Source organism: Campylobacter concisus, from assembly GCF_002913225.1.
Lineage (GTDB): Bacteria > Campylobacterota > Campylobacteria > Campylobacterales > Campylobacteraceae > Campylobacter_A > Campylobacter_A concisus_J.
This window is the reverse complement of the sequence record NZ_PPAW01000017.1, coordinates 1-52230: the sequence shown is the minus strand read 5'-3', so window position 1 is coordinate 52230 and position 52230 is coordinate 1. Positions and strand designations below refer to the sequence as shown.

Genomic DNA, 52230 nt, shown 5'->3' with positions numbered 1-52230 from the left:
TTGGCTTTATCATAAGACTCACAAGCAAGAAGTCTCTCTGTGCCTCTAAGATTGTAAGTAAATGTTTTATCGCCATTTTTCTTATACTCGTTTGAGTAGTCATCAAGGATCTTCATAGCTTCACTAGAGTCTGAAAGAACAAGTTCCTTAATTCTAAAATGAACGATCTTTCTATGCTCTAGATCAAATAGTGCTATCGCACTACTTGGAGTTGGCTTGATCTTGTCAAGCTCAGTATCAAGCTTATCTAAAGCGATATCCCCACCAAAGACACCAATGACTTTGCCATTAACGACAACCTTTTTAGCTATGGTGATATTCATCACGCCAGCTGAGCCAACATACGGCTCTGTAAAAACAATACCACCTTTTGCGATAGCATCTTTATACCAAACTCTAGTCCTTGCATCAAAATTTGTGCTTGCATCTAAAAGAGAAAATTTACGCCCTTCGCCATCAACATCAGCACTAAAAGTCGCTCCGTCGTTAGCATAACCAAAGTAAAACTCAAAAAATTCAGTTACTTGTGATGCTGTCATCAGCTCTTTTTTTAAGCTTTCTCTATTCTCTAAAATTTCCGGATGTAGTTCAAGATATCTAACAAATTTTTCGACAACATCAATCTTGTCATCAAAAAATGCATTCATATAAAACTGCAAAACTTTTGAAGCTGAAGTCTTAGACTCCTTTGCTAGATCATAAATATTCTCTTTGGTGTTTGTATAACTTACAGTAGAAAATACAGCCAAAGAGACAACCAAAAGCACTACGATGATAAGTGCTACTTTGTTTGCTACCTTCTTCATTTGGTAAAACTCCTTGTTTAGAATAACTATAACTATATCGGCAGAAATCAATTTAAATTAATACTAATCAAACAAAAAATAAAAATTAATAAATACTTTTATAATACTTTTTTCTTTTATTAATAAAAATTAAGTTTAAAAAGGTGCAATGTAATCTGATTAAATATGGTAATAGTGCAAGAAACCATAAAAAAGAGTTAGAGACTTTGCCTATTATAGATGTAAGTTCTTGATATTATTGCAAAAGCAAAATCTCTTATTAAATTTATCTCAAACAATATCTTCAAAGACTTCAAATTTATCTTGATTTACAAGCATCTCAAGCAAGACGCCGTAGTTATCTTTTATCTCATCTTGAAGTTTTATAGTAAGCTCTTTTGCGTCTTTTCCATCTTTTGGATAGGTAACTACTAGATCGATCGGCTCAGCGTTTAAAAACTCTTGTATGCCAGTTAGTAGCTCGCTAGCGCCTCTTTCGTTTGTGCCGTGAAGCACGACCACGTAGTGTTCGTTTTCTCTTATAACAACGTCTGTTTGTCTTAGGATTTTTTCAAAAATTTCGCCATATTCTTTACTATTTGGCAAAGAAAAATATATCAAAGATAAATTTTTCGCATAGTCCTTTACGTTTTTATATCGCTTTATAAAAGCTATCTCAAGATCGATTATTGATAAAATATCAACTGCTGAGAAGATTTTTGCCGCCATTTTTACACTCCTTTTTTTGCGGTTTTGATTTTACGCCGCTATTATATCTTGTAAATTTTCAAAAATAAAGACATTCATTCCATTTTTGTATTCATAGCCAAATTTTAGTCCATGAGCCTCAAGGATGTTGCTAACTATATATAAACCTAGACCAAAGCTCTTTTGCGCATCCTCTCCCTTGATAAATGGCTGGATGTAAAAGTCAAGCTCATTTTTTAGCTTCTCGCCTTGGGTTATAAATTTCATATGATCCTTGCTAACCATGATATTTACGTGCTTATCGGTTGAATACTTTATGCCATTATCTATCATATTTTTTATAGCTACTGAAAATAGCTTAAAATCAACCATCACCCTAACCTCATCAAGCTCGCTGATACCAACATGCTCTTTTTCGATCATCGCTATATCGATAGCTTCATCGATGAGATCTCTCATAAGACAAGGCGTTTTATTTGTAAGGCCTATCTTTGAAGTGATCTGCTCGATCGCCGCAAGCTCGTTTATCAAATTTTCAAGCTTGTGAAAGACAGAGATTAGCCTCTCTTGATTTTTGCTTTTTTCTATCATTTGAGCGGCGATCAGCCCCTTTGTGATAGGCGTTTTTAGCTCGTGCATGATATTTCTTAAGAAAAGATGCCTTGAGTCATTTAGTGCTTTGATCTGACAAACAGCCTCATAAAATGCCTCTGAAACTTCAGAAATTTCATCCTTGCCGTTGCCGACATTTTGCACGCCATCAAGCTCGCCATTTGCAAATTTCACGATCTGACGCTTTAGCTTTCTAAGCGGTTTTATCTTGTAAATTACAAAGATATAAGCAGCCAGCAAAATGACCGCAACTACGGCAAACACAGCCTTTATCACCTCGTATCTGTAAGGCTGAAATTCTTTATCCATCAAAAGCTTTAGCTCGTCTAAATGCTCGATCCTTAGGTAGTGATGCTTATCATAAAGCAAGATAGCACTAGATCCTAGATCACTTGAAATTTCTTCTAAAACGGCTGCATTTTTTAAAATTTCTTCTTTTTCATTTTTGGCGGTGATCTCTGGCATGTCGATGTTTGAGAGCTGACGATCGTACTGGGCTTTGTTTATGATGCCACCCATGTAGAGCAAATTTGTCCTAGCGACGTTTGAGTATTTGTTATTTAGCTCTCTTGTGTAGTTTTGCTTATCAAAGCCCATGAGCCACAAAAAGGCTAGAAATATCGAAACGAGCGCAAGTCCAAAGATAAACGTTATCGTGATAAATATAGAAGATCTTGGCATCAAAGAACCAACTTATAGCCGATGCCGCGGATCGCGTGGATGTATTTTGGCTCTTTTGGATTTTCATTTAGTTTTTGGCGAATTCTGCCGATGATGACGTCGATACTTTTGTTTGAGCTATCTTCATTTATGCTCTCACAGTTGTAGATAAGCTCCTCTCTAGTGACCGCTCCACCCTCTTTTTGAAGCAGATATTTTAAGATGTCATACTCCGCTGCAGTTAAATTTAAGACACTGCCTTTAAATAAAATTTCACGCTCAAATTCTTTTAATACCAAGTCTTTGTTTAAATTTCTTGCCTCATTTGCAGGGGCGATACTCTGCCTTCTTAGATGACTTTTGATGCGAGCAAGAAGCTCTTGTGGGTCATAAGGCTTTGGTAAATAATCATCCGCACCGTTATCTAGGGCATTTACCTTATCTGTTATATCGTGCCTTGCGCTTGAGATGATTATAGGGATGTTGTGTTTTTTTCTTATCTCTTTGCAAACCTCCAGCCCGTCCATGCCAGGGAGCGTAAGATCAAGGATAACTAGGTCAAATTCACTTGTATTTAAAGTAGATAGTCCGATATATGGCTCTTCAGCCGTCGTCACTTTTATGTCGTAGTTTTCTAGGTATTCAGTTAAAATTTCAGCAAGCTCCATATCATCTTCTATCATTAAAATTCTAGTCATGATCTTTCCTGTTGTAAATTTATTTTTAAGGATTATAGCAGATTAAGGTTTTAAAAATTTAAAAGAGTTAAGAGCTGAAATTTCAGCTCTTAAGTGGTTATTTTATAACAAGGCCTTGCATGATGCCACCGCGGTTTATCCACACTAGCGTCTTTTTGCCTTTTGCGTTTTTAACTGTGCTTGCAAATGTTTGAAGATCTTTTATGCTCTCTTCGCCAACTTGAACGATCACATCGCCTCTTTCAAAGCCAAAGTCTTCAGCTTTTGAGCCAGATTTTACATCAGTTACAAGCACGCCTTGAGTGTCTGGGCTGATCTTATACTTAAATCTTATCTCATCGCTTAGATTACTAACGCTAAGACCTTCGATGATTACGCTTTTTGTAGCATCTTTTGCGTTGTGATCCATATTTACAAGCTTGATTTTTGTATTCATCACCTTATTTGATCGCTCGTAAGTTATATCAACGCTGCTATTTGGAGTTAGTGAGCCGATGAAATTTTTAAGATCATTTGCGTTTTTGATGGCTTTGCCGTTTGCTGAAATAACCAAGTCGCCTCTTTTTAGCCCTGCCTCATCTGCTGGCATGCCCTGCTCTACGCCGCTTATTAAAGCACCTTCTTTATTTGTATAAAGCTCTTTTTGCTCATCAGTTAAATTTGCAATCGTAACGCCGATAAAACCACGCTCGATCTTACCGTCAGTTATCAGCTTTTTAGCGATATCTTTTACCATATTTGATGGGATCGCAAAGCCTATGCCGTTATTGCCACCACTTTTTGAAAGTATGGCTGAGTTTATACCAACTAAATAGCCCCTGCTATCAACCAAAGCGCCACCTGAGTTGCCAGGGTTTATAGAGGCATCTGTTTGGATGAAATTTTCATATTGATTAAGTCCGATATCATCTTTATTTAGCCCTGATACGATGCCTTGAGTGATGCTCTCGCCCACACCAAATGGATTGCCTATGGCAAAGACGACATCCGCGTCAAGCAGCTTTGATGAATCAGCAAATGTTATCGCATTTAGGCCACTTGCCTCTATCTTTATGACAGCCAGGTCGGTTTTTGGGTCGCTGCCTATTAGTTTGGCTTTAAATTCTTTGCCGCCCTTCGCCAAGGTCACAACGATCTGGTCGCTATCTTCGATAACGTGGTTATTTGTAACGATGTAGCCGTCATTTGAGATGATGACACCAGAGCCAAGAGAGGTTGTCTTTTCTTTCTCTTTTGGTTTTGCAAAGTTAAATCCAAAAAATTCATTAAAAAACGGATCATTAAACATCTGCTCGATACCCGCATTGCTTACTGTTTTTGTAGTCGAGATATTTACAACTGAAAGTTTTGCCTGCGCGACAGAGTCGTAGTATGAGAGCACGCTATTTTTATCACTTAACGGCGAAACTCTAGTTACATCTTGGTTTGCTTCGTTAAATTTAATATCAGCTCCCATTAGCAAAGAAGCCGCTGCTAATGAAATTAGCATAAATTTTTTCATTTTTTTCCTTTAAATTGAAAATGTCTTGAAATTATAAATAGAGCTTAAAAATAAAATCTTAACGCTTTTTTCTCCTTTGTAAATAAAAATAAACTTGACTTGCATAGACTAAAGTTTTGTGATATAATCCGTGTCAAAAAACATAAGGAGAATATATGAGCGAAAGCTTATATGAAACTTTAGGAGTTTCAAAAGGCGCATCAAGCGACGAGATAAAAAAAGCTTATAGAAAACTTGCTAGAAAGTACCACCCAGACATCAACAAAGACCCTGGAGCAGAGGATAAATTTAAAGAGATAAACGCTGCTTATGAAATTTTAAGTGACGAGAAAAAACGTGCCCAGTATGATCAATATGGCGATAATATGTTTGGCGGTCAAAATTTCCACGACTTTGCCAGAGGCTCAGCCGATATGGGCGATCTAAACGATATCTTGAAAAATATCTTTTCAGGTGGATTTGGCGGAGGCGGCGCTAAATTTAGTGGTGGATTTGGTGGAGGTTTTGAAGGATTTGAAGGCTTTGGCAAAGGCGGATTTGGCTTTGGAGGAGCTGATCTAGATGTAAATGCTAAAATTTCTATACCATTTGACGTGGCTGTAACTGGCGGCGAACACAAGATAAATTTTAATGGCGAAAGCATCAAGATAAAGATCCCAAGCGGTATAGAAGGCGGCGAAAAACTTCGCATAAAAGGCAAAGGCAAGAGTGCTGGCGGTCAAACTGGCGATCTTATACTTGCCATTAGCGTTGAGCCAAGCGACGAATACGAAAGAGTCGGCGATGATCTTTATAAAGATGTAGAAATTCCACTAAAAACTATGCTTTTTGGCGGTAAGATCGATGTGCATACATATAAAAAAGATGTCACGATAAAGATCGCTGAAAACTCAAAAACAGGCACGAAGATCCGCCTAAAAGGATACGGCGTACAAAATAGAAAGAGTGGAATTTATGGCGATCTTTACTTAAAGGCCAGGGTAAAACTTCCAAATATCAGTGAGCTTGACGAGGGCTTAGTAAAAGAGTTAAAAGAAAAATTACCGGAGTAAAAAATGCAAAATTATGAAGAACCACTTTTTTTAATAAGCGTTGTAGCAAAGGTTTTAAGCATACATCCACAAACTTTAAGACAATACGAAAGAGAGGGGCTAGTTGAACCCTCAAGAACAGATGGCAAGATGAGGCTCTACTCGCAAAAAGACGTTGATCGCGTCAAAACGATACTAAATTTAACCCGAGAACTTGGTGTAAATTTAGCAGGTGTTGATGTGATACTTCAGCTAAAAGAGAAAATTGACGATTTAGAATCAACTATTGATGAGTTAAATAAAAAATTACACGAAGCTACCAGTCAAACTAGCACCAAAAGATCGCTTGTGAAGAGAAAAAGTAGCTTTGATCTTGTATTTTACGAAGGCAAAAAATAATTTATGGAACAAATTTTAGAAGGCTTCTTGCTTGTCGCTGCGATCTCAGTCGCACTAAACGTCATATTTAAGAAATTTCAGATACCAACCATCATCGGCTACATCGTAACCGGCACGCTTATATCTGAGTTTTTCAACCTAAAAAGCAACGATGAAATTTCTCATATAGCTGAGTTTGGTATCGCATTTTTGATGTTTACGATCGGACTTGAGTTTAGCTTTAAACACCTGATGAGCATGAAAAAAGAGGTCTTTCTAAATGGTGGTCTGCAAGTTTGTTTAAGCGGCTTTGTGATGGGCGTGATGCTTTACTACGCGCTTCATCTAAAGGACGAGACAGCGCTTATCGCTGGTCTTGCCTTTGCTCTATCTTCAACTGCGATCGTGCTAAAAACGCTAAATGACAATGGCGATGTAAGTAAAATTTATGGTAGGAAGGCGCTTGGAATTTTGCTATTTCAAGATATCGCCGTCATACCAATACTACTTATGATAGATATGTTTAGCTCGCAAGATACCTCCATAAATGAGCTCTTACTAAAGACATTTACGAGTGCTGCGATCCTTATCGTTGTGCTATTTTTACTCGGCAAATACGTCATAAACTGGATATTTTACAAGGTCGTTCAGACAAATTCGCAAGAAGTTTTCATAGCGACCATTCTTTTTATGGTCGTTGGCTCTAGCACGCTGGCTCACTTCTTTGGCTTTTCATACTCACTTGGCGCATTTTTAGCTGGTATGATGATGGCGGAGACGCAGTATAAGCACCAGATCGAGGTAGACCTCATACCTTTTAGAGACTTGCTTCTTGGACTATTTTTCATAACCGTTGGTATGCAGATAAATTTCGGCGTCGTCATCTCAAATATCTGGCTAGTTCTAGGTCTAGTCTTTAGCGTCATGGTGATAAAAGCGATCGTTGTCTTTGCTATCTTAAACATCTATCTAAAGCGAAGAGTTGCTGCCAAAACCGCGCTTAGCGTTTGTCAGATAGGAGAATTTGCACTGGCTGTCTTTGGTCTGATGACTACTAGAAACCTGCTTGATGTTCAAACAGCTCAAATTTTCATCGCAGCCTCTGTTATATCTATGTTTGCGACACCTTTTATACTTAAAAAGCTTGACGTCATAGCTGATCTTGTTGAGCGTGAGATAGTGATCGAGTCAAATGATGCCCTAAAGCCACAAAAACTAAAAAATCACATCGTCGTCTTTGGCTACGACAGACTTGGCCAAGAGGTGGTTTTGAGACTAAAAGAGACAAAGCTTTTATATCTAGTGCTTGACAACGACATCAGCTTAGTTGAGCTTGGCAGAAGCCGCGGGGAAAATGTATTTTTAGGAAACGTGCTTCAAAGCAACACCCTTGAAAATGCCTGCTTAGACGATGCCGCCGCTGTCATCATAACAGTTAGCAACGAGCAAAGAGTTGAGCTGATCGCACAAAAGATCAAAGACTACGGCGCAAATATCCAAACGATCATCAAGGCAAACGGCGAGGGTAACAAAGAGATCTTTGGCGAGCTAGGCGCAAATTTCCACCTAATAAGCGAAGAACGCGTCATGGCAAAAACCCTTGTTCACGAAGCCCTTCAATGCAAGATCGACCACGACGTAAGAGCATAGTAAATTTAGCTTCTTAAAACACGATTTTTTTAAGTTCGTTTAAATAGATTGATAAAACTATTAGCAATATTTTTTATTATATAAGAAACAATAAGAAGCTAAAAATTTGTCTGGTCAAAACATCAATGCTAGTCTTAATGAGAAAGAAGTAAAAATTAAAGAGCTATCAAAAGATAAAAAATAGAATTTATTACAAATTAAAATAAAAGCATATTAGCCAATAATATGCTTTTTAAAACCAAATTTAAAGCCTAGTTTTTCTAGGCTTTACTCATTTCTTAAAGTTTGAAGGACATTTACCTCTGTGGCTTTTTTAGCTGGATAGTAAGACGAGATAGCTACGATAAATACAGCTCCAACTACGATAAGCACAAGATCGATGGTTGAGAGTTCAAGTGGTAGTTTGCTTGAGCCATAGACATCAGCTGGCAGATCTATGATGTTGAAATTTCCAAGTAAAAATAGCCCCAAAAAGCCAAGTACTAAGCCAAATATAATGCCACCTCCGCCTATAACTAGACCTTGATAAAAAAAGCTTCTTTTTATCTCGCCTTTGCTAGCACCAAGCGCTAAAAGCAAGGCGATCTCCTGCCTGCGGTTCATCACGGTCATTAGTAGCGAGCTTATGATATTTAGCGACGCCACAAGGATAATTAACATCAAAACGATAAAAAGTGCTCTTTTTTCAAGTGCGAGCGCTGAGAAAAAGTTGCCATTTTGCTCCCACCAGCCAATAGCAACCGTGCCAGCTGGAAGCCCCTCGCGCACCCTTTTTATATCATCAAATGGCTTACTTGAAAAGATGTGAATTCCATCATAAACGCCTTTTGGATAGTCTAAAATTTTCCTTAATGCATCAACCGAAGTATATGAAAATGCCTTGTCATAGGCGATTAACCCAGATGTAAATGAGCCGCCGATATCAAAGCGCTTCATCTTTGGCGTTAGCGAAAAGCCAGCTGGATCAGCCTTTGTAAAGATAAGCGTTAGTTTTTCATCGTTTCTTAGCCTAAACTCACTCGTTATGCCACTTCCCACAAGTATCTCAAAGCCCTCTAGCTCTTTTTCTTTCAAAGCTTCATTTACAACTGAATTTATCTGCTTTTCATCTTTAAAATTTACGCCATAAATTAGCCCACCTTCAAGCGCATTTGCCGAGCGGTAAATGACCTGCGTGCTGATATATGGACTAAATTTAAGATCACTAAATTTAGCCTTTAGCTCATCTACAAAGCCATCATCGATTGATCCTTTAAAAGCGCTTTGAACGGTTATAGGATAGTTCATCGTAAAAAGTTTGCGCTCAAATTCTTTATCAAATCCGTTCATGATCGCCATCGCAACTATTAAAACCATAAGTCCTATGCTAACACCAAGAAAGGCGAGCAAGGCGCTTAGAGCGATAAATGGCTGAGTTTTATCAAATCTTAAATATTTAAAAAGTAGGTACTTTGGTAAGCTTGTCATCAAATAGCCTTTAAAAGATTAAGGCGCTTTGGCGCCTTAAAAGTAGAAATTTTAAGCAAATATGCCTTTTTTAGGGCCACTTTTGCCGTGGCAATCTTTATATTTTTTACCGCTTCCGCAAGGGCATGGAGCGTTTCTTGGTATCTTTTTTTCAGGCGTGAAATTTTCTTCTTCGCCTTGGTTATTGTAGCTTAAATTTTCATTTTCAGCATTTTGACTAGCTTCTAGCATCATTCTAGCCTGCTCTTCTTGCTCCTCACGACTCTTAAATCTAACGATTTGAAGCGTTTTAACGCTCTCAGTTTTTAGTCTGCCAACTAGCTCCATAAAGAGGTTGTAGCTCTCTTTTTTATACTCCACTAATGGATCTTTTTGATTATATCCTCTTAGACCGATACCAGTTTTTAGGATATCCATCTGATAGAGGTGCTCTCTCCACGCATTATCAAGTACTTGAAGGTATAAAATTTTCTCTATATCTTTTCTTTGCTCTTCATTTAGTACGCTCATTTTTTCGTTATATCTAACCTCTAAAATTTGCGCTATTTTTTCTACTAGCTCATTATACTCTAGCCCTTTTAGCTCGCTCTCGTCGATCTCTTCACCGCAGTCTGCAAGGATGATAGCGCATAAATTTTTAATGTCATAGTCATCTTTCAAGCCGCCATGGAAAATTTCAGCCGTATCAAGTAAATTTGTAGCGTATTCAACCCTATTTTGAGCTATTTTCTCGCTCATATCGTAGTTTTTATCAAGTAGCTCGTCGCGGTACTTGTAGATGGTCTTTCTTTGCTCATTTGCCACGTCGTCATACTCAAGCAAGTGTTTTCTGGCCTCAAAGTGCAAGCTCTCGACTTTCTTTTGAGCGTTTTCAACAGCTCTTGTCACCATGCGGCTCTCGATGCTTTCGCCCTCGTCGATACCAAGCCTATCCATGATCGCCTTTATGCGGTCACTACCAAAAATTCTTAATAGATTATCCTCCAAGCTTAGGTAAAATCTACTCATACCAGGGTCGCCCTGACGTCCAGCACGGCCACGGAGCTGATTATCTATCCTTCTACTCTCATGCCTTTCGGTACCGATGATATATAGACCGCCTAAATTTCTAACCTCATCATCGATCCTGATATCAACACCACGTCCAGCCATGTTTGTAGCGATAGTCACAGCACCTTTTACGCCAGCTTGTGCGATGATCTCAGCCTCTTTTTCGTGGTTTTTAGCATTTAGCACAGAGTGTGGGATGCCAGCTTTTTTAAGCATCTCGTGAAGCACCTCACTGCGCTCGATACTTGCAGTTCCTACAAGCACTGGCTGACCCTTTTCGTGAGCCTTTTTGACTTCGTCGATGACAGCTTTAAATTTCTCATTTTGAGTTTTGTAGATAAGGTCGTTTTGATCGATCCTCTTAACTGGCACGTTTGTCGGGATCGAGATAACTTCAAGATTATAAATTTGAGAAAACTCGGTAGCCTCAGTCTGAGCCGTACCAGTCATACCTGCAAGCTTTTTATACATCCTAAAGTAGTTTTGATATGTTGTGTCAGCTAGTGTTTGGCTCTCTTCTTGGATTTTCACGCCCTCTTTTGCTTCAAGCGCTTGGTGAAGCCCCTCGCTAAAGCGTCTACCCTCGCTTAGACGTCCTGTAAATTCATCAACGATGACAACCTCGCCATCTTTTACAACGTAATGAACATCTTTTTCAAAGAGATTGTGCGCCTTTAGAGCTTGATCTAGGTGGTGGCTTAGCACGGCGTTTTCAAGGTTGTATAAATTTTCAACCCCAAAGAGCTTTTCAGCCTTGCTTATGCCAGCTTCTGTGATCATTATCGTTCTATTTTTTTCATCTACTATAAAATCCCCCGTTGGCTTTGAGCCTGGCACGTTTGGATCAGCTGGAGTGCCTCTGGTAAGCTGTTTTGCGACTTGATCGGCTCTTATGTAACCATCAAGTGTGCGGTTTGTTGGACCAGAGATTATAAGTGGTGTTCTAGCCTCATCTATCAAGATACTATCAACCTCATCCACGATAACGAAGTTATGGCCTCTTTGTACCTTTTGGCCAGCTTCAAATTTCATATTATCGCGAAGGTAGTCAAAGCCAAATTCTGAGTTTGTGCCGTATGTTATGTCGGCATTATAGGCAGCTTGCCTTACCTCATCGTCGTATCCGCCACTTAGTATCACATCGACGCTTAAGCCTAAAAAGTTATAAAGCTCGCCCATTTGCGTCGCGTCACGCTTTGCAAGGTAGTCATTTACGGTAACTACATGCACGCCCTTGCCACTCATAGCGTTTAATATAACTGGCAAAGTCGCCACCAAGGTCTTACCCTCGCCTGTCTTCATCTCAGCGATCCTGCCCTCGTTTAGCACCATGCCGCCAATTAGCTGCACGTCAAAATGGCGCATCTTAAGCACCCTTTTACTAGCCTCTCTAACTAACGCAAAGACATCATTTAAAATTTGATCTAAAGTGACTTTCTCTTCGACGACTTGGGCTTTTAGCTCGTTAAATTTAATCTTAAGCTCATCGTCGCTCATCTTCTCATAAGTAGGCTCTAGCGCGTTTATCTGCGCCACACGTTTTATATATTTTTTGACTTCTCTATCGTTTTTCGTGCCAAAAATCTTTCTAAATACCGATGAAATCATTACTTTACCTTCCTAAATTTTTAAACTTTGGATCTTAGCATAGTTTAACTATTTATTTAATTAAACTGGGCTAGAATACGCCAAAAAAGGATAAAAAATGAGAAAATTTTTAGTTGCATCTCTCATTGCGGTTTGCTCATTTGGCGCTGGCTTAAATTTTAAAAGCCTGCAAAGTGACTTTACGCAAACTGTCTTTAGCGAAGGCAAGAGTGTAAATTACAAGGGTAGATTTTACGCTAAAAGCGACAATACCGCGCTTTGGATATATGAAAGTCCAACACCAAAGAGGATTTACTTTGACAAAGACAAAGTGGTCGTGATCGAGGATGAGCTTGAGCAAGCCATCATTTCAAGATTAGATGATACGCCAAATTTGACGCAGGTTTTGGCTCACGCAGAGCAAATTCAGCCGACACTTTATAAGGCGATATATGACGGAGTTGAGTACTTTATAACGATCAAAAACACGCTTCCAACGACGATTGATTATAAAGACAAACTCTCAAATAAGATAAAAATCACTCTAAGCAACCCTGTAAAAGACGCGCTCATCCCAAAAGAGACGCTAACTCCAGTCATCCCACAAGGTTACGACATCGTAAATCAATAAATTTGGCTAGCTTTTAGCCAAATTTGCTCACTTCTCTCCGAAGTCTTTTCCAAATTCTTGCACATTATTTAGATCGATCGGCTTTTGCACCATGTCATTTGGATCAGGTGCGACGATGATCTCATTGCCTTTTTTCTTCTTTTCTGGCTTTGTCATCACATCTTCATTTACGCTTGGATCAGAGCATAAATTTTGGCTTTTTATCGCCTTTATGATCTCGCTTAGCTCTAGATTATTTATCACTTTGATGTTTAAAATAAGCACGTCATCGATATCAAGCGAGTGTTTTTTGGCTGCGTATTTCATAAAGAGCTCTTTAAATTTCTCTTTTCCCATTGAGGTTAGGATATCCTCCACGTAAAAGCTACCAACCACGACGTTTAGCGCATCAAGCACGTATGCTTCATTCTCCTCCACGTCACGTCCGACAACTTCAAGGTTCATGCTTATCTTTTTTGTTAAATTTTGTCCAGCTTTTGAGTAGATATCTGTTTGAAAGTCACTCACTTTTAGCACGTCTGCGAACGCAAAAACGCCAAAAACAAGGCTTAAAAATAGCTTTTTCATAAACTCTCCTTAATATGCAAAAATACGTTTTCTTGGTAAAATTTCTTAACTTCGTCGTCAATTTTAACCACTTTTCTTAAATGCTGCCTAAAATCACTTTTCTTATCATAAAAAAGTTTTAAATTTTTAGGATTTACTGCACGAGAAAGTGCGACGTAGAGCTGTCCTTTGGCAAAGATGTGGTTGATGTTGCAAATGAGCGAATTTATGCTCATGCCTTGAGACTTGTGGATAGTTAGCGCATAGGCAAGCTTAAATGGAAACTGATAAAGCGAAGCCTGCACGTTCTCCTCGATCTCGTCTTCGTTTAAATTTAGCGCGCAAAAGTTATAAGCGCACTTTTCTATCTCGCAGATCTCGCCGCTATCTTTTTGCACGATCACGCTTGAAATGGCGCCATTTTCTTTTAAAATTTGCATGATCTTGCCCTGCTCGCCGTTATAGTACTCGCCCCATTTATTTGAAGTAAAGATGATTTTTGCGCCTATCTTCATCTCCAAATTTCGCGAGATATTTAGCGTGTTTGCCCACTTTTCAAACTCTTTTTTGTCTAAATTTTCATCAACCACAAGCACGTCCGAGTTTGAAATTTCAAGAGGCGCATTAAGCGCGAGAAGTCTTTTTTGATTTAGCATCTCAGCCTCTGCGTTTCTACCAAAAAGCACACTAGTCTCGCTATCTGGCTCGATAGCGTCCACTCGCAAGCTCTCGATATAAGCCATCATCTCATCATCTAGCTCGCCAACTCTAAGACGAGAGAGAATTTCATAAAATTTAAGATCATTTGTGCGTTTTGAGACGAGCAGTTCAACATTTGTAAATTTCATATCCTCCCACGCACTGGAGTTAAAGGCGTATAAAAAGTTAAAAAGTTTGCTCTCATTTTGCTCTTTTTGCACGGGTGGCAACTGATAAAAGTCGCCCACTATGAGCACCCTGCCCTTAAATTTAGAGGTGAGCAAGCGGTATCTTATCATCTCCATCACGTTTGAGCTAACCATCGAAATTTCATCAATTACAAGCAGATCGCAAGCATCTAGCATATTTCGTAGCTTGCTTAGCTTATCTTTTTGGCGGTAGTCAAGCCGTCTTAGCTCCTCGTAGTCCTTGCAGTAGCCAAATTTAAAAAAGCTATGCAAGCTCACGCCCCCAAGGCTAACAGCGCTTATGCCAGTTGAGCCAAGGATGACGACATTTTTGAAATTTTCTTTGTAGTGTCTGATGATAGAAGCGGTTAGATAGCTCTTGCCAACACCGCCACCGCCAGTTAAAAAGACGTTTGAGCGAGATAAAATTTCTAAAATTTGATCTTTCATCTACTCAAACATCTCTGGGCGATACTCAAAATGCATCGTATCAAAGTGCTTCCAGCGTCCGCCCCAGATAAATTTATGCTTCTCAAATACTCGCACGATCTTTTCTGGGATCAAGTTCTCATAGCCCTTGCTCCACTGCCAGTAGTGGCTCTTTTTTACATTTATATCGATCGCGATGCCGTAGCTGTGCGCGCTTAGGCGGTTTGTGCCAGCGATGATGCGCCACTTAAATGTCCCGCCTGGATCTTTTAGGTATTCAAGTAAATTCGGATCGCCCTTTACCATCTCATTTAGCTCATTGCTCACCTCTTGCAAGGCAGCTGCAGCGCCATTTTTAGAGTTAAATTTTAAAGGCAAATTTAAAAAATCTTTTATCCAGATGACATCAACCAAATTTGCCTTTACCGCGCTCTCGCTTGAGCCATAAATTTTGCCTAAAAGCTCGTAGTTTCTGCATCTACCAGCATCACTTAGAGCAGTGCTTAGTGGCGAAAATGCAGCGTAATCAAGTGCGTTCATATCCTCTATGTCAGCCCCAGTGCTGCACTCTTCATCCTTTTGTTTAAAATCATCATAGACTAAACTCGTGCCATCACTAAATTTAACCAAATTTTCTTCGATCTTTACGCCATAAGCTCTCTGTAATGCCGACATCTTTCTAGCCTTATCTAGCATCCCTTGCTCAGGTCTCATTACATTTATAGAATCAACCTTAGAAATTAGCAAATTTGCACTTTGTATATCGCTCCTGTTTTGTCCGATATTTAACGTAGTTATCGCGGTCGCTCCTATCAGCGCGCGGCCGTTGTTTGCAGTCTTTAGCCCCCAAGCATCATGCACGACGTAGATATCATCGCCCTTATATCCAGCATAGAGCATGATGTGACCTGGCAGATGCACGAGAGTGAGATATGGCACGCCCTTTTCTTTTATCTCTTTGCTTTTTGCAGCGTTACTAAGACCTTTTAGATTGATCTTTTCTCCCATATTTGCCTGCGCCCTTGAGTTCCTAGGCAACCACACGCCAAAGCTTGCTAGCAAGTCTTTTGTAAAAAGCGAGCAGTCTCTTAGCTTATCCACCCCGCCCCAGCCATAAGGCTGAGTAAGAAGTGAGCTAAGAAGTGTTTTTAAATTTGAGTCGTTAAATTTAAGTGGGAAAAGGGCGCTAAAAGACTTTGGGAGGACAAACTCCCTAAGCATATTTCTTACATAAATTTTGCCGTAGTAGTTTTTGTCATCTTGCGCCAAAACTGGCAGTATCGCGCCGACACGTGAGTAAAACAAAAAGTTTCCGCCCTTGTCATAAACTGGCATTTTGTCGGTTTTTATCGTTACAAAGCTTGATTTTTGATAGGCAAGCGCCTCTTCATCGCTGATAAATTTGATATCTTCAACCTTCACCCAGCCCCAAACCGCATCATCGCTCACAAACGCCCACGCCCTGTCTTTTGAGAGGTGCGATACAAAGAGCGGATGAGCGATGCTTAGGGTGGATTCTTGTAGATAGTCAAACGGATAGCCCTCACCTGGAGTTTGCGGGTTTAAAAATATCGGCTCGTCGGTTGGGAAATTTCTTACAGCTGTGTTTGCTGAAGTTAGAGCGTAAGCTGAAATTTGCAAAAAGCCAGCAAAATTTGCATTCTCCTTTTGCGCGTCAAACCAGCTTTGAGGTATCTGCCTAAAATTTGAGCCAAAATACTTTCTTTTCTCGCTTGGTTTATATACATTAAACGCCCAAAAAGCGTCATTTGGGTTAAATTTCACGCCTCTTAGAGTAAAAACTTTAAACCTTCTTTTTAAAATTTCATCTTGAGCAAAGCTTGCACTTTGCATATTTTGAGGTAGCGACGAGGCATCTTGTTTTACTTCAAATTCAAGCAAGCTGATGCGCTCATTTGGCTTATAAACATTTTCGTCTGGCAGGGCATTTTGCTGCTTGTTTGGCTCTGGTTTTGTTGTCTGCGAACAACCCAAAAACAAAGCAACACTAAGTGCTAAAAATATACCTTTTTTCAAATTTCTTCCTTATCCTTAAATATAGCTTCTACGATCAAAACAAAGATATAAAACATCTTTTCATCGTTGTTTTTGCAAATTTGCTTCATCGTCTCGTTTTGATCCCTGACCTTTATATCGTTTGATCTTAAAATTTCTGCAACGTCTGAGCCAAATTTCTTTGAAATTTCCCCAACTTTGACATCATTTAGCGCGTTTAAAAACCTAGTTGTATTGCAGTCCATCTGCACTGGCTTATGCTTTAAGATATTTTTAAACTCAAGGCTTAGCTTTTTTAGTTTTTTCTTCTTGACATAGCTGTGGATTATGGTGAGGACAACCAAGCTAAAGCCAAAGAAAATGTGCAAATTTAGCGAATTTTCGCTCATCTCTCCCTTTAAAAAGAGCACGCCGCTTGCAAAAAGCCCCACCACGCAGGCAAAAAGTAGCAGCAAGATGATGTATTTAAAGACGACCTCTAGCCAGACGTTATCTTTTAGCCTCTCAAACATCAAGCCACCCTATCTCATCTTCGCTAAAGACTAAAATTTCATTTTCTTTTAGCAGTTTTGCCGCTACGCCATCGCCAAAGATTAGCTTTTTGCTAAAGCTTCCATCATAAATTTGCCCGCTCCCGCAGCTTGGACTTCTAGCTTTTAAAATAGCCTTTTTGCAGCCATTTAGCTTAGCTATCTTTAGGCAAATTTCAGCCCCAAATTTAAAATTTTCGCTCAAATCTTTAGCGGTTTTTGTAACGACTAAGCCATCTCTCATCTCAGCTGGCTCTCTTGGCGTGCTAAGTCCGCCAAACACCTCTGGACAGATAAAAAGCAGATGATATCTCTTTGAAATTTCATCTAAAATGCCACTATCCAAAAGGTTGTTTTCGCCGTTAAATTTGCAATTTATGCCAGCAAGACAAGCGCTTATTAAGACCTTTTCTCTCAAAGTCCAGCTTCTTTTAAAAGCTCGCTAGCATAAATTTCACGAAGTTTGCTTGAAATTTCGCCCACTTTTGCGCCATTTATCGCCTTGCCGTCAGCATAGATGACTGGCAAAAGTATGAGCGTAGCAGCCGAGATAAAGACTTCATCAGCGCTATAAACCTCGTCCATGCTAAATTTACGCTCCTCTATCTTTAGCCCGATATCTTTAGCTATCCTTAAAAGCCTCATACGGCGTATCCCTGGCAAAATTTCATTTGAAAGTGGCTTTGTGATGAGGGTTTTATCTTTGATGATAAAAGCGCTGGAGCTACAGCCCTCTGTGACAAAGCCGTTTTCGACCATAAAGCCCTCGTCTGCGCCCTTTTTGTGAGCCTCATTTTTAGCGTAGCACTGAGCTAGAAGCGAGATCGACTTTATGTCGCGCCTTTTCCACCTGATATCCTCGACGCTTACCACTTTTATGCCAGTTTTTGCGGCTGGGTTGTTTAAAATTTCGCTCTCATAGCAAAAGATAAAGACGCTTGGGATTAAATTTTCCATAAAATAGAAATTTCTAAACGCCACACCCCTTGTTACTTGCATGTAAATTCCGCCCTCTTTTAGGCCGTTTTTGGCGATTATCTCATTTAAGATCGCTTCAAATTTATCTTTTTCATAAGGCAAGCTTATATCTATCTCATTTAAACTTCTCTCAAATCTCGCCCAAAAGCCCTCTTTATCGACCATTTTTGAGTTTATCACAGGCACCACTTCATAAATTCCATCGCCAAATATAAATCCTCTATCAAACGCGCTAACTTTTGCCTCATCTTTTGGCAAAAACCCGCCATTTAAAAAGACCGTTTCTAAAGCTTTATCTGCCATTTTTAGCTCCTTAAATTTTAGGCAAATTGTATCTAATTTTGTTTGAATTTATAGATTTTTAGATACAATGAGCTGAAATTTTTAAGGTAAAAAGTCTATAAAAAATGAAAGAAAATCTAAGAAACACTATCATTAAAAATATTTTTTTCGTCTCAAAACAGCCAGTTTTATTTAGAGATTTGCTCGAAGCAAATGCCCTTTTTAACGAAGGTATGCTAGTTGATGGCGCAAAGTTAAATTTTAGATTTAACCACGTGAAGCTCTACCAAATTTACGCACTCATCTGCTTTGTTGTCTTATTTCCGCTTCTCATCATCACGCACCACTTTTTAGCAAATACTGACGCTCACATCTCAATAATTGCAACCACTATCGTCACTTCAGCTGTTTTTATCGGCTTTGACATGTTTAAGGTTTGGGCAAGAAGAGAGATAAGTTTGGAGCTCATAAAAAAGGCTTGGAGCGTGCATTTTCCATATTTTGGATATGAAAAGTATTCAAGCAAAGTTGAAGAAATTTACAACACCGCTCTTAAAAATGACATTTCAAAAAAAGATTTAGAACAATATATATATGAAAAGCTAATTTCTCAAAAAGAGAGCGCTGAGTAAATTTCATTTTGCCCTAAAGTAACTCGTAAAATTAGCTTTTTAGCGTTTTCGTCTTTGCAAAGCAGTTTCGTTTCTATCTCACTTATGAAATAATATGGAAGCTTTTTGATCTTTTTATCTAGCATTAAAAACCTATCTGAGATGATTTTTACATCATTTTGCAAGGCGTTTTTCTCCTTTAGCTCATCTAAATTCAGATAATTTCTAAGCTTAATCAGATCGCTATTTATATCATCAAGCTTGCTAGCTATAAATTTTGCATTTTTCATATTATCATCGTCTAAATTTTTACTAACTTTTATAGCGTAGTTTAGCTCATTTAGCGAGCCTAAAATCTCTTTTTCATCAGTGCTAAAAGCATCTTTGTTTGACTCATTTAGAGAAATTTGCACTAAATTTCTAAAACCTATCAAAGCACTGCTTAAGCTATTTTTTACCTTAGTATAGTCATTTTTTCTAGTTAGCAAATATGCGGCAAAAACTATCACAAAGCCAGCCGCCACGTCGAGCAATCTATCGACCATAAGGGCTAAAAAGTCTCTTTTTATAAGCGAAAAAATGGACGTAAATTCAAACATAAAAGCCGTTGCAAAGACGATTTGTTTGTAGGCTTTAAGATAATAAACCAAAAACATACCGACAAAGACAACCACGTAAAATACGTATGATTCACCCATAAATTTCACAAAAGCAAGCGCGATAAAAAAGCCGATAACCCCGCCAAGAAGGCTATCTCTGCCAGCATTTTTTAAAGCATCTTCGTCGCTTTTGTTTAGGCTCATCACCGCTATGGCGATCCAAATTCCATGATTTATATGCAAAGCTTGCGCTATAAAAATGGCTAGCGACATACAAATGGCAAGCCTTAAAGACTCTTTTAATACTTCATTTTTTAAATTTATCTTTTTAAACGCCTCTTTTAGCGTGATCTTTTTTGTGTTATTAAACGAGAACTTATCCTCGCCGCCCTCTTTTATAAGCAAAAATTTATCATAAAGCACGCCAAGCGAGCTTGCAAAAATTTTAAAATTTGAGTTTTTAGCTAAATTTAGCGCCTCAAATTTTAGCTTTGGAGTTTGATTTTTAAAAATTTTTTTAAGCTCAAAAAGGTTGTAAGCGATCTCATTTTTTACCTCATTTAAAAGCGCTTTGTCCTCGATCCTTTCAAACGAAGCACCTAATGTTCGAAGCAAAAGAGCGATCTCTTCAACTTTATAAAAATAAAATAGCGCTTTGGCTTGATTTCTAACTAGCTTAACATCTTTTATCTTTAGGCTTTTGTTTGCGAAAATTTCTTTTGATTTATCAATCGAGCTCATCAAATCTGCGATACTTGCGTAAAAATGGCTCGTGCCAAGCGCCTTACTCGACAAGATGGCGTTATCCAGTAAAAAGCTGATGCTCTTTTTAGTAAATTTGCCGTATTTGCCAAAGTTTTCAAATTTTATGATGATGCTTAGCACGCCAGCAAGCACCAGACCGCCTATGCTTTCAATCACATTTAGCCCAACTGCGGCCTTTGTCACAAAAGCAACTAGCCCTGTTGCATTTACGGCAAGCAAAATTTTGTTTAAATTTGAGCTATAAATTTGGCTAATGCCTACCACAAATATCCAGACAAATACGATAAGCGAGAGCCAAACGCCAAGGCTAATAAATGGATCAACAAAGGGCATAAAAGCGCAAGAAAGCGCTATATAAAGTAGCAAAAATGCAAATTTGCTCCTATCTTTGCACTCAAGCTCGCCAAGAAAGAAGATACCCATCGTGATATTTACAGCCATGATAGCGCCACTTAGATGAAAGAAGTAAAAGCACAAAAAGCAGTTAAAAGCGATGGTTGTGGCAGCTTTTAGCGAGTAGATGAGCTGGAAATTTGCAGGGTCGTAGTAGTGGATAAAGCTTTTAAATTTCTTAATTATTTCCATTGACGCTCTTGCATATTGTTTAAAATTTGATTTTTATAACGCAAATTTTCAAGCTTTATGCTAAGAGCTCTGTTTTCCTCAAGGAGCATATCTCGTTTGCCGCTGATATCGGCGATATCTCTACTTATATAATAAATTTGATTTGCTATGTAAATTTTTGGCAAAAATAGAGCTAGCGCTATAAAAACCGCCAGATAGACCATCACTAGCGTCTTAAAGCTTAAATTTACCTCACGTTTTTGCTCCTCGTCGTGAAGTGTTAGCAGCTCTTCTTTTTCTTGCATCTTTATCCTTTTATCTTAAAAACACGCAGTTTTGCGCTCTTGCTTCGTGAGTTTTGCGATAGCTCGCTTTGACTCGCTGTTAGTGGCTTTTTGGTTAAAATTTCGCCCAATTCGTGGTTATTTCCACACTCACATCGGTAGATGCCAGGCAGGCAGATACAGCTATTTGCCCACTTTTTAAAGCGCTCTTTTACGATCCTATCTTCAAGTGAGTGAAATGTAATAATCGCCACCAAACAATCCCTAAAACCACCCTTTTCTATGCTATCAAGCAAATTTGTTAGCTCGTCTAGCTCACCATTTACCTCTATCCTGATCGCCTGAAACGCCAGGATCGCAGGGCTAACACCGCGCCCTTTTATCTGAGCTGTGCCTATTATATTTGCAAGCTCTTTTGCGCTCGTTATCTTGCCTAAATTTCTAGCATTTATTATCTTGTTCGCGACCCCAGCGGCATTTTTTAACTCGCCATAATCCCTAAAAATCCTAACTAACTCATCAAACGAGTAGCCATTTACCACATCATAAGCGCTAAATCCTCGCTCTTTATCCATGCGCATATCAAGCGTGCTTGAGCCAAGACTAAAGCCTCTATCATCTTTATCTATCTGAAGCGAACTAACACCAATGTCAGCCAAAATTCCTCTAACGTTTGAAATTTCATCGCTGCTAAGTTTGCTAATAAGCTCAGAGAAATTGCTCTTATAAATTTTCACTCTATTACCAAATGGCTCAAGTTTTTTGAGCGAGAAATTTATAGCTTCAATGTCTTTGTCACAAGCAATCAAATTTAAATTTTCATTTTGAGACAAAATAGCACTAGAGTGTCCAGCATATCCAAGCGTACAATCTATAAAATTTCCACGCAGATCTTTAAAAAAAGATAAAACTTCGTCAAGTAAAACGCTAATATGCGGACTTTGCAACACTGCCTCTTTAATGAAATTAGTGTGAAAATTTATCGAAATTTTACTTAAAAAGCCATCATTACATAAAATTTTACACAAATTTTAAGATAGCTTAAATATAATCACCCAAACATAGGAGAAAAAATGGACTTAATGCACTCAACAAATGAGATAAAAAAGATATCTCTTTCGATGTTTAGAAAGAATTTTTTTGGTGTTTTTCATGGTTCTATCTCAGCAAGAGTAGAAAAAAATCAATTTATCATCAACAAGCAAAATGCCATTTTTGACGACTTGCAAGATAGCGATCTAACTCTTCTTTCATCAAAAAAAGACTACCGCTGGAATGATGCGAGTTTGGATGCTGATATACACTTAAATATCTACAAAAACATAAACGAAGCTAAATTTGTCTGCTACGCCATGCCTCCATACGTGACAGCTTATGCAATGAAACATGAAAAAATAGCGCCAAAAGACTATTTTGGGTGCATGAGATTTAATGAAATTTTAGTCTATGATCCAAAGCAGTTTGACGACTGGTATGAGCGTGCTGAGACAGAAATTTATAGAGCGATGATAGAGAAAAATACTAACGTCGTCGTGATCAAAGGATACGGCGTTTATGCGTATAGCAGGAGCCCTCAGCTACTTGCAAAAGACATAGCTTTGTTAGAAAATAGCTGCAAACTGCTTCATTTTACTGGTGATTACAGCGATTTTAGCATTTAAATTTTTGCTAACAAAGATAAAAAATGTTAGTAAAAATTTAGCAAGAAACGTTTTTATAAAGCCCCATTTTAAGCTTATTTAAGCCAAATTTCTATAAAATATTGCACAAGCTTTGTTAGTATTTTAAAGGAAGAACTTAATGTTATCTTGGATGCAAAAACATAAAAAATACCTAGTCGTGACAATTTGGGTAAGCACGATAGCTTTTGTCGGTGCTGGTTTTGTCGGCTGGGGCGCATACGATCTAAACAGTAATAGAGCTACATCGGTAGCAAAAGTAGGACACAGAAACATAAGCGTTCAGGAGCTACAACAAAAGTACGATAGACTATATCAGTACTACAACAACATGTTTGAAGGCAAATTAACTCAAGAGAAAGCCGAAGAGTTAGGTTTAGAAAATGCTGCACTTCAAGCTGCTATTCAAGAAAATTTACTATTAAATTTTGCAGACGATATCGGTCTAAGCGTTAATAAAGACGATGTTTTAAAATATATAATCGTCGATCCAACATTTCAAAAAGACGGCGTTTTTGACAAAAATTTATACTACGATGTGCTAAGAAGAGCCAGGATAAACCCAACTGATTTTGAAGATAATCTAAAGCTAACTATCTTACTAGACAAACTTAGAACTATTTTAAATTTACCTGCAAGCAAAGAAGATATTGCGATGATGGAAGCTAGCTTTTTCATGCAAGATAAATTAGCCGTGCAAATAGTAAATGCTGATCAAAGCGAGATCAAAGTAGATGAGAAAGAGCTAAAAGATCTTTGGGAGATAAATAAAAATAACTATATGACAAAGACACTTTATGGCATAGATACATACTTTGTCGAGTCAGAAAAAAGTGACGCAAATGAAAGCGTTTTAAAATCTTACTATAACGAAAACCAAGATAAATACAAGGGATCTGATGACAAGATAAAACCTTTTAGCGAGGTAAAAGCTGAGGTTAATAAAGACTATAACATAGAGCAAAGCAAAACTAACGCTTTAGAAAAGTATGTCGCTGTCAAAAAAGCTGAACTTGCAACCAATGGTTTTATAAGTGCAAATGAAGACAACGCTACTTTTTCACTTGACGAGATAAAGGGTACAAAAGTTGGCGAAGTGATAAAACCATTTATTTATAAAGATGGCTATTTGATAGCTAGAATAAAAAGCATAACTCCTCCACAACCTATGAGCTTTGAACAAGCAAGAGCTAATGTTCTTGAAATTTATAAAAGTAAAAAAGAAAAAGAAATTTTAACAGCAAGAGCAAAAGATACTCTACAAAACTTTAAAGGCACAGATGTTGGCTTTGTTAGCAGAGAGGTAAATGGCTCTATTGCGGGCTTAAATGAGAGCGATACAAGAGCTTTTGTATCTCAACTTTTTGATACTAACAATACAAAAGGTTATGTTATATTAGATGACAAAGCCGTAGTGTACGATATTTTGGAACAAAGATTGCTTACTAACAACATAAATAACAACTATAAGCAAATAACACAACAAAATGTTGCAATGCTTAAAAACAACGAGTTGATAAAAGATTTAACAAATAAACTTCTAAAATATTATGAAGTTAAAGAATATGTCAAAAGGTAAAAATTTTGAGTACTAGAATTTTAGGCATAGATGTCGGATCATTTCAAATTTGTGCTGTTATAGCAGAACAAAATGATGATGGCATAAAAATAATAGGAATAGGCACAGAAAAAGCACAAGGTATAAAAAAGGGTGCTATAAATAACATTGAACTAGCTGCAAAGTCTATAAAAAATGCACTCATAGAAGCACAAAAAGTTGCAGGCACACACTATGAAAGAGTAGTGGTTTCGATATCCGGAAAATATACTAAAAGCGTAAATAGCAGTGGCGTAGTAAATATACCAAATCATGAAATAGGCATAAAAGAGATAGAGCGTGCTATGCAGATGGCAGATCACAATGCCGAGACTTCATCAGAATATGAAAAACTTCATGTCTTACCTTACAACTTCAAGGTGGATGGACAAGAATTTATAGAAGACCCTATCGGCATGAATGGCACTAGACTTGAAGTACAAACTCATATCATAAGTATTCAAAAATCACAACTTAGCAATCTAAGAAAAGCTGTAAATTTAGCAGGCGTACAAGTCGATAACGTCGTTCTTTCTGGTTACGCATCAGCCATAGCAACACTAACAAAAGACGAAAAAGAACTTGGTGTTGCACTTATAGATATGGGCGGCGAGACATGTAATATGGTAGTGCACGCTGGAAATTCACTAAGATATAACTCATATCTACACGTTGGCTCTGCAAATATAACCATAGATCTTTCAATGGCACTTCATACTCCTTTGCCAAAAGCTGAAGAGATAAAACTAGAATATGGCAAACTGGTAAATAAATCAGTCGATCTTATCGAGCTTCCTAGACTTGGTGATGAGCAAAAAACTCACGAAGTTTCACTTGATGTTATATCAAATGTCATCTCAGCTAGAGCAGAAGAGACTGTGATGGTGCTTGCAAATATGCTTGAAGATAGTGGATACAAAGATCTAGTTGGCGCTGGCATAGTACTAACTGGCGGCATGACAAAGCTTGATGGGTTAAAAGACCTAGCTTCTGCGATATTTGACAACATGCCAGTTAGGATCGCTAGACCAAAAGAGATGGATGGTTTATATGAGATTTTAAGAGATCCGGCAAATTCTTGTGCGATAGGACTTTGCATGTATGGCGCTGGAGAATTTACGCCTTATGAGATAGACTCAGAAAAAAAGATGAGATATAAGGGTGAATTAAGATCAAAGCCAAAAACAAATTTCAACATTTTTGAAGAAGAGAAAAAAGAGAAATTTGAAACAAAAAAACAGGATAAAGATGATTTTGAAGAGGGCATTGAGCTTGTAAATATGGATATAAATTTAGAGCAAACAAACAACAAAAACGAGCTTGCAAATATTGCTGATATAAGCAAGCAAGAAAAAAAACCAAGTGCTTTAAAGAAATTTTGGCACAGCATGACACAACTATTTTGAGGAGAATTTTTACAATGAGCAACAGTTTCACAATCGAAGAGAACAAGAGCCTATATAGCGCAAAGATAAAGGTAGTAGGCGTAGGTGGTGGTGGTGGTAATATGATAAACCACATCATAAGAGAAAATCCAAATTTAGACATCGATCTAATGATAGCAAACACAGATGCTAAGGCACTTGACAATTCTCCTGCACACACAAAGATACAGCTTGGTGAGAAAAAGACAAAAGGTCTTGGCGCTGGTATGAGACCAGAAGTTGGCAAAGAAGCTGCACAAGAGAGCTACGAAGAGATAAAAAGTGCTCTTGAGACTTCTGATGTTGTGTTTATCGCTTCTGGTCTTGGCGGTGGTACAGGTACAGGCGCTGCTCCGGTTGTTGCACAAGCAGCAAAAGAGATAGGTGCGCTAACAGTTGCTGTTGTGACTATGCCTTTTTCATTTGAGGGTAAAAAGCGCAGCAAGTTAGCAGATATAGGTCTAAGCGAGCTTAGAAAAGAGAGCGACTCTATCGTTATCATACCAAATGATAGACTTTTAACTTTGATAGATAAAAAATCAGGTATCAAAGAGAGCTTTAAAATGGTTGATGAAGTGCTTGCAAGAGCGGTAAATGGTATGTGCTCTATCGTGCTTGACTCTGGTGTTAGCGATATCAACCTCGACTTTGCTGACGTAAAAACAGTTATGAGTCACAGAGGTCATGCTTTGATGGGCGTTGGTGAAGCTTATGGCGAGGGTGCAGCTCAAGAAGCTATCAAAAATGCTATCCAATCACCACTACTTGATAACATGAATATAAACGGAGCGCTTGGCGTTTTAGTTCATTTTAAAATGCATCCAAACTGCTCACTTGACGATCTTCATAGCGCGATGTCAATGATCGAGGAGGCATCTGATGATGATGCTGATGTGATCTTTGGTACAACAACTGATGAAAACATAGAAGACAATAAAGTCGAAGTTACTATCATCGCAACAGGTTTTAAAGGTGCAGAAAAAGAAAGCGAAGAAAAAAAAATAGCCCAAGAGCCTGAAAATGATCTTCTAAATAAAAATATCGTTTTAAAAAGAAGAGTAAGTGGTGGATATAACAGCGATGAGTACATCTCTCAGCTAGATATCCCATCATATCTTCGTCACCAAATGGACTAAGTCCTAACTAAAAATTCTCCTGTTAAATTGCAAGTTTATCTTGCAATTTACCTTTTTTAACCATTACCTAGCAAACGCCTAAAATTATATTCTATAACTCGCATTATTTTTAGTTTTTACTTGTATAAATTTATTTGTAAATTTATTAAAGAGTTTAAGCGCTCCTAGGCAAATTTAACTATGCTTTTATGATATTTTTAAAATTTAAAGTAGAAGCTTAAGCAGAAAAGCTAGAAATTTGCTAGCTAAGCTAAATTTCTAGCCAAATTTATTAATTCACTCCAAGTTGTGCTTTTACAAAATCACTTGCCATTTGGATATTCCACTCTGGCTCCCAAACTAGGTCTATCTCGCACTCTTTCACACCCTCCACGCCAAGCACAGCCGTTTCAACCCAGCCAAGTATCATCTCATGAAGCGGACAAGACTTGGTTGAAAGCGTCATAGTCACCTTTGCTTTGCCATTTTCATCGCAGCTCGCATCATATATGAGCCCTAGCGAAACGATGTCAAAGCCAACCTCGGGATCGACGATATTTGACAGAGCATCATAAATTTTTTCTTTCATTTTTTATCCTTTAAAACCAATAAATTTAAAAACGTTTATCATATTTACAGCAAGCAAAATGATGCTTAAAGCCATAAAAATTATACTTGCATAGACTAAATTTCTCATCTCAAAGCTAACTGCCAAATAGTAGCACGCAAGCGAAATGACATTAAATGCTATGGCAAAATATGCAGCCTTTTTTAGTATCATCGCATCAAGTAGCGGCACTTTTGCCTTGCCAACAAAGGGTGCTACATAGTGATACCAGATGAGAAATGGCGCGATCTTATATAGATGAGCCACGATAAAAGCAAACAAAAAGCCATATATCATAAAAAAAGCAGCCAAATTTAGCTTTTCAAAAACCATAAATATAGCAGCGCAAAGCAAGGCAAGTAGCGAAAGAGCAATATTTACATTCCAGTAGTCATACGCCTTTCTCACGCGCTTTTTCAAAATATAAAAGGCCTGAGCTATAAAAAGCAAAGCTGCCACAGCCACCGCAAAAATGGCTAAATTTTCATCTATTGTCAGTAAAACTCCAGCTAAAATATAGCAGGCAAGAGAGGCTTTACTAAGTGTAAATTTAAGATCATGCGCCAGCGCAAACATCGGTAAAAGCACGCTTGCGGCCCCAAGTATCACGAAAAATACAAAGCCGAGCACAAAATATACGTGAAATTTTAATGTCATCATAAAATCAAGCATAAGCGTACCGCCAAGTATCATCACTAGGCAAAATCCAAGCGTTATGCCAACTAGCAAAAATATCGCCGAGGCAAAGAGTGCAAAGGCAGCAAAGCTTCTTTTTTGATTATTTAAAAAGCTTAGTGCATAAGTCGAGCCAAAAAATACGAGCGAGAAAAATAGCAAAACTGCGCCGATTTGCAAAATTTGACCCTCGCCAAATATCATCGCATAGCTCATAGCAAGCAGTGAAAAGCAAAAAATGGCTAAATTTAAAATAGCCCCTTTGACCGTGAAAAATGGCTTTTCTAATATGACCGAGGTTAGCTGATAGAGCGCTCCGATAATGATACTCATCACAAAGCCCACGAAAAATATATGCAAAAAGCCAGCCGTATTTAGCGAGCTAATCGCCTCAAAATCAGCGTAAAAAAACGCCAGGACGCTAAGCGCTAAAAAGAAAATGCCAGCGATAAAGTAGCCGCCAACTAGCTTAAATGGCGGCGCATAGGTGTTTAAAAGCATTTTAGTGGCAAAGGCTCGTGTCTATGTTTTCTATACTTGCACCCTCTTTTAGGCTAAAAGTCATCTTCACAGCCCCGCCCTCAAGGTCCTCTCGATCCACGTCAAAGCTCTTTTCTATCTTTGGGATGAGCCCAGCTGGAAATTTGTGATTTACCATCACGATCTTTGTGTTTTTATCAGCAAATTTTATCGCCAAAAGTGCGTTCATCATGGGCTCTGGCGGCACGCAAGGACGTGAGTCAAAACCCACAAAGCTTACACCATTTTCACTAAATTTATAAAATGGCACAGTCGCACCCTCTACGTTAAACTGCTCTGCGTTTTTGAAAAATTCACTCATTTTTTCTCCTTTTAATTTTGGAGAATTATACTCTGATTAAACTTTTCAAACCATTGATTTGCTTCAACAAAAGCTACTTTACGTAGGGGATAAACTCCTCGTATCCAAGCCTAGCCATATCTTCAAGCGGTATAAATTTCAGGCTAGCTCCGTTTATGCAGTATCTTAGCCCACCCTTATCGCTTGGCCCATCGTCAAATACATGCCCAAGGTGCGCATCGCTGTTTTGTGACTTCACCTCGACCCTTTTCATCATAAATGAGTTGTCTTCTTTATACGTAAGCGCCGTTGTCGTAATAGGCTTTGTGAAGCTTGGCCAGCCACATCCTGCGTCAAATTTATCTGCGCTTGAAAAGAGCGGCTTGCCACTTGTGATATCGACATAGATGCCCTTTTTATCAAATTTATCATACTCACTGCTAAATGGCCTCTCAGTCGCTGCCTCCTGCGTCACAGCATACTGCTCGCTGCTTAAATTTCTCTTTAGCTCCTCTTTGCTAAGTGGCTTAAATTTAGCCTCATCATAGAGCGGTTTGCCAGCTAAATTTAGGTCGATGTGGCAGTATCCAAAAGGGTTTTTGTCAAGATAGTCTTGGTGATACTCCTCGGCAATGATGAAGTTCTTAAGTGGTGCTACCTCAACTGCGATCTTATCTTTAAATTTCTTTTGCTCTATCTTCATAAAGCTCTCAATAACTGGCAGATCGTCCTTGCTAACATAGTAAATCCCGCTTCTATACTGCCTGCCGACGTCATTACCCTGTTTATTTAGCGAGGTCGGGTCGATCACCCTAAAAAAATGAGCCAAAATTTCAGCCAAAGCGACCCTATTTTCATCAAATTTGACATAAAGTGTCTCGGCGTGATCGCTCTCATGTAGCTCGCGGTAGCTCGTGTTCTCGCTCTTACCATTTGCGTAGCCCACTTTTGTATCTACCACGCCAAATATCTTTTTAAAATATCCCTGCATGCCCCAAAAGCAGCCACCTGCTAAATAAATTTCTTTCAAATTTTGCCCTGCCATCGTCTGCTCCTTTAAAAACTCATCTTTTGCCATCAAATTTACACCCAAAAATACCGCCAAAACCAAGAGAAAATTTAACATCTTTTTCATGAGAACTCCTTTTTTGAAGGATTATATAAAATTTAAAGTTATAAAGTGTGAAGCAAGGGGCAATGCGCCCCTAAATTTTAGTGCAAGAAGTGTCTAACGCCGGTGAAATATAGCGACATGCCGTGCTCATCGGCAGCCTCTATCACCTCATCATCTCTGATGCTGCCGCCTGGCTCGATGACGCATTTTACGCCCACTTTGCTAGCGATGTCGATGCTATCTCTAAACGGAAAGAACGCCTCGCTTGCAAGCACGCAGCCACTTAGGTCGATCTTTAGCTCTTTTGCCTTCGCTACGGCCGCACGAGCAGCATCCACACGGCTAGTCATACCCATGCCAATGGCCACCATAGCGCCATCTTTTACATAAACTACGCAGTTGCTCTTCGTTAGCGCAGCCACTTTCCACGCGATCTGAGCGTCTTTTAGCTCGCTGCCACTTGCAAATTTCTTGCTCATTTGCTTCATATTTTCAAGCTCTTCGTCTTTTACGAAGTCTCTTTCTTGAAATACAAAGCCACCATCAATGTGCTTAAAGTCAAATTTATCATTTGCACGCACTAAAAATTTATTATCTTGTGTGAAAATTTTGATGCGTTTTTTAGCTTCAAATACCTTAAGTGCAGCCTCATCAACATTTGCAGCAATGATTACTTCAACGTAAATTTCATTTATCTTTTTAGCAAGCTCCTCATCAAGCGTGCCATTTATCGCGACTACGCCGCCGTATGCTGAGATCGGATCGCACTTAAGCGCTGCCACGTAGCTCTCAAGCAATGTATCTTTTACTGCAAAGCCGCAAGGGTTAGCGTGCTTGATGATAGCCACGGCAGGAGCGTCATCAAAGCTAGTTGCAAGCATCAATGCGCCATTTATATCGGTCATATTATTGAAACTTGCCTCGCCTTTTAGGGCTCTAAAGTTGTTCGTAAAGAAATAATCAAACTCATAAAGCGCACCTTTTTGGTGTGGGTTTTCGCCGTATCTGGTGTCAAAAACCTTGCTTCCCACGATAAATCTAGCATCGCCAAAACCGCCATTAAATCTATCGTTCATATAGTTTGCTATCGTGCTGTCATAGGCTGCTGTGTGCTCGTAAGCCTTTATCATCAGCGATCTTCTAAACTCGCAATCATCGCTTTTTTCTTTTAGGCGCTTTAAAATTTCATCGTAGTCAAGCACGCTTGTGACGATAAGGACGTCTTTAAAGTTTTTAGCAGCACTCCTTACCATAGCTGGGCCGCCAATATCGATATTTTCGATGATCTCGGCAAAGTCATCAGTTCTAATCGTAGTCTCTTTAAATGGATATAAATTTACGCAAACTAGATCGATGCCCTCGATGCCGTACTCTTTTGCCTGAGCCACGTGCGTAGCGTCGTCACGCTTGTGCAAAATACCACCATGTATCTTTGGATGAAGGGTCTTTACCCTGCCCTCAAACATCTCAGGCGACGCCGTAAATTCGCTAACCTCAGTGGCTTTGACGCCATCGCTCTTTAAAAGTTTGTAGGTGCCACCAGTTGAAAGTATCTGCCAGCCAAGCTCTTCAAGCCCCTTTGCAAACTCTACAATGCCCTCTTTATCGCTAACGCTAAGCAACGCTCTCATTTTTTCTCCTTTATTAAATTTTTTATCTTTTTGTTAAACACATACCTTTTACAAGCAGAAGCTGCCCCATTTTTATATCCTTTGCGATATTCTTTATCGATAAAGCTTCTAGTGTAATCATAACATTTGCAGCTGCATCTATATAATAGTCTTTTCTATCTACAAAGTTTTCACGCTTTTGACCAACAATATCAACGCTAAAGGCATAGCTTGAAATTTGGTTACCATCAAAGTAACTCGCATCTAATACGCTTAAATTTACAGGTTCCTCTCTCTCAAGCGCCTCGCATATCGGCTTTTTCGAGCTAAATTTCATCACCTTTATGCCGCGATCATACGAAAAGATATACTCACTAATTTCGTTTAATTTTTTTGCTTGAACTGACATAATGTCGCTCTTGTTGCCATCTTTATCGACAAATATTATGCTCACATTGCTATCTTTAACATCGTAGTTGCTGATGAGTAACCTTTGATCTCGATAAAGCTCGCTTTGCGTAAGCTTAAATTTTATCTCTTTTCCATCGACATTTACCACTTTAAAATCATTGCAAAAACCAGCCACAGCCAAAAGCAAAATCACAAATTTCTTCATCTAAACTCCAAATTTCTCTTTTAATCGCCCATAAGCCTCATTTATCTCCTGAAGCTTCTTAGTCGAGCGCTCTATCACCTCTTTACTCTCGCCTCTGCCCATCAAAATGTCAGGATGATACTGCCTCACAAGCTCTTTGTAGCGAGCCTTTACCTCATCAAGGCTTGCATTTTTACTAAGTCCTAAAACCTCAAACGCATCGTTTTCTTGGCTCATCTCATCGCGGTCTGCCCCAAATCTTGAGCCATAGAAGCTATCAAATTTATAGATTATCTCATCAAGCGTCTCTTTATCTATGCCAAATCCATAAGCGATGTTTCTTATAACATCTTGCTCGCTTTTGTTAAATTCTCCATCTATATAGGCTAAATTTAGAAAAAAAGTGAGCCTAGCTACGCAGGTATCGTAGTTTAGATTAAACGCACGCTTGTAGTTTCTGGCGGTTTCATAGGCATTATCTACATTTTCTTTTTGGCTATTATAGACCTCTTTTAGATACTCGCGCACGCCGCTAACACCGCTAACTTTCTGGCTTAGATCATCAAGCACTTGAGTGATCAGTCTAGCCTCTAGCTCGCTAACTCTGCCGTCACTTTTAGCGACTTTTGCAAGCAGTGATACTAGAAATTTAGCCTCATTTACATTTGCTTGTTTCTTGCGGTTGTTGCCTATTTGCACGCTCGTAAAGAAAAATATCGCACCGCCTAATATCAGTAAAAACAAAACTCCAGACATATTACCACAAGTGATAGATCGTATTTTTTATCTTGCCATTTACTAGCTCATTTTTACGCCATGAGCTCTCGTCATTCATCACGTTCCAACGGCGCTCCTCGGGGCGATAAAACCAGTCTTTATCAATCTGATAGTAAATTTGCTTGCCGTTTGTCTCGATGATGTTTGCGATGTTGTTATCGTGATAGCTATTCTCGTCGTAGTCGGTGAAGGCTCGCTGTCCCATCTCTGAGTAAAGTAGCGTTAGCTCCTGAAGCATCTCGTTTAGATCATCGTCCATTTTCTTGACATGCAGGCCGATCTCCTGCGCCTCACGAAAGAGTATTGGATACTCGTGCGCTGGGTAGTCTGCGTTTAGTCGCTCTGAAATTTCAACGATCTTTTTATCATCATCTATGTGATATCTAAGTAGCTCAGAGCAAATTTTAAGTGAGAGCGAGCTAGCACGATCAACCGCACCAAAAACTAGCGGATGGATGTACTCATATAGCGAGTTATAGGGGTTTGTGTCGTTTGGTCTATCTTTATCCTGCTCTTTCCAAAGCTTCACCACACGGCTAAGCTCGTCCATAGAGACGCTAACAAGCTCGTTGCCCTTGTTTGTAGGACTTAGCTCGTGTTTTAAAGAGGTATCAACTGGCGTTAGATAGGCAAGTGGGCCCATTACGATCTCATTTGCGCCAAGCGCCATCATCGTAGCAGCTGAGGCGCAGTTTGATGGGATCAGCGCTATTAAATTTTTGCAGTAGTTTCTAAGAGTGCTAATGATCCTAAGCGCGGCTATGCCGCTTCCGCCATCACTTTTTATGAAAAGATAAGCAGTATCTATCTTTTTACCCTTTAAAATTTCATACATTGCGCTTGCATCGTTGCCGCAGACATTACCAGCGTTTGAGTTGTAGTAGGTTATCAAAGGGGCATTTAGCCTTTTTTCGATCGTACTTATCAAATTTTGAGTATCGCTAAAGAGCACTGGCGGTTTTGCCACGCCCTTTTTCTCGTTTTGCTCTACTTCCTTTTCCCCGCTTGCTTTTTGAGACTTTTTAGAAAACATCTCTTAGTCCTCCTTTTTTACGATTTTCGCAAACTCATTTAGATAAATTTCTCTTACGTCCTCTAAGCTCTCATCGATATCATTTAGCTTAAATCTCCTGCCTCCGCTAACGCCGATCTTTTCAAATTTCACACCAAATTTAGCTGCAAGCGCTTCAAATTTAGCCTCGTCTTTTACACCCACAACTGCTCTTGAAAAGCTCTCGTCAAAGATGAAATTTGGCTCTTTAAATTTAACTTCGCAGTTTGCGCCAATGCTTGAAATGCTAGCCATTTTTGCTAGCGTTATAGCAAGACCACCTACGCCTACGCTATTTGCAAACTCTAAAATTTGCTCTTTATTTGCCTCTATCACTAGCTCCCAAAGGGCCCTTTCAGCTTTATAATCAACCTCTTTTAGCTTGCCACCAACAACGTTAAATAGCGACTTTGCGTAAAGCGAAGCAGCAAATTCTCCGCTTGTCTCGCCAAGTAGATATATCGCTCTACCATCGCTTAAAAATGTGCTTTTTAGGTTTAAATTTGCATCTTCATTTACTCCAACCGTGACGATCGCTGGCGTTGGATAGACGCTAACGCCGTCGGTGTCGTTATAAAGGCTCACGTTGCCACTAACAACTGGCGTATTTAGCTCACGGCAAGCCTCTTTTATGCCCTCACATCCCTCTTTAAACTGCCACATCACCTCTGGATTTTGCGGGTTGCCGTAGTTTAGACAGTCGGTGATCGCAAGTGGCACAGCACCGCTCATCGCGACCTTTCTACCAGCTGCCGCGACGGCTCTTGCAGCGCCTATTTTTGGATCAACAAAATTTGCTCTAGGGTCGCACTGCGCAGCCATAGAGACGGCCTTTTTAGTGCCTTTTACTCTGATGCTTGCAGCGCCCAAGTGTCCAGGCTGTTTTATGGTATTTGTCTGGATATTTGCGTCGTATTGATCGTAGATAAAGCTTTTATTTAACACTTCTGGCTCTTTTAAAAGTTTGAAAAATGCCGTTTTGTTATCAACATTATTTGGAATTTTTAAATTTGCTATCTCATCAAGGTATTTTGGACGTGCGACTGGACGATCAAGCACAGGAGCTGCCTCGCTAAGTGGTCCGATAGGGATTTCGCCTGCAAGCTCATCATGCCAGTAAAGCTGCATCACGCCGCTACTTGTGACCTCGCCGATAATCTCAGCGTCAAGGTCCCACTTTCTAAAAATTTCAAGCACCTTTTGCTCATAGCCTTTTTTGGCGCATATTAGCATACGCTCTTGAGACTCGCTTAGCATTAGCTCATAAGGCGTCATGCCAACTTCGCGCATCGGTACGCGGTCTAGATACATCTTCATGCCGCTGCCACTTCTGCCAGCCATCTCAAAGCTAGAGCTCGTTAGTCCTGCTGCGCCCATATCTTGGATGCCGATGATATAGTCTTTTTTAAAGAGCTCCAAGCACGCCTCCATAAGTAGCTTCTCAGCAAATGGGTCGCCCACTTGCACCGTTGGGCGAAGTGATTTATTTTCGTCGTTAAAGCTATCGCTCGCCATAACAGCGCCGCCAAGTCCGTCCCTGCCGGTCTTTGAGCCTACGTAGATAACTGGGTTGCCCACACCTTCAGCCTTGCCGTAGAAAATTTCATCACTTTTACAAAGACCAAGCGCGAAGGCGTTGATTAGGATATTGCCATTAAAGCTGGGATCAAAGGTAGTTTCGCCGCCGATCGTTGGGATACCCATGCAGTTGCCGTAGTGTCCGATACCAGCGACACTTCCTTTTAGCAAATATCTATGCTTTTTGGCTAGCTCGCCCTCGCCTCTTATCTCACCAAAGCGAAGTGAGTTCATGTTCGCAACAACTCTTGCGCCCATCGTAAAGACGTCTCTTAAAATTCCACCAACGCCAGTTGCAGCGCCCTGAAACGGCTCGATAAAGCTTGGGTGGTTGTGACTCTCCATCTTAAACACAGCTGCAACTCCGTCGCCAACATCGATGACGCCGGCATTTTCGCCAGGTCCTTGGATGACCCAAGGTGCCTTTGTCGGAAAGCCGTTTAGGTATTTTTTGCTTGATTTGTAGCTGCAGTGCTCACTCCACATCGCTGAAAATATGCCAAGCTCTAGTAAATTTGGCTCACGGCCTAGGATTTTTAATATCTCTTCATACTCTTCGTCGCTGATTTTATGTGCTTGTATGGTAGCTTTATCCATTGATGTAACCTTTTAAGAATTTTAAGCTATTTTACAACCTTGCTTATAAAAAGTTACTAAAAAGCCTTTTGAAATTTACTAAAACAAAGCACATTTGAGAGAATTTCACCTTGTCTCACGAGGTCACTTTCGATAAATGTTTTGTAAAAATTTTGCGTTAGCGTCTCAGCCTTTATCTTCTCTTCATCTTTGCTTGAAAGGTTGAAATAATACCTCGTCTCTCTTAGAAAAAAGCCTTGATCATTAGATATATCTGAGTTTAGAATCACTGCAAAAAAGCCATTTTTCAAAGGGTGATTTGTCACGCTTTTTACTTTTATCGCCTCTTTGCCGCTTGCAAAAGCTTCGCAAACTGGCATGCTCTTTGTGCTATAAACCACGCTCTTTATAGCGCCATTTGAAATTTCATAAAATTTGATATTTTTAGCCTTTATTAGCTCATCTATATCGTTAGAATTTGATAGCACAGCGTCCTTGCTGGTGTCTAGGTTTTTAACGATCATCGTTTTATTTGCGTCACCACTTTGCATTAGCTCGCCAAGAGCGCCAAATTTGCTATTTTCACTAGCCTCTTTTATCCCAGCTTTGCCGACAATGTTTGCAAATTTATTAAAGTCATTTAGGCTATTTTGAAACTTATTAAATTTCATTTCATGCAAGGTTTCATTATTTTCAAGGTAGAGTAAATTTGACTTTTCGCTTGGCACTAAAAATTGCTTGCCAGCGCACCCTACAAATAATACAGCCGCAGCTAAAAATAGAAATTTTGTCCTCATTTTCCCCACACAAGATAGATATAAATTTAAATGCTCTCTAGCGCAAATGGCTAGAGAGCGGTAGAAATTTGTTTTTACGCTTTGAAAACTTTTTCAAGATGCGCTTCATACTCTTTTAGGTATCTTGGCACATCTGGCATCTTGATAACATCGCAGCAGATAAAGTGCGGAAGCGACTTTAGGCCCATAAATTCATTTGCCTTTCTAAAATGAAAATAAACTCCATCAACGCCGCGCGCCTCAAAAAACTCATTTGGATCGCTAAATGCCTCGGCTGGGGCATTCCAAGTAAGGCTTAGCATAAAATTCTTGCCATTTAGCAAGCCGCCTTTGCCGTAGTTTTTGGCTGGATCTACCCTGTGCCTGCCATCACTCGTATAAAGCTTGCCGTGTCCTGCCGTAAAGACCTCGTCGATATATTTTTTCACTATCCAAGGCTCGCCCATCCACCAAGCTGGCATCTGCCAAACTACCACGTCCATCCAGAGAAATTTCTCAACTTCAGCCTCGATATCATAGCCTTGATCTATCACGGTTCGCTTTACCTCGTGACCCATTTTTGCTAGTTTTTCGCACGCAAGATCGTGAAGTGTTTGATTGAGCCTGCCATCTGAATGGCCAAATTTTTTGCCACCATTTATAAGTAAAATTTTCATTTTTTCTCCTTTAAAAAGCGCAAATTTTAACCAAAAAAAGTATCATTTTCCTAAACAAAAATGGTTAAACATCTCGTCTAAAATTTCACTTCTCTCAAATGGCTTTGTGATACTTGCAAGTGCCTTTATCGCGGTATTTAGCTCATAAGCAAAAATTTCTAGTTCCTCTTCATTTAGCCTAAAAAATGCCCTTTTTAAAGCCTCGCTCGCCTCTTTGCAACTTAAAATTTGGCGGTTTGAGCTTAACATGATCTCGTCAGTATCTTGCGTCTTGAGATAACCCTCAAGCTCTTTTAAAACTACGCTCGTATCATTTTTTGCTGAAATTTTAATAGCGCCATCCAAATTTATGTCAAATTTAAACGCAAGATCGCTTTTGTTTAGGATAAAAAATGCTTTTTTATTTGAGTTAGAAACGAGCCTAATTATCTCTTTGTCTTGCTCGTCACTTGGGCAAGAGCCGTCAAAGACAGCTAGGATGATGTCTGCCTCGTTTATGGCTGAGATTGAGTAGTTTATGCCGATTTGCTCGATCTTTCCAGCATCTTTTCTGATGCCTGCGGTGTCTATTATGCGAACTAAGTGCGAGCCGATCTTGAAATTTTCTTCTATCCTATCTCTAGTTGTGCCAGCCTCGTCGCTGACGATCGCGCGCTCATAAGCCAAAAATGAGTTTAAAATGGAGCTTTTGCCGACATTTGGCTTACCGACGATGGCGATCTTAAAGCCATCTATGAGCCCTCTTCTTTGCTCACTAAGAATGGCTATGCGCTCTAGCTTCTCGCTATTTTTTAAAAGCATCTGCTTGGTCTGCTCTAGCAAATTTGCAGGCAGATCATCATCAGCGTAGTCAATCATCGTCTCAACAAAAGCAAGAGTTTTGACCACTTCGCCCCTTATCTCGCCTACAAATTTGCTAAGATCGCCTTGCATTTGGCGGGTTAAAATTTTAGCAGCGATCTCGCTTTTTGAAGCGATGAGCCCTTGCATCGCCTCAGCCTTTGCTAGGTCCATCTTGCCATTTAAAAATGCTCGCTTGCTAAACTCACCTGGCATAGCAAGCCTTGCACCAGCTCTTATTAGCTCATTTAAAATTCTCTCACTCACCATAACGCCACCATGAGTTTGAAACTCGACGATATCCTCACCAGTAAAGCTTGCTGGAGCCTTAAAATATATAACGATGCCCTCGTCTAAAATTTCATCATCAAGGGAGTAAATTTTGGCTAGTTTTGCGTATCTTGGCTCTAAATTTGAAAGTTTAAGGAGTTTTAAAGAGGTGGCAAGGGCGTCCTTGCCGCTAAGTCTTACGATAGAAACTGAGCCGATGCCATAAGCTGTGGCAAGGGCTGCGATAGTTTCACTCATTTTTTGAAAAAGTCATTTACAACGACAAATTTGCCGTCATTGCCACTTTTTATGCCGACATATTTATCTGAGAATTTCTCACGTAGCTTTTCAAGCGCGATCTTAACCAAAACCCCATCAAGTGGCTTCGTTTGCGCTCTACCGCTATTTTGCACACGCTCAATCACGCCATTTAAGTATTGATCCATCATAGCTTCTTGATTTTGTAAAAACTGCGCGATCTCTAGGCGGATAGCAAGGTTGTATTTTGAATTTAGCCAGTTGTAAAGCATATAAGATATCGCTTTATATCTATAGCCCTCTTTGCCGATAAGTAGCGCCGCATCAGCTCCGTCTAGCTCTATAAGCACGGTCTCATCGTTAAATTTACTAACCTCTACCTTATCTATCTCAAAGCAGCTTGCTTTAAAGAGACGTGTCATGCCCTCTTTTATCTCAGGCAAAATTTTATCAAAGTCGATTACAACTTTCTCTTTTTTCTCTTTTGGCAAATTTTGCACCGAGCTCTCTTCATCTGTATGGTTGAAATTTTCGATGATTGAAGTATCTAGGATATTTTTAGGAGCACTTTTGCTAGCTTGTGACTCTTTTGCTTCTTTTTGCTCTCTTTGTTCTTTAGGCTCTTTAGGTTTTTCTACCTTTTTTGGCTCATCAAGCCTTTTTATAACATATCCTGGCTCTTCAGCCTCTTTTTCGCCCTTTTCAGCAAAGGCATCTTTTACAAGAGCTGAGTTTTTCTCACTTAAATTTTGCTTTTCATTTTTATGCTCTTTTTGCTCAGGCTTAGCCTCATTTTTCTCATCTTTGTGCTTTTTAGGATTTCGCTTTTTATCATTATGATCGTGTTTTTTGCTCTGTTTTTTCTCTTCTTTTACAGGCTCGTTTTCATCGCTTTTTTTAGCAAAATTTCTATCATTTTTTGGTTTTTGCTGTGGTTTTGGCTGATTTTCTAAATTTGCCTCAATGATCGCTGTTTTTTTAAAAAATCCAAAAATTCCACCACTTGGATGTTGCAAGACCTTTATATCAAGCTCTGTAACTGAACAGTTAAGCTGCTCGGCTGCCTTTTGAAATGCCTCTTGGAGAGTATTTGCTTCTATTTTCATTAAGCCTTTACCTCCGCAGCTTTTTTATGTTTTTCAAAAAGTTTATTTACAAAGACTTGTTGAACGACCGAACAAACGTTATTTACAAACCAGTAAAGCGTAAGACCTGCTGGGAATGTCACAAAGAAAAATGTGAAGATTAAAGGCAAGAATTTCATAACCTTTTCTTGCATAGGATCGGTAAATGTCGTTGGTGTAAGTTTTTGTTGTAAAAACATCGTTAGACCCATTAAGATAGGCAGCACAAAGTATGGATCCATCACTGAAAGATCGTGTATCCAAAGTATCCAAGGAGCGCCTTTTAACTCGATCGCATTTAGTAAAACGCGGTAGATCGCAAAAAATACCGGAATTTGAAGCAATATCGGCAAGCAGCCACCCATCGGGTTTGCGCCATGTTTTTTGTATAGCTCCATCATATGAACTTGCATCTTTTGCTTATCGTCTTTATATTTTGTTTGGATCTCTTTTACCTTTGGAGCAAGCTCTTTTAGCTTATTCATCGATAGCATACCCTTATATGTAAGTGGGAATAAAACTATCCTTATAACAAGCGTTAGCACGACTATCGCCCAACCCCAGTTGCCAATGTAGTTATGTAAGAAATTTAAGAATGCAAACATCGGCTTTGCTATAAATGTAAACCAACCATACTCGATAACGTCGTTTAGTCTCTCATCCATCGAGCTTAAAATTTTATGCTCTTTTGGTCCAATATAAGCGCCTAGTTTTAGACTATCGTTTGCCTTTACAAAGACGATAGGATTGTTATTTGCATCTTTATCCACAACAGCTTCAAATGGCTTATTAAACGAGTAAAATAGCGCTGTGTAGTATCTATCAGATGCAGCTGCTATAGTTGTATTTGCATAGTTTTTAACCTCTTTTGCATCGCCATCTTCTATGATATTTAGGCTATCGTCCGTATTTCTAAGCATGACACCATGAACTGTGTAGCTATCTATCGCGATGTTTGGCCTAAAGCCAGGAGTGATGAAATAATCAACACTTTTACTTAAATTTACTTCTACCTCATAGCGACCATTTGGATAAAATTTGATATTTTTTGTGACTGTAACGCCGTCTAAATTTTGAGTGAGTTTTATAGTTTTAGGCTCGCTGCTAGCATCTACCTCGCTAGCGTCACTGCTATATGCAACCTTAAAAGCATCAACATTTAAAGTGCTATCGTTAAATCTAAGCTCAAGTGGTAATGGATTTTGTGAAACAAGCTCGATTTTGTTGCCATCTTCTGTTTTGTACTTATCTTCGGTGAGATAAAATTTCGCAATCCTGCCTAGCTTATCTATCTTTGCTTCGTAGCTTTGACCTTTGATGGTAGCGATTATCTCGTTTGAAGCTAAATTTTCATTTGATTTTGGAGTATCGTTAGCAGAGGCTGGAGCTTTGCTTTGATCCATTGTTTGAGAGATCGTTGTCTGGTTTTGCTCTAGTGGAGCTCTTTTTGGCATAAAAAAGTCATATACTATAAAAAATACGATAGACAAAAGTGCTGCAAGAAGCAGTCTTTTTTGCATAGACATCTGTTCCATTTAATTTTTTTCCTTTAATTTATCTAATACTTTTACGACATAAAATTTACTATTTTGGCAAGGGATAAACCAGAAATTTACATTTTTGGTATCGCTTTTTTGAAATATAAAACATGAGTTAAATTTTTTGCGGATGATTGGGTAGTTGATACCGCCTTTGAAAAGTTGATTGCATCTTAAAATTCGCATAAATGTTGCAAAAAAAGCAGAGAAAAAGCTGTTTGTTTGAAATTCCCAAATGGCGTATTGTGAGCAAGTCGGATAGTAGCGACAGCTTTTTGGCAGAAGTATGGAAATATATTTTTGATAAAAAGCGATAAATTTAATCGCAAATTTTTTCATTTTAGACATCCCATTTTTTTTGTAGACCAGCTCAAATTTTTACAAATTTTGTCAAATGAAATTTCTGTAATTCCATTTTTTGCGACCATAATGTAAGTGCCATCTTTTAGCTCATTAGAAATAGAAAAAAAAGCAGCTCTTAAAAGCCTCTTTGCTCTATTTCTAACTACTGCCTTTCCCACTTTTTTGCTAGCAACAACTGCTAATTTTTTTTCAATTGTAGGTTTATAAAAAACTACGCAAGCGTCGCAGTGCCATTTGCTGGCCTCTTTATAAACCTGAGAAAATTCTCTCGAGTCACTTAGTGACTCAAAACCAGCTAAGCAGCCAATCTTTTTCTACCTTTAGCACGTCTAGCGTTGATAACCTTGCGGCCATTTTTAGTTTTCATTCTTAAACGAAAGCCGTGAGTGCGTTTTTTAGGGGTTTTATGAGGTTGATAAGTCCTTTTCATTTCTATCCTTAAAGTTAATATAAAAAGTGGGATTTTATCAAAGCAATACTTAAATTCCTTTGAATAAATCAGCCCGAAAAAACTATAATTTAAACTTTAAGTAAATCAAGTTATAATCCAAAAATGAAATTTCATAAAAATAAAGATCTCTTAGAAAGATTACTTTTTTTAAAGGCGATCGGTTACAATTTTATAGATGAAAATTTTCTTAATTTAAGTAAATATCAAGATTATAACAGCATAGACGAGCTAAATAATGAGATAAAAAAGTGCTCTCTTTGCTTTTTGAGAAACAGTTCAAAGTGCGCTTCTACTGGCTTTGGTGATAAAAATAGCAAGATAATGTTTGTCTTACTTTGCAAAAAAGATGACTATTTTGAAGGCACAAGTGGCAAAATTTTAGAAAATGCTATAAAAGAAGGCTTAAATTTAGAAAAAGATAGTGTTTATATAAGCTTGCTTTTGCGCTGTGAAATTTCAAATAGTGACGCGAAAAATCCAGCGTTAAAGAGTTCGTTTGAGCTTTGTAGGCCTTATCTTTTAGAAGAGATAAGACTTATTAAGCCCAAAATGATCATCACTTTAGGAGAGCAAGCTTTCATGCATCTTTATCCAAATTTACTCTCAAAGGGTGGATTTTCAAGTATAAGAGGAAGCATTTTAAAAGATGATGATAGGTTTATAGTGCCAACTTTTTCACCGGAGTGGATCAGCAAAAATCCAAGTTTTAAAGAAAATTTTATAGATGATTTGAAAAAAATCAAGGGAGTGATATGAAAAGAATTTTTCTTTTTTTAGTTATATTTGTAAGCCTTTTTGCAGCGCAAAATGAAGCCTTAAGCGAGATGCAAGACGAGATCACTGAGGCAAAATTTGAAAGCAACATCACTAAAAATCAAAGCCTCTCAAGCATACCGCCAGCAAAGATCACTTACATAAATTTAGAGCCAGAATTTTGTGATAGCTCTTGCTTAAATGAGCTTGCAAAAAGCGATATGTTAGCTAGCTTTATGGCGAGATTTGAACCAGAAAAGATAGATGATAAGGCACTTTTAGACCTTTACACTTCGCTTGGTGGAGAGATGGTTTTAAAACTCGCTGCAAGCGATAAGATAGCAGTCATCATCCCTCAAAAGGTTATAAAATCATACGCAAATGTCGTATCAAACGCGATTCTAAGCTACATCTTAAAGCAAGATGCAAATGTCGAAGTGAAATTTGTAAATAGCAGCGACGAGAGTTTGCCTAGCCTTCAAAATGCGCTTCAAAACGCTAGAAATGAGGGATTTATCTACTTCATAGCAGCCCTTACTCAAAATGGCGCAAACACGGTAAATTCTCTCATCTTGCCAAACGAGCTCATCTACATCCCAAGCGTTCATAGCTCTTTTGTGATAGCTCCAAAGCCAAATTTGATCTTTGGTGGAGTTGATTACAAAGCGCAGATTTCAGCCCTGCTAGCTTTTGCCAACGAAAAAATAGTCGCCTTTGACGATGGCAGCGCGCTAGCACAAAAGCTAAATGAATATGTACGCATGCAAAGCAGCGACTACTACGAGAGCTCGATCACTGGCAAAGATATAAATTTAAACGATACTTTAAGCAAAAAGTCTAAATTTGATAACGCAAGCGTCTTTTTAAACATCCCTATAGTTAAAGCTTCCCTTGTAGCAACACAGATGAGAGGCTTCGAGATAAAGCCTTACGCGCTTTTAAGCACGCAGATAAATTTCTTGCCAAATATCTTTAGCGCCATCACACAAAGAGATAGACAAAACCTCTTTGTGGCAAATTCGCTAAATTCGCTTGATGAGAGATTTTTAGGGCTTGGAGATCTTTTTGGAGTTGATTTTAGATACTCACAGATCGGCTACTCAAGTGCCTTGGGAGTGGAGTATATCTATACAAATTTTATAAACAAAAATGCCAGCAAAATTTTTACAGAGAGAGTTGAGGGCTCACAAGTTTTATATGATGTGAAAATTTATGATACAAAAAGCGATCACTTTAATGAGGTAAATTCGCAGGAGCAAAATAGCACAAGCGGGATTTAGCAGTTTTGCTTGCTAAAATTTAACCCCATTTATAAAAGCTTTCATGCTCTCATCTATCTTTGCTAGCCTGCCCTCTTTCATAAAAGCTAGCGTGATAGTCGCTTTAAAGAGCACTTTTTCGGCATCTTTTTCTTCAAATTTATAAATTTCTTGCTCTAAAACAAGACTTGCCTTTTTAAGCTCTATGAGCTTTGTCCTTACAAAAACCTCATCGCCAAGCACAGCTGAAGCGAGAAATTTAGCTTCAAGTGCCGAAACGACAAAATATCCGCCCTCTTTTGTGAAATTTAGCCCAGCTTCAAAAAACGCCTCACTTCTGGCTCGCTCGCAATATTTAATATAATTTGTATGATAGACGATGCCACCTGCATCGGTATCTTCGTAATAAATTCTTATCTTCACTGCAAAGCTCCTTTAAATTTTCATTTGCTCTTGCTAGGCTCTCGTTTAGCGCCTCTAGTTATCGTAAGTGATTGATCATAAAACAAGGTAAGCACCACCGAAACACCCACACCAAGCGCTAGCGAAACCGTCGTGGTCGTGATAGCGTTATCAAAAAATATAATCAAATACTCGTTTTTCTTAGCAATGCTTGTCTCATTTAAAAATGAAAAAAGCGCCAATATCCCTTTATATGCAAAAACTCCTGGCACCATCGGTAAAAGTGCTGGAAATGCGATGATCTCAGCTGGCACCTTTAGCCGTTTGGCAAAGAGCATGCCTAAAATTCCGCTCATAAAAGAGACGATGAGCGTTGCGACACTGATGTTAAAAAATCCCATCTGCATGATCCAAAAGCGGCTAGCATGCGCAAATGCAGCGAGCAAGGCGCAAAATATGAGAGTTCTTTTTGGAGGCGAGCTAGCATAGGCAAAGCCAAGTCCAGCCACCGCAGCAAAGCCAGCATCTACAAGCGTTTCGCTCAAAAGCTCAAACATTTAGTATCTCCGCACTGCTAAGCGTTAGCGTGATATAGACGCCAACAGCCATACAAAGTATGAGGATGCCCGTGCTTATGGCTCTGCTAATGCCAACAAGGGTGTTGTCGTTTAGGATGTCAAAGACTGAATTTATGAGAAAAACGCCAGGCATCATAAAGAGCACAGACGAGCCTATCGCCACATCGCTTGTGTGCGTAAGCCCGTAAGATACGCCAAGATAGGCGATAAATGAGACGACAAAGGATGTCAGGACGTATTGAATTTTTAAATTTACGCCCATTTTCGCAAGGGCAAATTTAAGAGTGTAGCCAACAAGCGTTGCAAAAAATATGCAAACAACTGAGCCAGCATCGCCTCCAAAAAGTCTGCAAAATGCCGCATTTGCAAGGCTTATTAAAATAAGCGAGCTAGCAAATTTATTCGCACCAACACTCATCACACTATCAAAACTCTCTTTAGCTTCATCCAAGCTCAAACTCTCATCTAAAATTTGCCAACTAAGCGAGGATAGTTCGGAAATTCTATTAAAACTAACGTGCCCTAAAGGGATCTTTCTCACATAAGTTCGGCGCAATGAGTTATCCTGTGAGTCCATCACACTAATAGTAAAATACTTCACGAAAATGGTCACGCTAACGTCGTATCCGTAGTGATTAGCTATGCGGTCGACGCACTTTTCTACGCGCGCAGTGTATGTGCCAGCACTCACCATTGCTGTCGTGTATTCGGCGAGGAAATTTGTTAAGATTTGGATATCAGGCTTGGTGTTCATCTTGACTGATCTTAAATTTCACAAAGAACAAAATGAGTTGCAAAATAAGCATCACTTTCATCACATATTCGCTTGCGCTGTGCATCTTGGCAAACTCCGCTGTCTGCGTAGCCTCTGCGCCAAGGCCCTGAGCCTGCACGATAAAAGGCGTAAAGATAAAGACAAAGCTTAGCGCTAGGGCTAAATTTAAAAACGAAAGCATAAATGTGCTAAATTTCAGCGAAAATGCGAGCTTTTTTCTTAGATCAAAGAGCTCGCTAACCGCCACCACTGCGCTAACAAACAGCAAAACATAGTTAAATTTTAAAAATATCTTTGTCATCATCTGTCCGCTCATAAAATGCGTGAGCGCCCCCTCGCCTATTATGCTTTGTGGGAAAAATATGACTGGCGCGACCAAAATTCCAAGCGTTAGTTCAGTGCCGATCACCGCTGCTAATAGTAAAAAATAGATACTTCTCAACCTCTCTCCTTTATAGTTTTAATCTCGCGCAAAAGCCCCTGTCAAAGCCCGCTAAGTCCTTGTAAAAAGTGCTTTTATAGCCATTAAATTTTAGCGCCATCTCCATGCTCGCTTTTTGATCATAGCCCATTTCGCAGGCGATATCTTTTATGCCGCGATTTCTAGCGATAAGGATGATATTTTTTAAAATTTCATCCCCGATCTCACCGCCAAATAGCGCCTCATGCGGCTCGTTTATTACAAATTTATCGAGTTTATAGTCTCGCGCGATATATGGCGGGTTTGAGACCAAGATGTCAATATCACCTGAAATTTCATCGATATAAGAGCACTTTACAAAGTCGATCTTCTCGCTTACATTAAATTTAAGCGCATTTTTTTTAGCTAATTTTAGAGCCTTTTCGTTTATATCAGTGGCTACTATTTTAGCGTTTATTTTAAGGGCAAGCATGATGCTTATTATCCCGCTGCCAGTGCCGATCTCAGCGATCTTTGGCGCTTTATAGCCGCTAGCGATCTCTAGCACTTTATCAACTAAAATTTCAGTCTCAGGGCGCGGTATCAAAACGCCACTTTCTACCTCAAACTCCAGCCCATAAAAGCCAGCCTTGCCGGTAATGTACTCAAGTGGCTCATAGCTTTCAAAGCGCTTTACAAGGGCAAAGTAGCCGCTCTCATCAAATTCGCTCTTTTGGTTTAAAAATATCCACTCGATGCTCACATCAAGGTAGCTCATGAGCAAAATTTTAGCCACCCTGCTTGGATTCTCGCAAAGTGGCTTTAGCCTTAAATTTGCTTCTTTTAGAGCCTCTTCAACTCTCATTTTCTAGCTCATTTATCCGCTCAAAAAGGCTTGGGTGCGAGTGATAGACAAATGAGTAAAGCCAGTGCGACTTTGGAAACGCTTTGTTTTCGCTGCCAAGCTTGGTTAGGGCGTTTATCATGTCGGTTTTGTTTGAAATTTCTTTTGAAAACTTGTCTGCGCCAAATTCATTTTTACGGCTAAAGTGCGAGATGATCGGCGAAAAAAGAAAGCTAAAAATAGGCGAGAAAAGCACCAAAAAGATGATAATGCTAGCGCCATTTTGCCCAAGCCCTATCGCCTCGTATGCGCTTACGCCAACGTTTCCAAAGATGAAAAATAGACAAAATAGCATTACCGCACTTAGCGCTATCATTTTTAGGATATCTTTATGTTTAAAGTGCCCAAGCTCATGCCCCAAAACTGCCACAATCTCCTCTGTGCTTAGCTTTTTTATGAGCGTATCAAAAAGCACCACTCGCTTTGTCGCTCCAAGCCCGCCAAAATAGGCGTTTAAGCGGTTGTCACGCTTACTAGCGTCTATGGTAAAGACGCCGCTACTTTTAAAGCCGCATTTTGCGAGCAGACCCTCTATCTTGCCCTTTAGCTCGCCATCTTCAAGCGGCGACATCTTGTTAAAAATAGGCGCGATGAGTGTTGGGTATATCAAATTTATAATTAAAGCGATGCCAAAACTTAGCAAAAACGCCCAAAACCACCAAAAATCGCCAAGGAAATTTATGCAAAGAAGCACGAGCCAGACGAAAGCCGAGCCAAAAACTAGCATAAGAGCCAGCGACTTTATAGTATCAACCAAAAATATCTTTGCACTCATATTTGAAAAGCCAAGTTTTTTATCTTTAACAAAGCTCTCGTAGATGCTTAGCGGCAGATCAAGCAGCGATGAAATCAGTAAAAAGCTCATCACAAAGAGGATATTTTCAAGCGTAGTGCCATCTTTTAGGCAAGCGTTTGAGAGCATTTTTAGCCCAAAGCTTATCCACGCAAAGAAGATAACGGCGTGGTAGATGAGGCTAAAAATTTCAAATTTTTGATTTGTCACGGCGGCAACTGCGGCGTTTTTGTATTCGCTCTCCTCAAGCACAACAGGCTCTTTTTTGGCTTCAGCCCTTACAAAGCTGATCTGCAAATTCGCCAAAAAAAGTTTAATAATCACATAAAAAATATAAATAGATAAAAGTGTATAAAACATATTCTCCCTTAAATTTCATAAAGACTAAAGCAACCATAGTCCGTTCTAACTGCGAGTTTGCCATCTATAAATTTAGCCTCACAGCTCTTTACGACATGATCTAGCGTAAATTCCGCCATCACATCGCCACTTTTTAGATTGGCGGCGTATGCCCTGCTTTGATCAATAACCACAAGCTTGCCAGCTACGGCGTCAATGCAAAACTCGCTCACTCTTAAATACTCGTCCTTTATCCAAGGCTGCTTTGTCACTTTTGCGCTCTTTATATCAAGGCAAAATAGCTTGTTTTCAAGATACTTTCTAACTAAAAGTGTCTTTTTGTTCAAAAAACAAATTTTATCAAGCGCGCCAAATTCGGCTCTTAGCTCACTTAAAATTTCGCCATTTTTTGCGTTTAAAATTTGCACTTCGTTCTCTTTGGTGCAAAGCGCAAGCATGCTAGCATTCGCACTAAGAGCCGCACAGAGTATCGGCACGTGGCTTTTTGTACTGCATTTATACTCGCCAAGCATTGAAATTTTACCCTCGTAAAAGGTAAAAATCTGCCCAAACATGCCAAAAACTGCCACATTATTTGAAGCACAGATAAAGCTCGCTATCTCGCTATTTTTCTTAACATTTTGCTCGGCTGAAATTTGGCGAAATTTAGCCTCTTTTGGCTCAAAAATGTAAATTTCATGATCAAGGTCTAAAAGTAAATTTTCGCCTACATTCTCGGCATGCCATGCAAGCGGCTTTGGCAAGGCGATCTGCTCTTTTATAGCGCCGCTTCGATCAAGCTTCACTAAAATATCGCTAGGCATGCTGCCATCTTTTTGACCGCCACTTTTATAGACATAAATTTCATCTCTTACGCTGGCAAACGAGAGTGCTCCAGTGTATCCACCACCGATATAAACGTGTAAGCACGCTTTGCCAGCTTTTGCCTCGCTATCTTGCAGGATAAAGCCCTTTTTTAGGCTCTCCCACTCCTTTTTCGCGCAGGCTTTTTTGGCATCTTGCTCGCTTGCAAATTCTTTTTTACTCTGCTTTGTTTTGCCACCTTTTAAGCTCACGCTCACTAAAGCTTTATCCTCTACGCTAAGCCCTAAACGCTCACCGCTATCAAAATTTACAAGCTCGCGCATATTTTACTTCAAAAAGTTGTCGTAAAAACTACTAATAAATAGCACCAAAATGACAAAAGGCACGATAAATTTGATGTAGAAAAACCAAATATTTATAAGCTTTGCGTATTTTTCACTGCCTTGCAAGATCTCTTTTTTAGCCTCATCTTTTAGCACCCAGCCCACAAATATCGCACATCCAAGTGAGGTCAGCACGAAAAATATCGTAGCACTTATCGCGTCGTATGCGTCAAAGATATTTTTACCAAAAACGCTCACATGGCTTAGCAAATTTGTAGCCATAAGTGATGGCAAATTCCCAAGCACAAAGATGACGCTAAGCACTAAAAATATCGCTTTTTTGCGTTTTATCTTAAATTTCTCTTGCAGTGTAGTAATGATCACTTCATATATCGGTAACGATGTCGTAAGCGCAGCAATCATAAGAAGCGCGAAAAACGCCACCGCGAAAAATCCGCCAAAGGGCATGTGTGAAAAAACTATCGGAAGCGACTTGAAAACTAGGCTAGGACCGCTATCTGGCGAGACGCCGTAGCTAAAGAGCGACGGAAATATCATAAAGCCAGCAAGCACGGCTATGACGGTGTTTAAGATACCTGTGATGATAGAAATTTTAACCAGCCCTTCGTCTTTTTTCACAAAACTTGAAAGCGTTATCATCACGCCAAATCCAAGCGAAAGCGCAAAGAAAACCTGTCCCAAAACATCGACAAAAAGCTTTAAGCTTATCTTTGAAAAATCAGGCGTTAAATAAAATTTCACACCCTCCATAGCACCTTCAAGCGTGATGTTTTTAGCGATCATGACGAGCATTAGGATAAAAAGCAGTGGCATTAGATATTTTGCTGAGCGTTCGATGCCGCCAACTGCACCTTGCACCAAGATAGCGTAATTAACCAGAACAAAAACAAGAGTCGCAAAGCTGATGGCTAGTGGGTTGCTAACGATATTTTGCTCGTAAAATGCGCTCGTTTGCTCAAAGCTCACGATGTGCGAGAGATCAAGCAGGCCAAATGAAATTTGAGCGATATAGTTTAAGACCCAGCCGCCGATAACCATATAATAAGCCATGATGCCAAATGCGCCAACAAGCCCCATCCAGCCGACTATCTGCCACTTTTTGCTGATCTTTTTGCCATTTATCGTGCCGCCAAATGCATCAACGGCGTTGCACTTTAGTCGCCTACCGATGGCGTTTTCAACCAAAATCATAGGAATACCAATGACTATCATCGCTATGCAAAACACGAGAACATAGGCCCCGCCGCCGTTTTGACCGACCAAGTAAGGAAACCGCCACGTCGCGCCAAAGCCGACCGTAGCCCCTGCAACAGCTAAAATATATGTAAGTCTTGAACTCCACGATTTTCTATCCATATTATCTACCTTTGTGAAAAACTTGGATTATATAAAAAAAATGATTAAATTTTGCTAGCAAAAGGCGATGCTTGCGTGTAAATTTGACTTTTTTGCTAAATTTTAGGACTTTTATAGACGGAATTTTTATCTTTGCAGGATAATTTTAAATCTATTAATGCAAAACGCCCAATTCTACATATCCCTCCATCGCAACTAGCAAGATCCAACCCTCTTTTTGGCTGCAAAAATAGTGATGTTGCGCGACATTTTCAACCATAAATTTTAAAAAATCATAAAAGCATTCAGGCACAAATTTAAGCTCTAGGCTAGTTAGACCATCGCCGACGTAGCTTATCTCGCTGCTTAAAAATTTGCTTTGAATGCTTGTGAGTGAGCTTAGAAAATTTTTAATATCAGTAAAATTTTTATAATCAGCCGTTTTATAATCTTTTAAGTTTTGCAAAAGCGGTTTTGAACCGACAAAGGTAAAATTTCGCTCTATAAAATTTGCTACATCATCGCTTTTGCGCCATTTTTGACCCAAATTTGACAAAAATGCAAGCACCTCATCATCAGCAGAAGTAAAATTTGAAACTGGATTTTTCTCGCTCATTTGCCTCCTTTTTGTAAAGTCGCTATACCTTTGTAAAAGAGGGATTATATAAAATTTTATTTAAGCTTTTGATGTGATATTGCAATTTTACGTATCAAAACCTGTGCGTAGCACAGCAACTTCTAACGTGCGAGGGGTTTGGG

Annotated in this window: 52 protein-coding genes and 2 pseudogenes; 11 read left to right on the top strand and 43 right to left on the bottom strand. The window is 39.2% G+C overall.

What is annotated here, in order from left to right; all coding sequences use genetic code 11:
* The 5 genes from CYP26_RS04025 to CYP26_RS04005 form a co-directional block, all read right to left on the bottom strand.
* On the bottom strand, positions 1–806 hold an 806-nt coding region (locus CYP26_RS04025), incomplete at its 3' end, for a cache domain-containing protein (RefSeq protein ID WP_181000854.1).
* A 270-nt stretch (positions 807–1076) separates the two neighbouring features.
* Positions 1077–1514 (bottom strand): pyridoxal-5'-phosphate-dependent protein, encoded by a 438-nt coding sequence (locus tag CYP26_RS04020; RefSeq protein ID WP_103559061.1) that lies wholly within the window; start codon positions 1512–1514, stop codon positions 1077–1079.
* A 30-nt stretch (positions 1515–1544) separates the two neighbouring features.
* A complete protein-coding gene (locus tag CYP26_RS04015; RefSeq protein ID WP_103630467.1) occupies positions 1545–2786 on the bottom strand; it encodes an ArsS family sensor histidine kinase in 1242 nt (413 codons plus the stop codon).
* Positions 2786–3463 carry a response regulator transcription factor gene (locus CYP26_RS04010; RefSeq protein WP_002940190.1) on the bottom strand — a complete coding sequence of 226 codons (678 nt, stop codon included), beginning with the start codon at positions 3461–3463 and terminating at the stop codon, positions 2786–2788. The genes CYP26_RS04015 and CYP26_RS04010 overlap by 1 nt, the downstream gene beginning before the upstream one ends.
* Before the next feature lie 97 nt (positions 3464–3560).
* On the bottom strand, positions 3561–4964 hold the full coding sequence (locus CYP26_RS04005; protein WP_103630466.1) for a Do family serine endopeptidase: 1404 nt from the start codon (positions 4962–4964) through the stop codon (positions 3561–3563).
* Positions 4965–5119: 155 nt separating this feature from the next.
* Here CYP26_RS04005 and CYP26_RS04000 point away from each other — a divergent pair, with 155 nt between their 5' ends.
* The 3 genes from CYP26_RS04000 to CYP26_RS03990 are packed head-to-tail and all read left to right on the top strand — an operon-like array spanning position 5120 to position 8023.
* Positions 5120–6016 (top strand): DnaJ C-terminal domain-containing protein, encoded by an 897-nt coding sequence (locus CYP26_RS04000; RefSeq protein WP_103630465.1) that lies wholly within the window; start codon positions 5120–5122, stop codon positions 6014–6016.
* Between the two features lie 3 nt (positions 6017–6019).
* Complete coding sequence (locus tag CYP26_RS03995) at positions 6020–6394, top strand: heat shock protein transcriptional repressor HspR (protein WP_103559065.1); 375 nt, start codon at positions 6020–6022, stop codon at positions 6392–6394.
* A 3-nt stretch (positions 6395–6397) separates the two neighbouring features.
* Positions 6398–8023 (top strand): cation:proton antiporter, encoded by a 1626-nt coding sequence (locus CYP26_RS03990; protein ID WP_103630464.1) that lies wholly within the window; start codon positions 6398–6400, stop codon positions 8021–8023.
* Positions 8024–8290: 267 nt separating this feature from the next.
* On the opposite strand, the gene CYP26_RS03985 is transcribed toward CYP26_RS03990, so the two are convergent.
* The 3 genes and pseudogenes from CYP26_RS03985 to secA all read right to left on the bottom strand — a co-directional run.
* The gene (locus tag CYP26_RS03985) at positions 8291–9490 is read right to left on the bottom strand and encodes an ABC transporter permease (protein ID WP_103559066.1); all 1200 of its coding nucleotides are present in this window, start codon (positions 9488–9490) and stop codon (positions 8291–8293) included.
* 51 nt (positions 9491–9541) lie between these two features.
* Positions 9542–9643, bottom strand: a pseudogene (locus CYP26_RS10680) (SEC-C metal-binding domain-containing protein); the annotation flags it as partial.
* A 108-nt stretch (positions 9644–9751) separates the two neighbouring features.
* A pseudogene (secA, locus tag CYP26_RS03980) lies at positions 9752–12148 on the bottom strand (preprotein translocase subunit SecA); the annotation flags it as partial.
* A gap of 97 nt (positions 12149–12245) precedes the next feature.
* Here secA and lolA point away from each other — a divergent pair.
* Positions 12246–12758: a LolA-like outer membrane lipoprotein chaperone gene (gene lolA, locus CYP26_RS03975; protein WP_103630462.1), complete on the top strand. Its 513-nt coding sequence runs from the start codon at positions 12246–12248 to the stop codon at positions 12756–12758.
* Positions 12759–12785: 27 nt separating this feature from the next.
* On the opposite strand, the gene CYP26_RS03970 is transcribed toward lolA, so the two are convergent.
* The 6 genes from CYP26_RS03970 to CYP26_RS03945 are packed head-to-tail and all read right to left on the bottom strand — an operon-like array spanning position 12786 to position 18447.
* Positions 12786–13325 (bottom strand): hypothetical protein, encoded by a 540-nt coding sequence (locus CYP26_RS03970; protein WP_012001620.1) that lies wholly within the window; start codon positions 13323–13325, stop codon positions 12786–12788.
* Positions 13322–14641 (bottom strand): ATP-dependent DNA helicase, encoded by a 1320-nt coding sequence (locus CYP26_RS03965; protein ID WP_103630461.1) that lies wholly within the window; start codon positions 14639–14641, stop codon positions 13322–13324. The genes CYP26_RS03970 and CYP26_RS03965 overlap by 4 nt, the downstream gene beginning before the upstream one ends.
* A complete protein-coding gene (locus tag CYP26_RS03960) occupies positions 14642–16657 on the bottom strand; it encodes an SH3 domain-containing protein (protein ID WP_103630460.1) in 2016 nt (671 codons plus the stop codon).
* Complete coding sequence (locus CYP26_RS03955) at positions 16654–17148, bottom strand: chemotaxis protein (protein ID WP_103630459.1); 495 nt, start codon at positions 17146–17148, stop codon at positions 16654–16656. The genes CYP26_RS03960 and CYP26_RS03955 overlap by 4 nt, the downstream gene beginning before the upstream one ends.
* Positions 17141–17584: a DUF523 domain-containing protein gene (locus CYP26_RS03950; RefSeq protein WP_103630458.1), complete on the bottom strand. Its 444-nt coding sequence runs from the start codon at positions 17582–17584 to the stop codon at positions 17141–17143. The genes CYP26_RS03955 and CYP26_RS03950 overlap by 8 nt, the downstream gene beginning before the upstream one ends.
* On the bottom strand, positions 17581–18447 hold the full coding sequence (locus CYP26_RS03945; RefSeq protein WP_103630457.1) for a D-amino acid aminotransferase: 867 nt from the start codon (positions 18445–18447) through the stop codon (positions 17581–17583). Before CYP26_RS03945 ends, CYP26_RS03950 begins: the two co-directional genes overlap by 4 nt.
* Positions 18448–18551: 104 nt before the next feature.
* Here CYP26_RS03945 and CYP26_RS03940 point away from each other — a divergent pair, with 104 nt between their 5' ends.
* Positions 18552–19058, top strand: a complete 507-nt coding sequence (locus CYP26_RS03940) for a hypothetical protein (RefSeq protein ID WP_103630456.1) — start codon at positions 18552–18554, stop codon at positions 19056–19058.
* Here CYP26_RS03940 and CYP26_RS03935 read toward each other — a convergent pair.
* From CYP26_RS03935 to rsmH, 3 genes are read right to left on the bottom strand one after another with little or no spacing between them, the layout of a single operon-like run.
* The gene (locus CYP26_RS03935) at positions 19037–20986 is read right to left on the bottom strand and encodes an FUSC family protein (protein WP_103630455.1); all 1950 of its coding nucleotides are present in this window, start codon (positions 20984–20986) and stop codon (positions 19037–19039) included. The two genes, CYP26_RS03940 and CYP26_RS03935, sit on opposite strands and share 22 nt — an antisense overlap.
* Positions 20977–21270, bottom strand: a complete 294-nt coding sequence (locus CYP26_RS03930) for a hypothetical protein (RefSeq protein WP_002940285.1) — start codon at positions 21268–21270, stop codon at positions 20977–20979. Before CYP26_RS03930 ends, CYP26_RS03935 begins: the two co-directional genes overlap by 10 nt.
* A 2-nt stretch (positions 21271–21272) precedes the next feature.
* Complete coding sequence (gene rsmH, locus CYP26_RS03925) at positions 21273–22196, bottom strand: 16S rRNA (cytosine(1402)-N(4))-methyltransferase RsmH (protein WP_103630454.1); 924 nt, start codon at positions 22194–22196, stop codon at positions 21273–21275.
* 126 nt (positions 22197–22322) lie between these two features.
* Between rsmH and CYP26_RS03920 the strand changes: the two genes are divergently transcribed.
* From CYP26_RS03920 to ftsZ, 4 genes are all read left to right on the top strand, one after another.
* Entirely contained in the window at positions 22323–22910 is a 588-nt protein-coding gene (locus CYP26_RS03920) for a class II aldolase and adducin N-terminal domain-containing protein (RefSeq protein ID WP_103630453.1), read from the top strand.
* A 139-nt stretch (positions 22911–23049) separates the two neighbouring features.
* The gene (locus tag CYP26_RS03915; RefSeq protein ID WP_103630452.1) at positions 23050–24507 is read left to right on the top strand and encodes a peptidylprolyl isomerase; all 1458 of its coding nucleotides are present in this window, start codon (positions 23050–23052) and stop codon (positions 24505–24507) included.
* Positions 24508–24512: 5 nt separating this feature from the next.
* Positions 24513–25931: a cell division protein FtsA gene (gene ftsA, locus CYP26_RS03910; protein WP_103630451.1), complete on the top strand. Its 1419-nt coding sequence runs from the start codon at positions 24513–24515 to the stop codon at positions 25929–25931.
* A gap of 14 nt (positions 25932–25945) precedes the next feature.
* Positions 25946–27085 carry a cell division protein FtsZ gene (gene ftsZ, locus CYP26_RS03905; protein ID WP_012001610.1) on the top strand — a complete coding sequence of 380 codons (1140 nt, stop codon included), beginning with the start codon at positions 25946–25948 and terminating at the stop codon, positions 27083–27085.
* A 271-nt stretch (positions 27086–27356) separates the two neighbouring features.
* Here the strand turns inward: ftsZ and CYP26_RS03900 are convergent, their stop codons facing one another.
* The 17 genes from CYP26_RS03900 to rpmH form a co-directional block, all read right to left on the bottom strand.
* Positions 27357–27653 carry a metal-sulfur cluster assembly factor gene (locus tag CYP26_RS03900; RefSeq protein WP_012001609.1) on the bottom strand — a complete coding sequence of 99 codons (297 nt, stop codon included), beginning with the start codon at positions 27651–27653 and terminating at the stop codon, positions 27357–27359.
* Between the two features lie 3 nt (positions 27654–27656).
* Positions 27657–28847 carry a peptidase M50 gene (locus CYP26_RS03895; RefSeq protein ID WP_103630450.1) on the bottom strand — a complete coding sequence of 397 codons (1191 nt, stop codon included), beginning with the start codon at positions 28845–28847 and terminating at the stop codon, positions 27657–27659.
* Between the two features lies 1 nt (position 28848).
* The gene (locus tag CYP26_RS03890) at positions 28849–29187 is read right to left on the bottom strand and encodes a hypothetical protein (RefSeq protein WP_103630449.1); all 339 of its coding nucleotides are present in this window, start codon (positions 29185–29187) and stop codon (positions 28849–28851) included.
* Positions 29188–29260: 73 nt separating this feature from the next.
* Positions 29261–30301: a peptide-methionine (R)-S-oxide reductase MsrB gene (msrB, locus tag CYP26_RS03885; protein ID WP_103630448.1), complete on the bottom strand. Its 1041-nt coding sequence runs from the start codon at positions 30299–30301 to the stop codon at positions 29261–29263.
* A gap of 77 nt (positions 30302–30378) precedes the next feature.
* A complete protein-coding gene (gene purH / locus CYP26_RS03880) occupies positions 30379–31911 on the bottom strand; it encodes a bifunctional phosphoribosylaminoimidazolecarboxamide formyltransferase/IMP cyclohydrolase (RefSeq protein WP_103630447.1) in 1533 nt (510 codons plus the stop codon).
* Positions 31912–31933: 22 nt separating this feature from the next.
* Positions 31934–32506, bottom strand: a complete 573-nt coding sequence (locus CYP26_RS03875; protein WP_103630446.1) for a hypothetical protein — start codon at positions 32504–32506, stop codon at positions 31934–31936.
* Positions 32507–33241 (bottom strand): TerB family tellurite resistance protein, encoded by a 735-nt coding sequence (locus CYP26_RS03870; protein WP_103630445.1) that lies wholly within the window; start codon positions 33239–33241, stop codon positions 32507–32509. It abuts the gene before it with no gap.
* Between the two features lies 1 nt (position 33242).
* Complete coding sequence (locus CYP26_RS03865) at positions 33243–34295, bottom strand: SDH family Clp fold serine proteinase (protein ID WP_103598235.1); 1053 nt, start codon at positions 34293–34295, stop codon at positions 33243–33245.
* A gap of 3 nt (positions 34296–34298) precedes the next feature.
* Positions 34299–36488, bottom strand: coding sequence for a phosphoribosylformylglycinamidine synthase subunit PurL (purL, locus tag CYP26_RS03860; protein WP_103630444.1), 2190 nt, complete (start codon positions 36486–36488; stop codon positions 34299–34301).
* A 56-nt stretch (positions 36489–36544) separates the two neighbouring features.
* Positions 36545–37264 (bottom strand): hypothetical protein, encoded by a 720-nt coding sequence (locus CYP26_RS03855; RefSeq protein ID WP_103630443.1) that lies wholly within the window; start codon positions 37262–37264, stop codon positions 36545–36547.
* A 74-nt stretch (positions 37265–37338) separates the two neighbouring features.
* The gene (locus CYP26_RS03850; RefSeq protein WP_103630442.1) at positions 37339–37920 is read right to left on the bottom strand and encodes an NAD(P)H-dependent oxidoreductase; all 582 of its coding nucleotides are present in this window, start codon (positions 37918–37920) and stop codon (positions 37339–37341) included.
* 42 nt (positions 37921–37962) lie between these two features.
* The gene (mnmE, locus tag CYP26_RS03845; protein WP_103630441.1) at positions 37963–39288 is read right to left on the bottom strand and encodes a tRNA uridine-5-carboxymethylaminomethyl(34) synthesis GTPase MnmE; all 1326 of its coding nucleotides are present in this window, start codon (positions 39286–39288) and stop codon (positions 37963–37965) included.
* Positions 39285–40394, bottom strand: a complete 1110-nt coding sequence (locus tag CYP26_RS03840) for a Jag N-terminal domain-containing protein (protein WP_103630440.1) — start codon at positions 40392–40394, stop codon at positions 39285–39287. The genes mnmE and CYP26_RS03840 overlap by 4 nt, the downstream gene beginning before the upstream one ends.
* A complete protein-coding gene (yidC, locus tag CYP26_RS03835; protein WP_103630439.1) occupies positions 40394–41947 on the bottom strand; it encodes a membrane protein insertase YidC in 1554 nt (517 codons plus the stop codon). The genes CYP26_RS03840 and yidC overlap by 1 nt, the downstream gene beginning before the upstream one ends.
* The gene (gene yidD, locus CYP26_RS03830; protein ID WP_002940252.1) at positions 41948–42289 is read right to left on the bottom strand and encodes a membrane protein insertion efficiency factor YidD; all 342 of its coding nucleotides are present in this window, start codon (positions 42287–42289) and stop codon (positions 41948–41950) included.
* Positions 42286–42621 (bottom strand): ribonuclease P protein component, encoded by a 336-nt coding sequence (rnpA, locus tag CYP26_RS03825; protein WP_035142427.1) that lies wholly within the window; start codon positions 42619–42621, stop codon positions 42286–42288. Before rnpA ends, yidD begins: the two co-directional genes overlap by 4 nt.
* Positions 42609–42743, bottom strand: coding sequence for a 50S ribosomal protein L34 (rpmH, locus tag CYP26_RS03820; protein ID WP_002940373.1), 135 nt, complete (start codon positions 42741–42743; stop codon positions 42609–42611). The genes rnpA and rpmH overlap by 13 nt, the downstream gene beginning before the upstream one ends.
* A 285-nt stretch (positions 42744–43028) precedes the next feature.
* Here rpmH and CYP26_RS03815 point away from each other — a divergent pair, with 285 nt between their 5' ends.
* Together CYP26_RS03815 and CYP26_RS03810 are read left to right on the top strand one after the other, a co-directional pair.
* The gene (locus tag CYP26_RS03815; RefSeq protein ID WP_258031401.1) at positions 43029–43520 is read left to right on the top strand and encodes a uracil-DNA glycosylase family protein; all 492 of its coding nucleotides are present in this window, start codon (positions 43029–43031) and stop codon (positions 43518–43520) included.
* Complete coding sequence (locus CYP26_RS03810; RefSeq protein ID WP_103630437.1) at positions 43517–44797, top strand: hypothetical protein; 1281 nt, start codon at positions 43517–43519, stop codon at positions 44795–44797. The genes CYP26_RS03815 and CYP26_RS03810 overlap by 4 nt, the downstream gene beginning before the upstream one ends.
* Positions 44798–44809: 12 nt before the next feature.
* Here the strand turns inward: CYP26_RS03810 and CYP26_RS03805 are convergent, their stop codons facing one another.
* From CYP26_RS03805 to CYP26_RS03765, 9 genes are all read right to left on the bottom strand, one after another.
* Positions 44810–45199, bottom strand: a complete 390-nt coding sequence (locus tag CYP26_RS03805) for a YbgC/FadM family acyl-CoA thioesterase (RefSeq protein ID WP_103630436.1) — start codon at positions 45197–45199, stop codon at positions 44810–44812.
* A gap of 20 nt (positions 45200–45219) precedes the next feature.
* Entirely contained in the window at positions 45220–45735 is a 516-nt protein-coding gene (locus CYP26_RS03800; RefSeq protein WP_103630435.1) for a threonine/serine exporter family protein, read from the bottom strand.
* Positions 45728–46510 (bottom strand): threonine/serine exporter family protein, encoded by a 783-nt coding sequence (locus tag CYP26_RS03795; RefSeq protein WP_103630434.1) that lies wholly within the window; start codon positions 46508–46510, stop codon positions 45728–45730. The genes CYP26_RS03800 and CYP26_RS03795 overlap by 8 nt, the downstream gene beginning before the upstream one ends.
* The gene (locus tag CYP26_RS03790; RefSeq protein WP_103630433.1) at positions 46494–46973 is read right to left on the bottom strand and encodes a DUF4149 domain-containing protein; all 480 of its coding nucleotides are present in this window, start codon (positions 46971–46973) and stop codon (positions 46494–46496) included. Before CYP26_RS03790 ends, CYP26_RS03795 begins: the two co-directional genes overlap by 17 nt.
* Positions 46974–46983: 10 nt before the next feature.
* The gene (gene prmC / locus CYP26_RS03785; RefSeq protein ID WP_103630432.1) at positions 46984–47796 is read right to left on the bottom strand and encodes a peptide chain release factor N(5)-glutamine methyltransferase; all 813 of its coding nucleotides are present in this window, start codon (positions 47794–47796) and stop codon (positions 46984–46986) included.
* Positions 47786–48988, bottom strand: a complete 1203-nt coding sequence (locus CYP26_RS03780) for a M48 family metallopeptidase (RefSeq protein WP_103630431.1) — start codon at positions 48986–48988, stop codon at positions 47786–47788. The genes prmC and CYP26_RS03780 overlap by 11 nt, the downstream gene beginning before the upstream one ends.
* 8 nt (positions 48989–48996) lie before the next feature.
* Complete coding sequence (locus CYP26_RS03775) at positions 48997–50115, bottom strand: hypothetical protein (protein WP_103630430.1); 1119 nt, start codon at positions 50113–50115, stop codon at positions 48997–48999.
* 3 nt (positions 50116–50118) lie between these two features.
* Positions 50119–51492 carry a sodium-dependent transporter gene (locus tag CYP26_RS03770; protein ID WP_103630429.1) on the bottom strand — a complete coding sequence of 458 codons (1374 nt, stop codon included), beginning with the start codon at positions 51490–51492 and terminating at the stop codon, positions 50119–50121.
* A gap of 154 nt (positions 51493–51646) precedes the next feature.
* Entirely contained in the window at positions 51647–52087 is a 441-nt protein-coding gene (locus CYP26_RS03765; protein WP_103630428.1) for a hypothetical protein, read from the bottom strand.
* Positions 52088–52230: the final 143 nt, after the last annotated feature.

Excerpts from the sequence above, each read along its gene's own strand:
- CYP26_RS04020 (WP_103559061.1), bottom strand. The coding sequence starts at position 1,514 with ATGGCGGCAAAAATCTTCTCAGCAGTTGATATTTTATCAATAATCGAT.
- CYP26_RS04015 (WP_103630467.1), bottom strand. The coding sequence starts at position 2,786 with ATGCCAAGATCTTCTATATTTATCACGATAACGTTTATCTTTGGACTT.
- CYP26_RS04010 (WP_002940190.1), bottom strand. The coding sequence starts at position 3,463 with ATGACTAGAATTTTAATGATAGAAGATGATATGGAGCTTGCTGAAATT.
- CYP26_RS04005 (WP_103630466.1), bottom strand. The coding sequence starts at position 4,964 with ATGAAAAAATTTATGCTAATTTCATTAGCAGCGGCTTCTTTGCTAATG.
- CYP26_RS04000 (WP_103630465.1), top strand. The coding sequence starts at position 5,120 with ATGAGCGAAAGCTTATATGAAACTTTAGGAGTTTCAAAAGGCGCATCA.
- CYP26_RS03995 (WP_103559065.1), top strand. The coding sequence starts at position 6,020 with ATGCAAAATTATGAAGAACCACTTTTTTTAATAAGCGTTGTAGCAAAG.
- CYP26_RS03990 (WP_103630464.1), top strand. The coding sequence starts at position 6,398 with ATGGAACAAATTTTAGAAGGCTTCTTGCTTGTCGCTGCGATCTCAGTC.
- CYP26_RS03985 (WP_103559066.1), bottom strand. The coding sequence starts at position 9,490 with ATGACAAGCTTACCAAAGTACCTACTTTTTAAATATTTAAGATTTGAT.
- lolA (WP_103630462.1), top strand. The coding sequence starts at position 12,246 with ATGAGAAAATTTTTAGTTGCATCTCTCATTGCGGTTTGCTCATTTGGC.
- CYP26_RS03970 (WP_012001620.1), bottom strand. The coding sequence starts at position 13,325 with ATGAAAAAGCTATTTTTAAGCCTTGTTTTTGGCGTTTTTGCGTTCGCA.
- CYP26_RS03965 (WP_103630461.1), bottom strand. The coding sequence starts at position 14,641 with ATGAAAGATCAAATTTTAGAAATTTTATCTCGCTCAAACGTCTTTTTA.
- CYP26_RS03955 (WP_103630459.1), bottom strand. The coding sequence starts at position 17,148 with ATGTTTGAGAGGCTAAAAGATAACGTCTGGCTAGAGGTCGTCTTTAAA.
- CYP26_RS03945 (WP_103630457.1), bottom strand. The coding sequence starts at position 18,447 with ATGGCAGATAAAGCTTTAGAAACGGTCTTTTTAAATGGCGGGTTTTTG.
- CYP26_RS03940 (WP_103630456.1), top strand. The coding sequence starts at position 18,552 with ATGAAAGAAAATCTAAGAAACACTATCATTAAAAATATTTTTTTCGTC.
- CYP26_RS03935 (WP_103630455.1), bottom strand. The coding sequence starts at position 20,986 with ATGGAAATAATTAAGAAATTTAAAAGCTTTATCCACTACTACGACCCT.
- CYP26_RS03930 (WP_002940285.1), bottom strand. The coding sequence starts at position 21,270 with ATGCAAGAAAAAGAAGAGCTGCTAACACTTCACGACGAGGAGCAAAAA.
- CYP26_RS03920 (WP_103630453.1), top strand. The coding sequence starts at position 22,323 with ATGGACTTAATGCACTCAACAAATGAGATAAAAAAGATATCTCTTTCG.
- CYP26_RS03915 (WP_103630452.1), top strand. The coding sequence starts at position 23,050 with ATGTTATCTTGGATGCAAAAACATAAAAAATACCTAGTCGTGACAATT.
- ftsZ (WP_012001610.1), top strand. The coding sequence starts at position 25,946 with ATGAGCAACAGTTTCACAATCGAAGAGAACAAGAGCCTATATAGCGCA.
- CYP26_RS03900 (WP_012001609.1), bottom strand. The coding sequence starts at position 27,653 with ATGAAAGAAAAAATTTATGATGCTCTGTCAAATATCGTCGATCCCGAG.
- CYP26_RS03895 (WP_103630450.1), bottom strand. The coding sequence starts at position 28,847 with ATGCTTTTAAACACCTATGCGCCGCCATTTAAGCTAGTTGGCGGCTAC.
- CYP26_RS03890 (WP_103630449.1), bottom strand. The coding sequence starts at position 29,187 with ATGAGTGAATTTTTCAAAAACGCAGAGCAGTTTAACGTAGAGGGTGCG.
- msrB (WP_103630448.1), bottom strand. The coding sequence starts at position 30,301 with ATGAAAAAGATGTTAAATTTTCTCTTGGTTTTGGCGGTATTTTTGGGT.
- purH (WP_103630447.1), bottom strand. The coding sequence starts at position 31,911 with ATGAGAGCGTTGCTTAGCGTTAGCGATAAAGAGGGCATTGTAGAGTTT.
- CYP26_RS03875 (WP_103630446.1), bottom strand. The coding sequence starts at position 32,506 with ATGAAGAAATTTGTGATTTTGCTTTTGGCTGTGGCTGGTTTTTGCAAT.
- CYP26_RS03870 (WP_103630445.1), bottom strand. The coding sequence starts at position 33,241 with ATGTCTGGAGTTTTGTTTTTACTGATATTAGGCGGTGCGATATTTTTC.
- CYP26_RS03865 (WP_103598235.1), bottom strand. The coding sequence starts at position 34,295 with ATGTTTTCTAAAAAGTCTCAAAAAGCAAGCGGGGAAAAGGAAGTAGAG.
- purL (WP_103630444.1), bottom strand. The coding sequence starts at position 36,488 with ATGGATAAAGCTACCATACAAGCACATAAAATCAGCGACGAAGAGTAT.
- CYP26_RS03855 (WP_103630443.1), bottom strand. The coding sequence starts at position 37,264 with ATGAGGACAAAATTTCTATTTTTAGCTGCGGCTGTATTATTTGTAGGG.
- CYP26_RS03850 (WP_103630442.1), bottom strand. The coding sequence starts at position 37,920 with ATGAAAATTTTACTTATAAATGGTGGCAAAAAATTTGGCCATTCAGAT.
- mnmE (WP_103630441.1), bottom strand. The coding sequence starts at position 39,288 with ATGAGTGAAACTATCGCAGCCCTTGCCACAGCTTATGGCATCGGCTCA.
- CYP26_RS03840 (WP_103630440.1), bottom strand. The coding sequence starts at position 40,394 with ATGAAAATAGAAGCAAATACTCTCCAAGAGGCATTTCAAAAGGCAGCC.
- yidC (WP_103630439.1), bottom strand. The coding sequence starts at position 41,947 with ATGGAACAGATGTCTATGCAAAAAAGACTGCTTCTTGCAGCACTTTTG.
- yidD (WP_002940252.1), bottom strand. The coding sequence starts at position 42,289 with ATGAAAAAATTTGCGATTAAATTTATCGCTTTTTATCAAAAATATATT.
- rpmH (WP_002940373.1), bottom strand. The coding sequence starts at position 42,743 with ATGAAAAGGACTTATCAACCTCATAAAACCCCTAAAAAACGCACTCAC.
- CYP26_RS03810 (WP_103630437.1), top strand. The coding sequence starts at position 43,517 with ATGAAAAGAATTTTTCTTTTTTTAGTTATATTTGTAAGCCTTTTTGCA.
- CYP26_RS03800 (WP_103630435.1), bottom strand. The coding sequence starts at position 45,735 with ATGTTTGAGCTTTTGAGCGAAACGCTTGTAGATGCTGGCTTTGCTGCG.
- CYP26_RS03795 (WP_103630434.1), bottom strand. The coding sequence starts at position 46,510 with ATGAACACCAAGCCTGATATCCAAATCTTAACAAATTTCCTCGCCGAA.
- prmC (WP_103630432.1), bottom strand. The coding sequence starts at position 47,796 with ATGAGAGTTGAAGAGGCTCTAAAAGAAGCAAATTTAAGGCTAAAGCCA.
- CYP26_RS03780 (WP_103630431.1), bottom strand. The coding sequence starts at position 48,988 with ATGTTTTATACACTTTTATCTATTTATATTTTTTATGTGATTATTAAA.
- CYP26_RS03775 (WP_103630430.1), bottom strand. The coding sequence starts at position 50,115 with ATGCGCGAGCTTGTAAATTTTGATAGCGGTGAGCGTTTAGGGCTTAGC.
- CYP26_RS03770 (WP_103630429.1), bottom strand. The coding sequence starts at position 51,492 with ATGGATAGAAAATCGTGGAGTTCAAGACTTACATATATTTTAGCTGTT.
- CYP26_RS03765 (WP_103630428.1), bottom strand. The coding sequence starts at position 52,087 with ATGAGCGAGAAAAATCCAGTTTCAAATTTTACTTCTGCTGATGATGAG.